The sequence below is a fragment of the Shewanella sp. NKUCC05_KAH genome, assembly GCF_019345585.1.
GTDB lineage: Bacteria > Pseudomonadota > Gammaproteobacteria > Enterobacterales > Shewanellaceae > Shewanella > Shewanella oncorhynchi.
This window is the reverse complement of sequence record NZ_JAHKQZ010000006.1, coordinates 57,672-115,342: the sequence shown is the minus strand read 5'-3', so window position 1 is coordinate 115,342 and position 57,671 is coordinate 57,672. Positions and strand designations below refer to the sequence as shown.

Annotated in this window: 45 protein-coding genes (2 of these 45 cut by a window edge); 30 read left to right on the top strand and 15 right to left on the bottom strand. The window is 47.0% G+C overall.

Annotated elements, in window-relative coordinates; translation table 11 throughout:
- The 4 genes in view from KO533_RS07865 to KO533_RS07850 are tightly spaced (each overlapping or abutting the next) and all read right to left on the bottom strand, a layout consistent with a single transcriptional unit that may run on beyond the window.
- Positions 1-2,350 carry the beginning of a beta-ketoacyl synthase N-terminal-like domain-containing protein gene (locus KO533_RS07865; RefSeq protein ID WP_219253564.1) on the bottom strand. Its footprint begins 3,635 nt before the window's first position, so only the first 2,350 of its 5,985 coding nucleotides appear in the window; its start codon is at positions 2,348-2,350; the stop codon falls past the left edge of the window.
- Positions 2,347-4,662 (bottom strand): PfaB family protein, encoded by a 2,316-nt coding sequence (locus tag KO533_RS07860; protein WP_219253563.1) that lies wholly within the window; start codon positions 4,660-4,662, stop codon positions 2,347-2,349. The genes KO533_RS07865 and KO533_RS07860 overlap by 4 nt, the downstream gene beginning before the upstream one ends.
- Positions 4,659-12,806: a type I polyketide synthase gene (locus KO533_RS07855; RefSeq protein WP_219253562.1), complete on the bottom strand. Its 8,148-nt coding sequence runs from the start codon at positions 12,804-12,806 to the stop codon at positions 4,659-4,661. The genes KO533_RS07860 and KO533_RS07855 overlap by 4 nt, the downstream gene beginning before the upstream one ends.
- Positions 12,803-13,672 (bottom strand): helix-turn-helix domain-containing protein, encoded by an 870-nt coding sequence (locus KO533_RS07850; protein ID WP_168823209.1) that lies wholly within the window; start codon positions 13,670-13,672, stop codon positions 12,803-12,805. Before KO533_RS07850 ends, KO533_RS07855 begins: the two co-directional genes overlap by 4 nt.
- Before the next feature lie 648 nt (positions 13,673-14,320).
- On the opposite strand from KO533_RS07850, the gene KO533_RS07845 reads away from it, so the two are divergent.
- Both KO533_RS07845 and KO533_RS07840 read left to right on the top strand, forming a co-directional pair.
- Positions 14,321-15,190 (top strand): 4'-phosphopantetheinyl transferase superfamily protein, encoded by an 870-nt coding sequence (locus KO533_RS07845; RefSeq protein WP_219253561.1) that lies wholly within the window; start codon positions 14,321-14,323, stop codon positions 15,188-15,190.
- Between the two features lie 88 nt (positions 15,191-15,278).
- The gene (locus KO533_RS07840) at positions 15,279-15,824 is read left to right on the top strand and encodes a hypothetical protein (RefSeq protein WP_219253560.1); all 546 of its coding nucleotides are present in this window, start codon (positions 15,279-15,281) and stop codon (positions 15,822-15,824) included.
- A gap of 171 nt (positions 15,825-15,995) precedes the next feature.
- Here KO533_RS07840 and KO533_RS07835 read toward each other — a convergent pair whose 3' ends face one another.
- A complete protein-coding gene (locus KO533_RS07835) occupies positions 15,996-17,984 on the bottom strand; it encodes an alkyl sulfatase dimerization domain-containing protein (protein ID WP_219253558.1) in 1,989 nt (662 codons plus the stop codon).
- Positions 17,985-18,107: 123 nt separating this feature from the next.
- On the opposite strand from KO533_RS07835, the gene KO533_RS07830 reads away from it, so the two are divergent.
- Positions 18,108-19,049: a LysR family transcriptional regulator gene (locus KO533_RS07830; protein WP_219253556.1), complete on the top strand. Its 942-nt coding sequence runs from the start codon at positions 18,108-18,110 to the stop codon at positions 19,047-19,049.
- Between the two features lie 82 nt (positions 19,050-19,131).
- Here the strand turns inward: KO533_RS07830 and queF are convergent, their stop codons facing one another.
- The gene (queF, locus tag KO533_RS07825) at positions 19,132-19,989 is read right to left on the bottom strand and encodes an NADPH-dependent 7-cyano-7-deazaguanine reductase QueF (RefSeq protein WP_105249734.1); all 858 of its coding nucleotides are present in this window, start codon (positions 19,987-19,989) and stop codon (positions 19,132-19,134) included.
- A 59-nt stretch (positions 19,990-20,048) separates the two neighbouring features.
- Here queF and syd point away from each other — a divergent pair, with 59 nt between their 5' ends.
- Positions 20,049-20,699 (top strand): SecY-interacting protein, encoded by a 651-nt coding sequence (syd, locus tag KO533_RS07820; RefSeq protein ID WP_028760624.1) that lies wholly within the window; start codon positions 20,049-20,051, stop codon positions 20,697-20,699.
- A gap of 96 nt (positions 20,700-20,795) precedes the next feature.
- On the opposite strand, the gene KO533_RS07815 is transcribed toward syd, so the two are convergent.
- Both KO533_RS07815 and KO533_RS07810 read right to left on the bottom strand, forming a co-directional pair.
- The gene (locus tag KO533_RS07815) at positions 20,796-21,569 is read right to left on the bottom strand and encodes a Zn-ribbon-containing protein (RefSeq protein ID WP_219253555.1); all 774 of its coding nucleotides are present in this window, start codon (positions 21,567-21,569) and stop codon (positions 20,796-20,798) included.
- Positions 21,569-21,952 carry a hypothetical protein gene (locus KO533_RS07810; RefSeq protein WP_028760622.1) on the bottom strand — a complete coding sequence of 128 codons (384 nt, stop codon included), beginning with the start codon at positions 21,950-21,952 and terminating at the stop codon, positions 21,569-21,571. Before KO533_RS07810 ends, KO533_RS07815 begins: the two co-directional genes overlap by 1 nt.
- A 164-nt stretch (positions 21,953-22,116) precedes the next feature.
- On the opposite strand from KO533_RS07810, the gene KO533_RS07805 reads away from it, so the two are divergent.
- A complete protein-coding gene (locus tag KO533_RS07805; protein WP_028760621.1) occupies positions 22,117-22,524 on the top strand; it encodes a DUF3192 domain-containing protein in 408 nt (135 codons plus the stop codon).
- Between the two features lie 11 nt (positions 22,525-22,535).
- Here the strand turns inward: KO533_RS07805 and KO533_RS07800 are convergent, their stop codons facing one another.
- The gene (locus KO533_RS07800) at positions 22,536-22,769 is read right to left on the bottom strand and encodes a DUF2789 domain-containing protein (protein ID WP_028760620.1); all 234 of its coding nucleotides are present in this window, start codon (positions 22,767-22,769) and stop codon (positions 22,536-22,538) included.
- 150 nt (positions 22,770-22,919) lie between these two features.
- On the opposite strand from KO533_RS07800, the gene KO533_RS07795 reads away from it, so the two are divergent.
- Positions 22,920-23,567, top strand: coding sequence for a GNAT family N-acetyltransferase (locus tag KO533_RS07795; RefSeq protein WP_219253553.1), 648 nt, complete (start codon positions 22,920-22,922; stop codon positions 23,565-23,567).
- On the top strand, positions 23,551-23,856 hold the full coding sequence (locus KO533_RS07790; protein ID WP_219253552.1) for a DUF962 domain-containing protein: 306 nt from the start codon (positions 23,551-23,553) through the stop codon (positions 23,854-23,856). Before KO533_RS07795 ends, KO533_RS07790 begins: the two co-directional genes overlap by 17 nt.
- A gap of 1,743 nt (positions 23,857-25,599) precedes the next feature.
- Here the strand turns inward: KO533_RS07790 and KO533_RS07785 are convergent.
- Together KO533_RS07785 and KO533_RS07780 are read right to left on the bottom strand one after the other, a co-directional pair.
- Positions 25,600-25,986 carry a DUF3301 domain-containing protein gene (locus KO533_RS07785; RefSeq protein ID WP_105249728.1) on the bottom strand — a complete coding sequence of 129 codons (387 nt, stop codon included), beginning with the start codon at positions 25,984-25,986 and terminating at the stop codon, positions 25,600-25,602.
- Entirely contained in the window at positions 25,983-26,996 is a 1,014-nt protein-coding gene (locus KO533_RS07780; protein WP_219253551.1) for a DUF3549 family protein, read from the bottom strand. Before KO533_RS07780 ends, KO533_RS07785 begins: the two co-directional genes overlap by 4 nt.
- 163 nt (positions 26,997-27,159) lie before the next feature.
- Here KO533_RS07780 and KO533_RS07775 point away from each other — a divergent pair, with 163 nt between their 5' ends.
- Complete coding sequence (locus tag KO533_RS07775) at positions 27,160-27,480, top strand: YqcC family protein (protein WP_028760615.1); 321 nt, start codon at positions 27,160-27,162, stop codon at positions 27,478-27,480.
- The gene (gene truC, locus KO533_RS07770; protein ID WP_219253550.1) at positions 27,467-28,312 is read left to right on the top strand and encodes a tRNA pseudouridine(65) synthase TruC; all 846 of its coding nucleotides are present in this window, start codon (positions 27,467-27,469) and stop codon (positions 28,310-28,312) included. The genes KO533_RS07775 and truC overlap by 14 nt, the downstream gene beginning before the upstream one ends.
- 121 nt (positions 28,313-28,433) lie before the next feature.
- Here the strand turns inward: truC and KO533_RS07765 are convergent, their stop codons facing one another.
- A complete protein-coding gene (locus tag KO533_RS07765) occupies positions 28,434-28,628 on the bottom strand; it encodes a hypothetical protein (RefSeq protein ID WP_081729053.1) in 195 nt (64 codons plus the stop codon).
- A gap of 121 nt (positions 28,629-28,749) precedes the next feature.
- On the opposite strand from KO533_RS07765, the gene KO533_RS07760 reads away from it, so the two are divergent.
- The 4 genes from KO533_RS07760 (at position 28,750) to KO533_RS07745 (ending at position 33,783) form a co-directional block, all read left to right on the top strand.
- Positions 28,750-29,214 (top strand): flavodoxin, encoded by a 465-nt coding sequence (locus KO533_RS07760; protein WP_028760613.1) that lies wholly within the window; start codon positions 28,750-28,752, stop codon positions 29,212-29,214.
- The gene (locus tag KO533_RS07755; RefSeq protein ID WP_173245852.1) at positions 29,166-30,647 is read left to right on the top strand and encodes a PTS transporter subunit EIIC; all 1,482 of its coding nucleotides are present in this window, start codon (positions 29,166-29,168) and stop codon (positions 30,645-30,647) included. The genes KO533_RS07760 and KO533_RS07755 overlap by 49 nt, the downstream gene beginning before the upstream one ends.
- A 165-nt stretch (positions 30,648-30,812) precedes the next feature.
- The gene (gene purU, locus KO533_RS07750; protein WP_105252965.1) at positions 30,813-31,679 is read left to right on the top strand and encodes a formyltetrahydrofolate deformylase; all 867 of its coding nucleotides are present in this window, start codon (positions 30,813-30,815) and stop codon (positions 31,677-31,679) included.
- 172 nt (positions 31,680-31,851) lie between these two features.
- Positions 31,852-33,783, top strand: coding sequence for an HD domain-containing phosphohydrolase (locus KO533_RS07745; protein ID WP_219253549.1), 1,932 nt, complete (start codon positions 31,852-31,854; stop codon positions 33,781-33,783).
- A 133-nt stretch (positions 33,784-33,916) separates the two neighbouring features.
- Here KO533_RS07745 and dapD read toward each other — a convergent pair whose 3' ends face one another.
- The 3 genes from dapD to map are packed head-to-tail and all read right to left on the bottom strand — an operon-like array spanning position 33,917 to position 38,212.
- Positions 33,917-34,741 (bottom strand): 2,3,4,5-tetrahydropyridine-2,6-dicarboxylate N-succinyltransferase, encoded by an 825-nt coding sequence (dapD, locus tag KO533_RS07740; protein ID WP_219253548.1) that lies wholly within the window; start codon positions 34,739-34,741, stop codon positions 33,917-33,919.
- A 21-nt stretch (positions 34,742-34,762) separates the two neighbouring features.
- On the bottom strand, positions 34,763-37,348 hold the full coding sequence (glnD, locus tag KO533_RS07735; RefSeq protein WP_105249721.1) for a bifunctional uridylyltransferase/uridylyl-removing protein GlnD: 2,586 nt from the start codon (positions 37,346-37,348) through the stop codon (positions 34,763-34,765).
- A 33-nt stretch (positions 37,349-37,381) separates the two neighbouring features.
- Entirely contained in the window at positions 37,382-38,212 is an 831-nt protein-coding gene (map, locus tag KO533_RS07730; RefSeq protein ID WP_226058787.1) for a type I methionyl aminopeptidase, read from the bottom strand.
- A 283-nt stretch (positions 38,213-38,495) separates the two neighbouring features.
- Between map and rpsB the strand changes: the two genes are divergently transcribed.
- The 17 genes from rpsB to tilS form a co-directional block, all read left to right on the top strand.
- On the top strand, positions 38,496-39,224 hold the full coding sequence (rpsB, locus tag KO533_RS07725) for a 30S ribosomal protein S2 (RefSeq protein WP_028760607.1): 729 nt from the start codon (positions 38,496-38,498) through the stop codon (positions 39,222-39,224).
- A gap of 120 nt (positions 39,225-39,344) precedes the next feature.
- On the top strand, positions 39,345-40,196 hold the full coding sequence (tsf, locus tag KO533_RS07720) for a translation elongation factor Ts (RefSeq protein WP_028760606.1): 852 nt from the start codon (positions 39,345-39,347) through the stop codon (positions 40,194-40,196).
- Positions 40,197-40,264: 68 nt separating this feature from the next.
- Positions 40,265-41,002 (top strand): UMP kinase, encoded by a 738-nt coding sequence (pyrH, locus tag KO533_RS07715; protein WP_006080981.1) that lies wholly within the window; start codon positions 40,265-40,267, stop codon positions 41,000-41,002.
- A gap of 21 nt (positions 41,003-41,023) precedes the next feature.
- Positions 41,024-41,581 (top strand): ribosome recycling factor, encoded by a 558-nt coding sequence (frr, locus tag KO533_RS07710; RefSeq protein WP_012088724.1) that lies wholly within the window; start codon positions 41,024-41,026, stop codon positions 41,579-41,581.
- Positions 41,582-41,662: 81 nt separating this feature from the next.
- The gene (locus KO533_RS07705) at positions 41,663-42,490 is read left to right on the top strand and encodes an isoprenyl transferase (RefSeq protein ID WP_028760605.1); all 828 of its coding nucleotides are present in this window, start codon (positions 41,663-41,665) and stop codon (positions 42,488-42,490) included.
- Positions 42,491-42,510: 20 nt separating this feature from the next.
- The gene (locus KO533_RS07700) at positions 42,511-43,368 is read left to right on the top strand and encodes a phosphatidate cytidylyltransferase (RefSeq protein ID WP_105249720.1); all 858 of its coding nucleotides are present in this window, start codon (positions 42,511-42,513) and stop codon (positions 43,366-43,368) included.
- A 4-nt stretch (positions 43,369-43,372) separates the two neighbouring features.
- Complete coding sequence (gene ispC / locus KO533_RS07695; RefSeq protein WP_219253546.1) at positions 43,373-44,569, top strand: 1-deoxy-D-xylulose-5-phosphate reductoisomerase; 1,197 nt, start codon at positions 43,373-43,375, stop codon at positions 44,567-44,569.
- Between the two features lie 33 nt (positions 44,570-44,602).
- The gene (gene rseP / locus KO533_RS07690; protein ID WP_028760602.1) at positions 44,603-45,973 is read left to right on the top strand and encodes a sigma E protease regulator RseP; all 1,371 of its coding nucleotides are present in this window, start codon (positions 44,603-44,605) and stop codon (positions 45,971-45,973) included.
- A gap of 31 nt (positions 45,974-46,004) precedes the next feature.
- Positions 46,005-48,485 carry an outer membrane protein assembly factor BamA gene (gene bamA / locus KO533_RS07685; RefSeq protein WP_028760601.1) on the top strand — a complete coding sequence of 827 codons (2,481 nt, stop codon included), beginning with the start codon at positions 46,005-46,007 and terminating at the stop codon, positions 48,483-48,485.
- A gap of 64 nt (positions 48,486-48,549) precedes the next feature.
- Complete coding sequence (locus tag KO533_RS07680) at positions 48,550-49,047, top strand: OmpH family outer membrane protein (RefSeq protein ID WP_028760600.1); 498 nt, start codon at positions 48,550-48,552, stop codon at positions 49,045-49,047.
- A 3-nt stretch (positions 49,048-49,050) separates the two neighbouring features.
- Positions 49,051-50,076, top strand: a complete 1,026-nt coding sequence (lpxD, locus tag KO533_RS07675) for a UDP-3-O-(3-hydroxymyristoyl)glucosamine N-acyltransferase (protein WP_219253544.1) — start codon at positions 49,051-49,053, stop codon at positions 50,074-50,076.
- 31 nt (positions 50,077-50,107) lie between these two features.
- Entirely contained in the window at positions 50,108-50,572 is a 465-nt protein-coding gene (gene fabZ / locus KO533_RS07670) for a 3-hydroxyacyl-ACP dehydratase FabZ (RefSeq protein WP_006080990.1), read from the top strand.
- Positions 50,569-51,339, top strand: a complete 771-nt coding sequence (lpxA, locus tag KO533_RS07665) for an acyl-ACP--UDP-N-acetylglucosamine O-acyltransferase (RefSeq protein WP_028760598.1) — start codon at positions 50,569-50,571, stop codon at positions 51,337-51,339. Before fabZ ends, lpxA begins: the two co-directional genes overlap by 4 nt.
- A gap of 241 nt (positions 51,340-51,580) precedes the next feature.
- The gene (gene lpxB, locus KO533_RS07660) at positions 51,581-52,759 is read left to right on the top strand and encodes a lipid-A-disaccharide synthase (RefSeq protein ID WP_219253542.1); all 1,179 of its coding nucleotides are present in this window, start codon (positions 51,581-51,583) and stop codon (positions 52,757-52,759) included.
- Positions 52,759-53,391 (top strand): ribonuclease HII, encoded by a 633-nt coding sequence (rnhB, locus tag KO533_RS07655; protein WP_219253540.1) that lies wholly within the window; start codon positions 52,759-52,761, stop codon positions 53,389-53,391. Before lpxB ends, rnhB begins: the two co-directional genes overlap by 1 nt.
- Before the next feature lie 150 nt (positions 53,392-53,541).
- Positions 53,542-57,015: a DNA polymerase III subunit alpha gene (gene dnaE, locus KO533_RS07650; RefSeq protein ID WP_219253538.1), complete on the top strand. Its 3,474-nt coding sequence runs from the start codon at positions 53,542-53,544 to the stop codon at positions 57,013-57,015.
- A gap of 41 nt (positions 57,016-57,056) precedes the next feature.
- A protein-coding gene (gene tilS / locus KO533_RS07645) for a tRNA lysidine(34) synthetase TilS (RefSeq protein ID WP_219253537.1) crosses the window boundary here: on the top strand, positions 57,057-57,671 show its 5' portion. Its footprint extends 825 nt past the window's final position; only the first 615 of its 1,440 coding nucleotides appear in the window; the start codon lies at positions 57,057-57,059; the stop codon falls past the right edge of the window.

Here is a 57,671-nt window from a genome sequence, read left to right as displayed (position 1 = left end):
CATTACTTGGCTGGGCTGCACTTGATTGCGCTGTTGTGAGCACTAACGCGCCAGCACCTTCACCGACTTTCCAGCCTGTGTCAGTGGCAGTAAATGCCACTGGCGATACGGCGTTTTTAAGGATCACTTGCTCTAAACTGCCACTTAAATCGACGGCGGCGATCACTACGGCATCTAAGGATTCTTGGGACAACAGATTTTCGGCCACATCGATACAGCGGGCGACCGATTGCTCCGCCGCCGAAATGGTAAAGGCAGGGCCGTTAAAGTCCCAAAGGGATGCGATACGTGACGCCATGATGTTGCCAATAAAACTGGTGTATTGGTTCAGTTTGGCGGCATCGAGCACACTGTCCATGGCGATCTTTTCAAGGGCGAGATACTCGGCTTGTGTGAGTGTTATCCCTTGTTTTTTAAGACTGTCTGCCAGTTGAGTGTGCAGATTTACGCGGCCACGGAACTGGTGTAATTCCAGTTCGGTTTCCATCGCTACTAATACAGCAACCTTGCCACCGGGTTTTAAGTTGGCATCACGGATCGCTTCATCGGCCACTTTGATCAGCAGCAGTTGCTGGGAGATCAGGCGATCATCCTCATTGGGCGGCACTTTAAAGCGCAGGAAGTCAAAATCGAACTGGTCGATATACGCGCCTTGCGGTACAGCAGGCAAACCAAAGTTAGCTAAGATCTCAGGGTGTTTATCTAAGCCTTTCCAGCGTTTAGCGGGCAGCGGGATAAAGGCATGTTGCCGAGCATGAATCGTGTTATCCAGTGCATTAATGGAGGTTAAAGGCCCAAAGTGCGATGCTAAGCCAATGATATTTAATGGCGTGTGCTGGTAACTTACTGCGGCTGCGGCTTGTTCATTCTTCTTGTTTGTATTGGCAACATAGGATTCCAGCAATAAATGCGCGTTACAGCCGCCAAAACCGAACACGGAAACACCCGCGTGGCGGCGGTCATTGCCGGCTTTATCTGGCCAAGCATGCAATTCTGTTGGCAGATTTTTAGCGCTAAATAAGCCCTTAGGCGAGGATATCGGCGCTGATAAGTTAATACTTGGCGGCAGTCGACCCGAGCGCATGGCAAAAATCATCTTCATGATCCCCGGCATGCCCGCGGCTGTGAGTAAATGGCCTAAGTTGGATTTTGCCGAACCGATCAGCGGCACCGCAGAGCCCGCGAGTTTGTCCTCAAAAAAGCGTTCCATCGAAGCGAGTTCGACCTTATCCCCAAGCGGCGTGCCTGTGGCATGGCATTCAATCACTTCGATATTGGCAGGCAGTGTGTTTGCGGCACTATAGGCGCGCTCGAAGGCTTGCACTTGGCCCTTGCTGTTGGGGCTTAATACAAACTGGCCTTTACCGTCGTTCGACAAACCAATGCCGCTAACGACGGCATAGATGTTATCGCCATCGCGCTCGGCATCTTCTAAGCGTTTTAAGACTAATACCCCAGCGCCTTCTCCAGCGAATAAGCCCTTGCTGTTGCTATCAAAGGGCGCCGAGATACCATGATCTGGATAGGCGTGGAAAATTGAGAATCCCATGTTGATAAAAAAGGGATCGGCGCCCGATACTGCGCCCGCAAGCATCATATCGGCTTTGCCAGTTGTTAGGTAATCGCAGGCGAGTTTGAGTGCATAAACCGAGCTGGCGCAGGCGGCGTCCAGACTCAACTGGGTGCCACCCAAACCGAGTGCATCGCTGACTAGCTTTGAGGCTGTGTGAGCAACGGCGCCATTGGCGACGTTTAAGGCTTGGCTATTGGCATTGAGATCGTTAACTGAGTTGCCAAAGTCAGCCAGCTGAAATGCGCTTTGGTTAAGTTTGTTTTGCAGCGCCTTTTCAACAGTTTGATGATACAGAGGCAAAAACAGTTCGTTGGAGCGGGCGGTGGGGAACGACAAGGTTCCCATTACAATACCTGTGCGCGCCAGTACGGCATCGCTTGGGGCAATCCCTGCGTCTTGCAGGGCTTTACGACTGCAATCGAGTGCCCATAAAAAGCTTTCATCTAAACTGTCAAAGGCGGACTCAGGCAGTTGATAGCCCTTGGCATCAAACTGGAAGTGTTGGATGTAGCCGCCCTTATCACAGTAAAAACGGTCAGATTGCCCCTGAACACCTTGGTAATCGGCGGGATTGGCATTGAGCTTTTCACGGTTAATTTGGGTGCGAGAGTCTTTTTTATCCAGCAGATTTTGCCAGAAGGTTTGGGGATTATCGGCGTCAGGATACTGAGTCGCAAGACCGACAATCGCAATTTTTGACGCACTTTTTGATGCGCGGTTTGACGCAATGGTAGGCACGGTAGTTTTATCAATCGTAGGGGAATGCTGAGAACTCACAGGGGTTCTCCTTTTGGTGATACAGCTGATGATAAAGGGGCTGCATTAGCACTTAATGGCTGAATAAGCGGCGCGAGCGACAGCGGCACTCTGTGGCTTATCAGCTGAGCTAAGCACTTGAGTAAGCTGGTAATCGCATCGGCACCCTTGGCATTGCAAGCAATGGCGACGGTTGCCTCGTTCGCCGTGCTTTGGCCTGCATAGGCGTGGCTGATTTTATCTATGAGTGTGCTGGTTTGCCTATCGGCGCCCACTTCGACAAACAGTCTTGCGCCTTGCTCAGTGGCATTTTGAATGAGCGCACTAAAGTCGAGTGGCGAACAAAAGGTATCGGCAATCGCGCGGCCAATGCTGTGACTATCAACGGTTACTGGCGCAGTTTGCGCTGAGCTAATAAAGCGAATAGGCGAGCCATGTGCTGCCGCTTCCAGCGCCTTAGGTTTCAGTGCCTCAGGCTTAAGTGCTTGAGTATAGAAATCTTGTACTTGCCCATGGACTAACATGGCTGGCGCGGTATGCATGGCCGTGACGCGATTGGCGGCAATCCCGCGTTTGCCTAGCTTGGCAAGCAGGGCTTTGCAGCTTGTTTCGCAGCCTGCAATGACGCAAGTATCACCCTGGGTGATGGCTAAATAAGCGCGAGGAAACTCTGGCAATAATGCCTTGATTTCATTGCTATCGGCGCGCACCACAAAGCTGTTCCACACTATGGATTCATTATCCTTAAGCTGCCACGCTCGGCGCACTGCGGTTAGCTCGCCAGAAATGGCATGGTTGAAAATATCGCTATTTTCGGTAGCGTTGATCATAGCATGGGGTGTTTGCCACACATCTAGGCTGGCCCACATGGCGGCTTCGCCCATTGAGTAACCCAGCGCCATTTTTGGATTAATATTAAAGACTTGGGTCAACAGCTTAGTGAATAGATAACTGGCACCCACGCCACTAATCGCTTGCTGGCTTAAGCTCATGCTTGCTGCGGTTTTAATATTCTCGGCATAAATCTGCGGTGATTGCAGCATGGCGCTTAAATCGCCTTCACGTTCTAGCTGGTGATACAGCGCGGGGAAATACTCATGCAAGTTATTGAACATATTGGCGTAAACAGTGCCAACGCCGGGATATACAAAGGTCAGCCCCGCATCCCCTAGCGGCTTAGCGGTGAAACAGCTACCCGCTGGCGTCTTAAAGTGTTGACCATGATGTCGAACCGCATCATTTTCAAGCGCCGCAAGCATAGCTTTGGCTTCAAGTTTAAGATCGTCACTTGATGCCGCCATCAAGACTAATGCCAGAGGCGCGTTGGCATCATAGCGTTCAAAGCAAGGTTTGAGATATTCTGCGTGAAAGCCTACGCCATTTTCCAGAGTGTTAACTAGTTGCAATACTTGCGCGATGAGTGAATCAATATTGTCAGCACTTATCGGCACAAACAGCCGGTTTTCATCAACAAGAGCTTTGGGCGCGATAACTTGTGTGCCTTGGGTCAGTACTAGGCTTTGGCAAATATCTTGGCCTGAATCCAGCAAGGTATCTGCTGGGTTTGATCTTGTTGTCGCTAGATTCTTTGCTACAAGATTTAGACATAAAACCCGCGCTTGATGTTGGTCGCTAAACCAATAGCCAGTTTGATGATTGGTGTCGTTTGTCTGTTTTATATCAGTAGTGCCTTTAAGCGGCGCTTGTGTTCGCGCAGCGAGGGCGGTTACGCCTTGGCGCAGCGCAACAAAGGCCTCGTTGAGAGTGTTGGCGACGAGCTGATGCTGAACGGTTTGTGCAGGGCTGCGTTTTGCCGCCACTAACGCCGCATTTGCAACAGCCGCTGCATTAGCAACACCTGCATTTACAACACCTGTAGTCTCATTGCCAGCGGCAAAACCAGCAATAAACGCGTGGGCGTGAAGACGCAGTTTGGCGGCGCGTAAACCATCAAGCAAATACAGAGACTGGGGCAGATTGCCATCATTGAATTTAAGTTCAACGAGCTTGCCTTGCTCAATGGCTGTTGTTGCTTGGCTTAATAACGCAGTGAGCGACCTTTGCTCATGCACTGACGGTTTATGCCCTCTTGGTTCATGAGCTGTCGGCACATGTACTGTTGATTGGTTGGCATCGGCAGCGCAAATCTGAACTCTTTCACGTTCCGCAAACGTCCCTAATATTTGGGCTGAGTGAGAGTCAAGGTTGACGGCATCGCCAAGCAACACTGCAATACGCAGTGGCTTGGCAAGCTTTTCAGTCATAGCCGTGTCAGCTATTGCCGTTTCAGCTGGGCCGCTATGGGTCGTTGCTAAAGTGTGGGCTAAATTCACTCGACTTTTGCCTCCACGCTTTCAATGGCTTTATTCGCAGAGGTTTGATTAGTAGCAACTTTATTGGCTAAGAATGCACCGTTAAGGTTTTTGCTGATGGTGACTTTGGCGTTGTTCATCTCGCAGCTTAAGCGGCCATCTTGATGATACAGAGCAATATTGGCTTCAAGGGCACGGCCAGAGTGTTTCACCACCTCGAGCACTAAATGACCTTTATCGCCAAAGGCAAACGGCGCATGGGAGATAAACTCACCAATGCTTGATGGCAAACTCGCCGCGCCATATTTGAGTCTCGCCCACACCAGCATCGCCTGTAGCAACAAATCTTCCGCAAAAGCTTGTGAGCCTTTAGGGGCCAGATTGGGCACAAAACTCCCGCAGTCCGCTAACGCAACATGGGGTAGGCTCACCTTGGCGATTAAGCTCGCATCGTCAAACTTCACCACAGACTCAATACCTTGCAGTCTTGGGCCGTGGAAAAGCGTGCCGTCGCTGTAAAGGCTGCTCGCGGTTGTGATGACAGAAAGTCCTGCCAAACTGTGCGCGTCAAAGGCGGTTGCTTTGCTGTTAGTGGCTAAGTAATCGTTAGCCGCGTCATCAACAGCATCATCAACGACTAGGATAGCTTGATATTGCGGACGACCTTCAAAGCTGATTAATGCACTGAATTGTCCACTCAAGCACTCGTCAGTATCTTTCGCGGCTTTATCCGTTAACGCAATCGGTGCAAGTTCAAGTTCCAGCGTAATAGGGGCTGCACTTTCTAACACTCCATTTTGTAACACGGCAGTGTCGAAAATAATGCCCTTCAACAGCTTGTAGCTTTGCACTTTGACAGGCTGCTTGAGCACATCAAAGGCGGCTTCACGCATCCACTGAATCGCGCACACAGTGGGTAATACGGGATTACCATTAATGCAGTGATCTTCAATAAAGATCATTGCCTTAGGGTCCAGTGCGCGCTGCAGTGTTAGCGGTCGCGTGAAAGCGATTGCAGCAAGTGTTGATGCCAAAGCATGCGGATCCGACGCGTCAGTGGTCAGATCCGCTTCAGGCTTTTTTAGATTGCTACCTTGAGTTGCTTGCTCGTCACTTGGAACTGTGCCTTGCATATCAGTACCAACCAGCAATTGTGCGCCTGTGTTGCTCAGTAATTGGCTCGCAAATAACTCAGCACCCGCTTTTAACGGGATCACATAAACACCGCGATCCATAAACATCTTTTTCAGCGCAGGATTCACCATGCCGCCGTCCCACGGACCCCAATCGAAGCTCATCACTTTGGCATTTGGCAGTTGCTGCGCCAGTTGCAGTGAGGCTTTGTTGAGTATGTCGTTGGACATGGCGTAATCGCTTTGGCCAGTATTGCCGTAAAAACCCGCCGCCGAAGAGAATAGGGCAATCAGTTTTAATTTATCTAAATCCAGTGCGGCAAGTAGATTGCTTATACCTGTGACCTTAGTGCCATACACCCGTGCTAACTCATCTAAGGTTTTGTCTTGGATGTGTTTATCGGCGAGTACGCCCGCACCATGGATGATGCCAGTAATAGGCGACAACTCGGTGATCGGCACTATCGTGCTGGCGATCGCATCTGGATTGTTAACATCGAGACTTAAGTACTCGGCGCTCGCGCCCACAGCGGTAAAGGCTTCTAGTGCGGCTGCAATTTCTAGGCTGCTTTGAACTGGCCATACTAAGGCATCCACTTGTTTTGGCGTGGGTTTCTCGCCCAAGCTTTGAATGTGGGCAATAGCTGTGGCTTTAAGTTGACTGTTATTCTTACCCTGTGCCCAAGCGGGAATGGCTTGTTGGCTGCTTCTGCCAGCAAGGATAAAGTGCGCCTTGCTGCGTTTGGCTAAACTTAGCGCACATTCAAAGGTCACGCCTTTTGCGCCACCGGTCACCAGTATTTTATCTGCACTCGTCAAGTTTGCCGCGCCGTGGCGGGTATCAGCCTTGCCAGCAACTAAGGTCACACGCTCAAGTGCTTGGGCTGCGCCTTGGCTAACACCGACTTCCAATACGTTATCGGTTGCAAAGAGCTCAGCGATCACTGCATTGGCCAGTTGCTTGGCATCAAGTGCTGGCGCGATATCTAAGGCGCGGCAATGCACGCTTGGCCACTCGTGGCTCAAGGTTTTCGTTAGACCTGCCAATGCTGCTTGGTTTAACTCGCTGCGGGCAATTTGGCTGTGGTTAAGATAACCAAAACCACCGTCGATACGACTGACGCTGATAAAACTACTACCAGTATTGGCGGTCGCTGCTGTTGTTAAAAACGGTTGTAAGTGCTTGGCGAACAAGAACGCTTGCTCGACGGATGCCTTGGCGGCACTGGACAACACTAAACCTTTCGCATCGGCTGAGGTTTTATGTTGTGGTTGCAGATGAATAAAGCCTGCAACTGTACCTAAGCTTTTGATCTCATTAATTACTGCACCAATGCTGGCATCGTCAATCGCCGCCAATGTGAAGCTGGCAATGTGGCTATTGAGCGGTGATGCACTGGCTACAAGGTTTTCTGGCGAGCGCACAACCGCAACCGTTAGACCTTGAGCATGCAATTTTTCAGCAAGTACGCCAGCATTGTGACCATCATCGCTAATGATAATGCAGGCATCTTTAGCAAAAACGCGTGGCAGGCCTTGTTGCGCTGATTGCTTTGACGATTGCTGTGGCGATAGTTGCGCTAGCTCAGCCGCCGCTGGCAACTTTTTTAGCACCACCTCACTGTGTGGCGGTAAATCGATAGTAGGTTCAGGCTGAACGACAGCGCTAACTGGCGCGGCATTCTGGCTTACCGCGTTTTGGCCTAGCTTGCTTTGCATATAGCTAACGATTTCACCTAAGGTGCGACACTCGGCCAGATCTTCAGGATTGAGTTCAGGCAAGCCCGGTAGCTCGTCTTGCACTGTGCCTAAAATTTCAACGCGCTTGATGGAATCTATGCCTAAATCGGCTTCCATATCCATGCTGAGTTCCAGCATTTCAGTGGGGTAGCCTGTCTTGTCGGCCACTACTGACATCATGGTTTGTTGGACAAGTGCAGCACTTAAGCCGTTATTTGTTGTAGTGGTAACAGTGACTTGCGCTGCTGTTGTAGCTGAAACCGAGCCAACCGCAGGTAGTTTGCTGTTCATGTAGTCAACGATTTCGCCTAGGGTACGACACTCGGCTAGATCTTCAGGATTGAGTTCAGGTAAGCCCGGCAGTTCGTCTTGCACTGTGCCTAAAATTTCAACGCGCTTGATGGAATCGATACCTAGATCAGCTTCCATATCCATGCTCAGTTCCAGCATTTCAGTGGGGTAGCCTGTCTTGTCGGCCACCACAGCCATCATGGTTTGTTGCACTAACGCAGCGCTTAAACCGCTGGCGGCAGGCGCGGCAGTTGTCACATGAGTTGCTACGATAACTGATCCCGCAGCTAGCAGTTTGCTGTTCATATAGTCAACGATTTCACCCAAGGTACGACACTCGGCCAGATCTTCTGGGCTGAGTTCAGGTAAGCCGGGCAGTTCGTCTTGCACTGTACCTAAGATTTCAACGCGCTTGATGGAATCGATACCGAGATCGGCTTCCATATCCATGCTGAGCTCCAGCATTTCAGTGGGGTAGCCCGTCTTGTCGGCTACCACTGCCATCATAGTTTGTTGCACTAACGCAGCGCTTAAACCGCTGGCTGCAGGAGTTGTTGGCGCTGTTGTAGAAACGACAACTTGGTCAGCCGCTGGCAATTTGCTGTTCATGTAGTCAACGATTTCACCTAAGGTACGGCACTCAGCCAAATCTTCTGGGCTGAGCTCTGGTAAACCCGGCAGTTCGTCTTGTACTGTACCTAAGATTTCAACGCGCTTAATGGAATCGATACCGAGATCGGCTTCCATATCCATGCTGAGCTCCAGCATTTCAGTCGGATAGCCTGTCTTGTCAGCCACCACAGCCATCATGGTTTGTTGTACTAACGCAGCGCTTAAACCGTTAACGGCAGGTGCGGCTGTTGCCACTTGAGTTGCCACATTTGCAGCAGTAATCGGCGCTACGATAATTGAACCCACTGCTGGAAGCTTGTCATTTTGTGTAAGCTTACTTTGCATATAGTCAACGATTTCACCTAAGGTACGACACTCTGCCAAATCTTCTGGGCTGAGTTCAGGTAAGCCCGGCAGCTCGTCTTGCACTGTGCCTAAGATTTCAACGCGCTTGATGGAATCGATACCTAAATCGGCTTCCATATCCATGCCAAGTTCCAGCATTTCAGTGGGGTAGCCTGTTTTATCGGCCACCACAGCCATCATGGTTTGTTGCACTAATGCAGCGCTTAAACCGCTCGTTGCTGTTGCCGCAGGTGTCACTTCTGGCATCACTACAGCAGGCACGACTAATGCAGGAGCGGCAGGAGCTGCTGGCGCAACTTGTACAGTCACAGTAGGTGAATAAGCAACGGGAGCGGTTTGCACAACAGGCGCAACAGGTGTGCTAACCGCGGGTCTCGTCGCAACAGCTTGAGCCACTGGTGCGGCATTGTGTGCCCCTGACGTTGCAACAACAGGCGCTGGAGCAACAGGTGCAGGAGCCGGCGCAGTTGCTCGTGGCTGACTTGCAACCGCTGGGGTAAAGTTAATCGGCGCATTGTTTAGCATGGCCAAGGCCGCTTGGCTGCTACTGCTTTGCAGTTGCATAAATTCGGCGTGGCTTTGCAGGGTTTGTGCTTGATGCTGGTGGAACATTTCCATCGAGCGTTGCAGGCTTTCAGGGATTGCAATGCCAAGGCTTGCCATCTTGGCTTGTTCAGTCATCAGTGTCGTGAAGGTATCGCCATATTGCTGTGGGATAGCTAAAAACTGTTGATGCAACTGCGCCGCTTGAGATTGTGCGCTGAAAAATGCCGTTAATGCATCGCCGCTGACGCTTGGGCTCAACTGCGCCGTCGCTTGTTGCTGGTGATTGCTTAAGCCTTGCGTCACGCTTGGGGATGTTTGTTTCATTTCAACAGTTGCCACTTGATTCGCTTCCACTTCTATTATTTTTTCAACCACTTTTTCGACGATGACTTCTCTCTCAACGATTTTTTCGACTTCTTTTTCGACAACCGTTTCAACGATGCGATCCACATATTGCACTTGGCTAGTCACGCAGCCTGTGGCGAGGGATTTGGCCATCTTAGCTTTGGTCGCAGCACTAATATGGTTAGTGGCTGTGAGTTTGATGTTCATCGCCGATGGCGCTTCACGCTCGGCAATCTCTTGTGAGGTGACGGCTTGATAGGGGTCAACCTTAGTTAACGCCACACCGGCTACCGCGAGTTGCACTGCGGCTAAGCGTAATTGACTGTCACTGTCGCCCTTAGGATTCGGGTTCATGCTGACAAGGCAAAGCTCATTTAAGTGTTCGCCTAAGGTATTTTCAACTAACTTTTGCAGTATGTTCTTAGGGCCAAACTCAACAAACACACGGGCGCCAGCGTCATACATGGCCTGCAGTTGTTCGCTAAAGCGAACTGATTGCAGCATGTGTTGTTTGAATTCTGCTTTAATCGCTTTGCCATCGCTTGGGTGCAATTGACCTGTGCTGTTGGCATAAAGCATTACTTTTGGTGCGCTAAATTTTGCTTTATCAATGGCTTTGGCAAAGGGTTTTTGTGCGTGTCCAACCAATGGGGTATGGAACGCGCCTGAGACAGACAGGGCAATTGCTTTAAAGCCCAGTTCGCTAATGGCTTTCGCGGCCAGCTGAGTTTGCTCTGTGCCACCTGCGATGACTAATTGCGTCGGCGCGTTGTAGTTGGCAATTTTAACGCCATCAAACTGGGCTAAACAGCTATTGATCGCATCGATATCATTCTTTTGCTTAAGAATAATCGCGAACATGGTTCCTAAATCAACTTGAGTCCCAGTATCGCTCGGCACTTGCGCCATGGCATGTCCGCGGGCGAAGGCCAGTTCGACGTAATCCTCATTGGAAATCACGCCTGCCGCGCAAAGGGCTGACAATTCACCAAAGCTATGACCCGCCACCATATCGGGGGCAAAACCCGCTTGCGTTAATAGCGAATATTGCGCCATTGAAACCGCGCCTATGGCGCTTTGGGCGAACAGGGTATTGGTCAGCGCCGCTTCTTGGGCTTTCACCGCATCGGCATCGAATGCTGGAATAGGGTAGAGGATGTTCGATAACGGTGTTTGACCGTGGTGAGCAAATACTTTATCGCTGGCCGTCACTTGTTGGCGCATTTCCGGGAAATGGCAGGCGAGTTCGCGACCCATGTTCAGGTACTGTGAACCTTGACCAGCAAACAGGGCAGCTACTTTCTTTGATTCATTTTTAGCGACCAAGGCATGGGAGCGGTAGCTGATACCAGAAGGTAATTGCCACGCCTCGCTTGCACTGGTTTCTAGGTGCCCGCTTTCTAAATGCGCAATCGATTGATTTAGCTGAGCTTGTAGCTGAGCGATATCCTTAGCCACAAAACCTAAACGGGCATCTGTGTCTGCCAGCGGGCGCAGCGGATATTGCTGAGCGATAGCGTTCAGGCTCGCAGCGCTGCTCTTATTCGCGTTTGCGCTCGTGTTCACGCTTTGGCTCAGCGCAGCTTTTAACTCGCTCAGTAGCGCGGCTTTACTGGCGGCGGCAAACAATAGTGTCTGCGGCACACTGCGCTGACGATATTGCTCGTCACGGCTGTGCTCAGGTTTGTATTCTTCTAATACAAGATGGAAGTTCGTGCCGCCAAAACCAAAGGAGCTTACACCTGCACGGCGCGGCGTTGCATCGGCGCGCTGGAACCATGGGCGAGTTTCGGTATTTAAATAGAATGGCGAACTTTCGATATTCAGTTTTGGATTAGGCTTGCTAACGTTAATGGTCGCAGGTAATACCTTGTGGTGCAGCGCTAGCGCGGCTTTGATCACCCCCGCAGTGCCCGCAGTGGATTTAGTGTGGCCCACTTGGGATTTCACTGAACCTAACGCGATATGTTGATTGGTGTCGTTGCCTTGGGCAAATACCGATTTTAAGCCATTGAATTCAGCCACATCACCTGCGGCAGTACCCGTGCCATGGGCTTCAACTAAGCCAATGCTGTGCGGGGCAAAACCTGCATCGTCGTAAGCGCGTTCGAGAGCTTTAGCTTGGCCCTCAGGGCGCGGCGCATAAATACTCTTAAACTTACCGTCAGATGAGGCGCCAACGCCTTTGATGACGGCATAAATTCGGTCGCCATCGCGCTCGGCATCTTCAAGGCGTTTAAGCGCGACCATGCCGATCCCTTCGCCGATCATCATGCCTTTTGAATCGATATCAAAGGGTTGAATGGTTTCATTGGTGGTGAAGGCAGGCGTTTTTGAGAAGCTCATGTACATGGACGGCGAGTTGTCGGTACAGACACCGCCGGTTAACATCATGTCGCTGCGACCTTCGGTCAGTTCCGTCAACGCCATACGCATAGCAGCGAGCGAGCCCGCACAGGCAGCATCGACCACACAGTTCATGCCGCCAAAATCAAAACGGTTGGCGATACGGCCTGCAATCACGTTGCCTAAGGACCCAGGGAAAGAGTTCTCTTCCCAGTGGATATATTGGTCTTGGAACTTTTTGATCAGCATTTCGCTGTCTTCATCGCTCAGGCCGCTGCTTTTGAATACTTTTTTAAGCACTGGATATTGCAGGCGCGAGTTCAAGCTCTGACTGATTTTTTGACCACCGCCAACCCCTAGGGTAATGCCGATACGATCACGATCGTAATCGGTGGGCAGATTGGCGTCGGCAAGCACTTCTTTGGCGACAATCAGCGACAGCAGTTGCGAGGTATCTGTCAGCTCAAGAATATTGGGCGGCAGACCGAATTCCATTGGATTGAAGTCGACTTCTGGTAAAAAACCACCGCGTTTACAGTAGCTTTTATCGGCTTTGCTTTTGTCGGCATCGTAGTAATCTTCGGCGCGCCAATGGGTGTCTGGGATGTCAGTAATGGCATCGATTTTTTCGCTGATCAAATCCCAAAATTTATTTAAATAACGCGAGTTAGCGAAGATGCTGGCCATGCCTACGATGGCAACGGGCATATCTTTTAAACGTTTGTTGAGTCGTTTATCTTTTTTTGACTCAGTCGCAGAATTAGGTACAGAAGGGGTATGGCTCATAAAGAGTCTCCACGGGTCGACCTGGATACGGTGACCTTGTTTTGGGATTTAGCCGCGCTTGTCTTTGGCGTGCCATGGGCACCGGGAAAACGGGCTAAGAAGGTGTGATAGTTGCGAACGAGCAACTTTCGTAAATGAAACGGCCCATGTTTGAGGACATAGGCGATATATCTATTGGTCGCTTGGGTATTGCTGTCTTGATAAATATCGAGGTAAATCCAATCACTTGCTGTGTCTACGCCTAATAGTACTGAGCTTGGAGCTTGCTCAGTGAGCTGCGGCGGTATGGTGAGTGACACCACTTGCACCACAGTATTGCCGTCGGTACTCGGCAATGCGAGCGCCTTAGCCAAGGTTTCTGGATTGACCGTATAGGTTTGGATATCGCTGCCTTGAGTCACAGGCAATTGATTAAAATAGCGTTCGGGGACTTGCGGTGCTTCAAATTCATCGAGCCGCGATATGCCGTAGCGCTTTAAGCAACGGGCAAGGCCGGAGCGCGACACATTGGGATTAATAAAGGTTTGGGTAACCTGAAGTAATCTATCTAAGGTGAGTTTGAGTTGATAGCGTAATCCCACCACCACATATTCTTCCATCGGCGTGAGCGTGGTATTGAGGTGATGGGGCGTGTTCGAACTGTTACTAATGGACTCACGCTTCCGCCATTTACGGACTGTTGCCTCAGTAATATTTAAAATTTTTGCCAGCTGGCTGACGCTCAGATCCGATTGCTGGATAAAGAGTCGCATTTCAGGCGTGGTGGTGGCGTTTCGATGCCGAGGTGCGCTGTCTTTTTTCGCCGCTTGAGTTGTGCTCTTAGGGGCGTAAGACGGCGCTTTAGATTGAGAGTCGCGAGCTGCCATTAATAATAATTATCATCCGACATAATCTATTGGGACTGAGAAGCCATTTTGGCTGAGTCAGCTGTGGCACTCTTGAAGAACATAGTGACACTCATCGTAAAACCTGTGCTTATCATCTGTGTCACTTAATGGGGATGCAGATTACCTGAGGTTTCGGGTCGATACAATCATCTGGGACTGGAATTTATTGGCTTTCGTTGAGTAATGGTATTTTCTGTGCGTTATGTTGGGTTTTCGTTGACCGCTTGGGCTTTTTAATACTTTGATAGTGGAAGAGTTAAATTTTTAGGGGCGATAAAGACCGCTTTTTTGAGTTCGCGGGGTAAAATAGCCCAATATTGGCTTACTGGCCCTTTCGTCATGAATGAGACTGTGCGGCTAAACCTGTTAATTTGGGCGCAAAATCTTGGTGCAATTGCAGCAAAAATTTGCGCTTAGGATGGCGTTCAGAGTCGTTCTAAGAATTGCTCTAATTAGAGAGTTGCTCAGAATTGAACTCGGGCTTAGTTGAAACTATTTAAGATGCATAATGAACTCAGATAACGATGAACCTAGACAATACCGAGATAAGAATGTTGCTAAGTGCTCTCCAAAAAGCCAGACAATGATAACCATCAGCCGCAAGGCTTTGTCCTGCAAGGCCCTCAAATGACCGACTCCAGAACATCTAGCAAAAACGGCGTGAATGTGGATCTATTTTTTATTCCACTGAGCGATATTTCATTGCCGCAAATATCACTCGCTCAGTCTTGGTTAAGTGATGATGAACTCGCTAAGGTCGCGCGTTATCGCGATCCCAAGGCGCAAATGAAGGGATTACAGGTCAGGGCAGCGTTGCGGGCCGTGTTATCTCGCTATGCGGATTTATTGCCACACGAGTGGTGTTTTGAATATGGCGCTAAGGGTAAGCCGAGTTTAACGGCAAAATTGCAACAGCAAACGGGGCTTGAGTTTAACTTAAGCCATAGCGGCGATTGGTTATTGATTGGTGTGACTCAGTTTCATGGTGTTGAGTCTGGTCTATTTGGGGTCGATATTGAAAGATCGCGGCCGAAGACGGATATCTATCCAATCCTAAATCATTATTTTTCCGCCCAAGAAACTGCGGCTTTGTTGACCCTTGTCGATGAAGCGAGTCAGCGGCAGCGCTTTTTCGATTTATGGGCGTTAAAGGAATCCTATATTAAGGCGACTGGCCTAGGTTTAGCGCAGTCGCTTAAATCCTTCGGCTTTGATCTAAAGCCATTCGAGCAATTGGTGGCCGGATCGGTTGAGCTTAGATGCCAAGATGCAGCGTTGATGCCGTTCTATGGTGTGGCGCCTTTGCTGAGTGTCTATCCTAATATCCCGCTGCAAACCATTGATGCAAGTTCATTGTATTGGCAAACCTATTTTGGGCGTTTGACCGAGGAGTACCGTTTTGCCGTGAGCTTAGGGCATGCTGGTAACACCGAGATTTCCATAATGCTAACGGCGCAACTGAGCAGCATAGAAGCCTTACTTGCCAATTGTGGTTAACTGGTCTTATTCATCTTCGGTTAAACATTGCTGGGTATAGTCACGCCCATAATATTTTGAATTTGAATGAAATAAATGAGGTTTAACAATGAAACGGATTAAGTGCCTAATACCTGCCACTATGATGGTGTTGCTATCTGGTTGTGGTTATTTTGGTGGCGATGAAAAGCAGCAATTGGAGCAGGCTTGGTTAGCCCAAGATCCACAGTTGCAGCAAGTGGTTGAGCAAATTCGTGCCAATGGCTTAGATGTTGTGGCGCAAAGCGCGGCAGCTGGCACAGTTTCGGCCTGTGTGGCTGAAAAACTCAGCCAAGATCCGCTGGGTAAGTTAGTCAATGTTGAAGGCTCGCTGGTGGAGTCTGCTAAGGTGGCAGAGCTGCTGGGGGACTTACAGAAAGTAATGGAGCAAGACATCAGTTTTGATCAGGTCGCGAGCTTGCTACAAAAGGGCGTCGATGCGGCGGCTTATGCTAAAAGTCTTATCGAGCAACAAGGTTTAGATCAAGCCTTACAAAGCCTTAAGCAAATGGTGACCGCGAGCGAGCAATTTGCCCAGCAAGACTTAGGCGGGCATTTTCAGCAGTTATTGCTTGAGTGCAAAACTTCAGTCCCAACGCCAGAGTCTGCGAATTAATTCTCTTACTTTAATCTAGCCTTTAAAGATTGCACGAGAGAACATGCCGTGCAAATGACTATCCGTACTTCACTCTTTTGCTTACAGAACACGACTCGCCAAGTGTCAGAATGGTTAGTGCGAGTGTAATTTTTCCATAAAACGCCCTGAAGATTCAGGGCGTTGATTTGGTTATTTCGCGCTTGGTAGTGGGACGATTTCAAAGCTTTCATCGAACTTTACTAAGGTCGACGCTATCTTACCGAAGGCATCTTTATCACCCTCTAACTTGGCAGTACCCTTAGCCAGTAACTCTTTAAGTGTGACTTTTCCGAGTAAAATCCCCGTAATATAGCGTTTATCAATATAAAGATTGGCATCGGCCTCCATCGGTTTATCAACCTTAATATTGCTTAAGTTACCGTTACTTAGTTCAACATAGAGCGTTTCTTGGGTGTCGGGGTTAATCACATTAAGCCTGATTAGCCCAAGTTCAGCAGCTTTGAGGCTATCGACTTTTACGGCGAGGAAGTCAAATAGGGTCGATATTTCCATTTCTCCTAAAATATCTGCTGAGGCCGATTTAGGCGCGCCGGGTTGAATGCCTACGCGTAACTCTTGGGCGCCAGTGAGGTAAATGTTACGCCAGCCAGCCCCTTCGGCTTGATAACCCAGTTGCTCATAGGTATCGGCAAGTAATTGTCTTGCCTCTTTATTATTAGGTTCTGCCATCACGACCTTATTGAGTGCGGTGGCCACAAAACGGTATTCGCCTTGGGCATAGTCGGCTTTGGCGTGTTTCACTACGGCTTTAGCTCCGCCCATATACTCCACAAATTTCGTCGCTTCATCTTTTGTCGGTAGTGGGTTTAAGTTGGCGGGATTCATATCGAAATAGCCAAGGTACATGTTGTACACGGCTTTGGCATTATGGCTGTAGGTGCCATGGTAACCATTGGTGTACCAAGTATCGCGCACAGCCTTAGGGATAGTGGTTTGAATCGCATCGCCAATATCTTGAATACCCACGCCATTATTGGCTAAACGCAGGGTTTGATTATGCACTAGGCCATAGTTATCCCTTTGCATTCTTAAGTATTGGTTTATATCAGTATTGCCAAATACGGGGGCTGAGTGGGCAGTGAATATAACCTGTGCATCATTACCAAAATGAGTCAGTAATTCGTTGATATCCTTAGACCATTTTATCGCATCTCGAACTTTTGCCCCGCGTAAGGTATAAATGTTGTGCATGCCGTGGTAGGTGAGCTCAGCGGTCCACAATGCTTTCATTGAGGGAATATAGGTGGCCATTTCCGAGGCGGCTTCTGTGCCTGATGCATCCATAAACACCATGTCGATGCCATCAATGGTGAGTGTTTCCCACTTATCTTTGGCATTTAAGGTGACATCGGGTTTAACGTAAGTCACTTCGCCTTTGGATAATCCCTTAGCAAGTGCGGCATCGACAATGCCTTGATCGTTTTGCTCTAATGTGGCGCCGTATTGATAGGCGGCACGGCGGCTCATGGCATTACCGGCAAGCACGTTTTCGTCGACAATTTCTTTGGTGATGTTATTGGAACCATAGACTTTGACGTTTGGGAACATATCTTTGATGGCGCGGGAGCCGCCAAAATGATCTCCATGACTGTGGGAATAAATCATTGCGACTACGGGTAAGTCATTGCCCTCGGGCAAGTGTTTAAGCGCAAACTCAAGGGATTGCTTTGCTGACTCTTTGGTGAGCAGTACGTCATAAAGGATCCAGCCCGTTTTACCGCGGATAAGGGTTAAGTTCGATAAGTCTGTGCCACGCACTTGATAAATGCCATCTGTGACCTTGTATAAGCCGTTAGACACCATATTCAACTGGGCTTGGCGATAGAGTGATGGGTTGACTGTGTCTGGGGTTTTGTCGCCGATAAAGCTGAATTCGGTGCGTAAAATGGCGGCAGTTGGTTCATCGAGTTCGGCGATGAGATTTTTAGAAAACTCTTCAAAGGCTTTTTTATCGGTGTAATTTAGAGTGGCTGCTGTGGCCTTGTTGACCTCAGCGGTTTGCTGGGTCGCAGGCTTTCCCTGATAGTGCAGGCTAATATGTTCATGCTCGTGTTCCGCGGCCACGGCGCTTAAAGAGAAGCTGGCGATAATACTCATTGTCATCAAAGATTTTTGCATTATTTTACCTACCAAAAAGTGGGATAGTGTCGTTGATGGTTTGAGTATAGCCAGCTTGTGTATTTAGATAACTCGAGTTAGCTTGGGTTGTAATATTCATATAGTGAATGAGTGCGCTCCCTTATGCCGACACGAAAGCCATTAGATTTAAATTTATTACGCGTGTTTATGGTGGTTTACCGTACTCGTTCATTCACCCAAGCGGCGCAGGAGTTAGATTTAACTCAGTCTTCCGTGAGCAATGCGATAAGCCGGTTCAGGGCTTGGGTCGGGGAGTCGCTGTTTAATCGAGTTGGACGGGGAATTGAGCCTACATCGGTGGCACGGGAGATGTACCGTAAATTTGAGCAGCCCATGGCGGATATTGAAACCGTATTACTGGGGTTTGAGCATTTTGATCCCAACTCGAGCCAGCGGCGCTTTTATGTATATGCTAATGAGTCGGTTATCGAAGCGCTGCAATCAGGCGTGCAGGCTTTATTACAGAATGCGGATATTGAAGTCATTTTCCGCGAGTCGCCGCCGCAGGAGGATGAGCTATATCGCGATATTTTGCTTGAGCGGGTCGCCGTTGCCATAGACATTAAGCCCGCGCAGCAAAGTTTGCTCTCGAGCAAATTACTCTTCACCGAAACCCTCGTTTGTATCGTCAGTTTGCAGCATCCTCGTATTCAAGGTGCTATCACCCATGGGCAGTATTTTGAGGAGAAACACGTCTTTTTAAATATGCGGCGTTTTAATTTGACTGCAGGGGATTTGTTTACCGAAGGCGTGTTACCAAGGCGCAAAATGTACAGTGAGCAATCATCTTTATTGAGTATGTTTGCAACTGTCGGCAAAAGTGAGGCGATAGGCATAGCGCCTTTGCGGTACGCCAGTCAGTACGCTGAGATGTTCGGCTTACAGATTTTACCTATGCCCCTGAAAACAAGGCCAATTGATTTGTATATGGTGTGGAGCAGTAAATATACCCAAAACCCGAGCCACCAATGGCTACGGCGTTTATTGCTTAATGCGAGTGCAAACACTGTGAATGAAAAAGCTCTGAATCTAGCGAGCAGCTAGGGCTAGCGATTCAGAGCTTTGTTGCAGTTTTTAAATTTTATTTTCTATCTCAGATTGTTAATCTAATAGCCTAAGAAGGTCATTACTGTCTTGCGAGTCTGTGGCTTTCACCAGGTTGCTCGAAGTCACTGCGATAAGGGTTGATATCTAAACCACCGCGACGCGTGTAGCGGGCGTAAACTGTCAATTTAGTGCAATGGCAAAAACGTTTTAAATCGACGAAAATTCGCTCGACACATTGCTCGTGGAATTCGTTATGTTGGCGGAAAGAAATCAAATAGCGCAGCAGTTTCTCGCGATCGATTTTAGGGCCTTGATAACGGATCATCACGCTGCCCCAATCGGGTTGCGAAGTGATCAAACAGTTGGATTTCAGCAGGTTTGAATTAAGCGTTTCCGCGACCGTTTGCTTATCGTCTGTACTGTTAACTAAGTAATCAGGATTAAAACTATAATCGCTGACTTCAATATCGAGATCGTCAATACAAGTGCCAGGTAACTCAATAATACGCTGAATACCAAAGCTTTTTGGCTCGATAATCTTAACGCTAACATCACCTTGAGCACACTGACTTAAGTCTTGCACTAAGGTTTTTTGCAGTGAATCTAGGCTATCAAACTTGGTTTGATTAAAGCTATTGAGATACAGTTTGAACGATTTCGACTCAATCAGATTCAGGCTTTCATAGCTTAAATGAAATTCAGCTATGGCCACCATAGGCTTACCTTTGGCATTTAACCAAGACAGCTCATAACCCGTCCAGATATCGGCACCATGAAACGGTAACGTCCCAGTGAGTGCAATAGCATTACGGTTTAGTGAGCGTGGAACCCCTTGCAGCAGCGACGCATCATACTCGGCTTGGTAGTCGGTGGCTTTACCTAAAGTCAGGCCAACAAGCGCTTGCGCATCACTATAGGGATCGTGATTCTGTGTCATCAATACTGTTTCCATGTCAAAATAGGCGCACATTATACCTGAAATTGGATTGTGCTTAAGTGTCTTGTCTGCCCGCACTCGATAAATTTTTGCAAAACTATCATCAAGCTTACTTAACGAGTTTAGGTGAACTACCGCGTTATTACCCACAGGGTGAGCCTTCTGTGTGTATTCAAGGCGAATTTCAACCGGATCTTGAACAGGCCGTTTCTTGGCAGCCAGTGAAACGCAAAGTTGAAGGCAGTTTCGCCAATGTAGAGCATGCACTGGAGTTAACTTTATGGCCAGAGATCAATGATTTTTACGGTCATTATTTCTCCGCCCCAGTATTATTTGACTCTAAGTGGGGCACAGGGGAGTTACTGCAAGTCTGGAATGATGACGATTTTAATTGCCTGCAACAAAACTTGATTGGTCATCTGATGATGAAGAAAAAACTGAAGCAGTCACCGACTTGGTTTATCGGTCTGTTAGATGAGGGAGATAAAATGCTCACCATCAATAACAGTGATGGTAGCGTATGGATTGAAATCCCTGGTGAAGTGCAATCTGAGCAATTGTCCTCGAGTTTGACTGCGTTTATTGAAGCATTATCGCCACGGATAGCACCACCCGTTAAACATGAAGAACTACCTATGCCCGCATTAGAACATCCTGGTATTTTCGCCAGTTTTAAACGTATGTGGCAAAACCTTTTCGGTAAACGTTAACTTCTGTGATCGACATTTTTATTCTCAACCTAAGTGTTAACTCTCAACCTAAGCGTGGCTTATCTTAGGTTGAGTTCTGCAAGGGGTAAACAGATATTATTGATGATCCCAAGACAGATTCGACACTATGCGGCAAGGCTCGCAGCGAAAATGAAACATATCCAATAAAGGTTCATCGAGTTTCCAATCATGACTGCCACAACGTGGGCAAGGTCGCGTTTTTTCTGTGGCTAAATCTTGGCCGCCAACGCGATATAAGTAGTAATAGGTCGGGATCTGAGTGAGATATTCGATACGACCGCGCAAATCCCAACCTCTGCGAAATAAATCACTGTCAGAACTCGATAATTCCTCTAGCGCGGCAAATTCTGCCTTGGTGGCCGCTGCCATTTGCAGCTCGTCGCAGGCTTGCCATTCGCTCTGCCAACGGATAATACGTTTATGATCGCCATTAAAGGTTGCGGGTATACGGTACAGGGGAATGGGCAATAAATTGTCGCCGCTGCGTAGGGGCGAGCACATATGCACAAAACTGGTGTATAGCAGTTGCCAGCTGGGTGTTTCGGTATTACTTACTTCAGAATTGATATCCTGACCAATAAACTTTTCCCGCGGCGCGAGTAGTTTAGCGTCGGTTAATTCTACTAAGGCTTTTTTGACCCAAGGGCTGTGATATTTGTGCGCTAAACTGCTTTTCTCTGGCATCAATAAACGCACTCTAAACTCACCGTCATTAAAGGCGACCGCAAATTCTCGTCCTATGATTTGGCCATTAGCTCGATAGGCTTCAAGGAGCTGATTAATGGCCTTCTCGGCGGCAGATATCGTGGTGTCGGCGAAGCATTCGAAGCGCAGTTCAGTGACAAACATTAAGCTGTTTTTCCTTGGATTTCTAATAAGTTGATGCGTTGTTTAAGTTCAAGCAGTTCGTTTTTTAATTGCATTATTTCTGTTTTTTGCTGCTCAGCATGACGTTCAAAATACGCCTGTTGCATCTGCAGGCGCTCGGCGAGCACTGCAAGGGTTAAGGTATCGTTAGTTGCGGGAACGTCAGTTGTAGGGCTGATAGTTTGCAACTCAGCTAAACGCTCGCGATCTGCCTTAGGCATAGATTTAAATTGCTGTAAGCCTTGGATCAATATAGGTAAAGGTAGGCTACTACCTAAACGGGTTTTAATTAAGGCAAGGCTCGGTACTTTACCGCAGGCTTCGAGCGAACGTGCGGCCGCTAATACTTGGTCAAGGGGACTCATAATTAGCAAAATTCCTTACTTTGTTGAATTGTTTAAACCAATTTTAAAATAATAATTAAGTTTTTCATTTAAAAACAGTGTGTTGTCTTGTGGCATTTATTTTGCTTATTGTCCAGCCGAAATACCATTTATTAAGCTTCAATAATAATTACACAGGATGTCACATGATGAACCATAAATTGAATAACAAACTTATCGCCATCACTTTTTTAGGGCTCGCAAGCTTAGGTCTTAGCGGCTGCGTGGTCAATGTCGGTGATGGAGAATCGGGTTGGGATAGCAGCGAATCATGGGAGAAAGTGCAGGATAAAAATCGCACTAACTTAACCAAACTGAGCTTAGGGATGCCCAAAGACCAAGTGATGATCTTAATGGGCACCGCTGATTTTAGTGAAGCCTATATTCAACAAAGTGCTCAACAAGGTGAAGCCAATAAAGAAGTCTTAGTGTTGTTTTATCGTACCCAGCGTAATAATGGCGATGGAAAAACCACTAAGGATGAATGCACGCCTATCGTGCTGAGCAACAATGCCTTAGTGGGTTGGGGTGAAACGGCTTACGGTAAAATCTGAACCAACGAGTCTTATCGTTTACGTAGCTGAGTGTCTAATTGCTCAATGGGCTCAGTCCAGAGGGCATCGGCTTCTAAACCTTCAATGATAAAGCTCTTTTGGGCAGGGGTCCAAAAGGGCGCTTGGCTTAAATGGATGTGATGGTCGATATCATGGGTTGCAATAAACTGCGCTATGGCCTCGTCGCTACTGTCTAAACCGAGTTGCTCAAACAAGTGGCTTAAGTCTACTGGAGTTGTATCCATCATTATTTCCTTTTCAGTATAGTGCCTTCGTTTAGAGTAAGCGCCTGATTGAAAAATGCAATCTATGATTAAAATTTGCACTTTTTAGTTTCCTTGGTAGATTAACAGTTACGCATAAAAAAGTGTGAGCTAAGTCAAGGAATGCTAACGATGGACAATGAAATTCTGGAGGACTGCCGCGCAGTCTATTTGACCGCGGAAGACTTACGCATTGCCGCTTCTATTCTCTATAACGCTTACCATGATGATCCTTTTTTTGTCGATTCACTCTTTACCTCAGACAAAGCCGCTTATGAGCAAAAATTGCGCGCCGCAATCAGGGAAGAACTCAATACGTTATGGCAACAAAAACAAGCCCTCATTGGTTTATTCGACCATGAAAGACTCTTTGGGTTAGCCTGTGTAGTTACTCAAGAAGTGCCTTTAGGGGAAGGGCGTTATTGGCATTGGCGCTTAAAGATGTTGTTAGGTACAGGTTGGCAATCGACTCAAGCACTAATGAACAAAGAGTCCAGTATTATTGAACTTTTACCCAGTAAGCACTGCGGTATTTTGCAGTTTATTGCTCTTGCACCAAATGAACAGCACAAAGGACTTGGACATAAGTTAGTACAAGCTGTGGTGAGTTGGTGTGATGAGCAGCCTGATTTGGATGGCATTGGTGTGTTTATCGCTCAGGAGAACCACTTGCAACTGTTTACTCAGCATGACTTTGTATCCATAGGCGAGCTGAGTATTGGCAGTATTCATGGCCAACTTTTATTCTATTCGGTTCAACAAGATGACTCACTCTTATAAACGTTTCGCCGATTTTTATCCTTTCTATTTATCCCAACACCAGCACCCGATTTGTCGGCAATTACACTTTGTTGGCAGTTGTTTAGTTCTGCTGCTGATTGGCATTGCCTTGGTTTCACAAGCCTGGTGGCTATGTTGGTTCATTCCTATTGTTGGTTATGGTTTTGCGTGGGTGGGACACTTCGTATTTGAGAAGAATCGACCCGCGACATTTCAGTATCCTTTTTACAGTTTGATGGCAGATTGGGTGATGTTTGCGCAGATGATCCGCCGCTTTTTTAAACATTAAAAAAACTGCCCGAGTGAGATGCCCATGCCCGTGTGAGAGATCGCTTACAAACGTTGTAGGACATAATGTTTTCTTTTTGATTGTTTTTTGTCCTACAATATTTAATTTTAAATAGAATCATTGGTTTGTATTTATTTTTCTTTGGTTGGTCCGTAATTAATTTTGTAGTCCGTTCTTTGAGCCGAACAAAAACGTTAGGGTTAACGTAGAATTCACTCATGGCCAAAGCAAATGGATAGCAAGGAAAGCGAAACAGGCCAAAGGGACGCAAGAAGCAACGAATTAAGATTTCAAGGTTGAAATCGCTGACGGTAGGAAAACTGTCATTCGCCTCGGATAGGCTAAGGAAAAGCAGGATTGCTTTTCAAGGATGATTAGGGACAGTGAGTTGTATCGTCAGGATGATGAATTTCAGGAAGAATACAGGACACGCTTAAGGATTAAGCATGAACTCGAAACAGGATGTGTCGAGATAAGGATAAAGTATAAGGGTGAACAGCTTGTACTAATCTATGGAAAATAAATTTTGCAGGATGCAATAGGAATACGTCATAGGAAGTGACAGGCTCTGTAAAAAGGATTTACAGGTCAAGGGACTGAGTGTTATCTCACGTAAGTTTGATACACAGGGACGAAAAGGGATTACAGGGACGACGCAGGACGCAAGCAGACGCATGGATGGTGCAGGGAGCACAAATCGAGCAGGACGGCTTACAAAGGATAAATGGGGCGCACTTTAGTTGCGCCCTTTTCTTTGGTTCATTTTCAGCATTAATCTGGCTTTGCCAAGCTATAACGCTATTCACACAGACTTTATCTTAACGCTGCTTAAAGACATCTTGCCGTAAAGCATGTTCACCAGTCCTACTTCTCTTATTGCCCAATGATTTACTCTGTGTTGACTGTGTTTTGGTCATGCGCCGAATGCTTGTCGAATTTTGAGCGATAGCGGTTTATGCATAAGTCCTTTAGGGGAGAACATCTAGCGCTTTGCTTACTTTTGATTCGAATTGCCATCCTCCGTGTAAGAGATCTCTCACAAGTATGTAAGTAATTTGTAAGCCCAAAGGGTGGTCATGTCTTGTGGCTAGTTATTATTTTTATTTATATCAGTATGTTAGTATATTTTCTGTCAATTGAACTCACCATCTTCGTTAACATTTTAAATAATCCGCAATGAGTACTTTTGTTGGTTGGCGTAGAATTCATCTTGTAGAAGGAGTTACGGGCAACAGGATGTTGGCGATCAGGATGATCGAACAGTGACTAAGGAATGTGACTTAAGGAAAGATAGGGATATAGGTCTTTCAGGATGAAAGAGAGCCAATACCAAGGAAAGGAGACTATCAAGGATTGATAGACTCATTGCATAGGATGGCCAATGGCACAGGGAGTGCAATTGAATGGATGCAATACCCGTTTCATGGATGATGATGGAACCGCTCAGGAAAGAGCAAGCTTGGGACTGGATGACCAAGAGATAGGGAAGTACATGAGTACAAGGACCTCAAGGATTGAGCAGGGATGAAGCAGGACGCAGATTGACGCATGGATGGTGCAGGGAGCACAAAAATAGCGGGATAGCTTAACAGAGAATAGGAGGGCGTGGCTTTAGGGCCGCGCCCTTTCTTTTTTAACTTTGACAGTGAGTTATTTTTTAGCCGTATTTACGATAAAAAAGAATGATGTCTTGCTCTCTATGTTGGCTCACATTTTATTTGAGCCAACATTGTCGATAAAAGCTTAATGGCATTTGCCTGAGTTACAACCACTTTGCGTACCACACCCGCCAAACTTACCCTGTGACGTTGGGGCTTCATGCCATTCTGGCTCAGGGAAGATAGGCCATTCAATCTTTTGAATTTTCTTGCCTTGCATCCAAATATGGCCACGGTATTGGTTAATGCCGTCGGTGCTGAATTCAAATAAATATTTCGCCTTCCAGCAGATCCCCGTCGTGCCGCCAATGCTAGGGCGGGCAGTTTCCATGGCAATGGCTAACAGTTGAACTTTTTGTCGCCAACATTCTTTTTCGGCAAAAATACGGCTCAACTCTGCCATTTGGCGTAGTTGCCAAAAGAATGCGGCAATCACGACGAGGCCAATAATTAACAGTAAATCTGACATCATTTGTTTGCTGCCTTAAACAAACCACCTATGGCTTGTGATAGTTGAACACTTCGATTGGGATTTCTTAATTCGCCTAGTAGTTGATTGCGCAAACTAGGAATAGCCACAATATCAGTAAAGACCTGATTAAAAAAGGCTTGGGGCTGCAGTGCCAGAGCTTCTAAGTAAAGACTGCGACTTGAATCTTGTTTTAATACCGACCAATTACGTCCGGCAATGCTGATGAGGGCATTGGTATCTAAAGAGGATTGGCCGTGTAGATGCGCAAACGCTTTTTGGCTGTGTTTGGCGCTAGAAGCCAAAGCGCGAAGGAAATAGGCTTGGTGTTCTGGCGCTGCGTCTTGAAGTTTCGCGAGAATCTTATCGGCGAGTGTGTCGCTAATCAGTAAGTGTTCAAGGCATTGGCATAGGGCGATTTGCACTTCGATGGCGGCTGTATCAAAACTCGATACCAAGTGCTGCTCATGATCAAATTCTTTTGTGCGTACACACACATCGGCTATGCCTTGCATTCCAATATGTTGCCATTGTGATGGGGCAATTTGGCCTGACAGATATTGCACGGCAAACTCGTATTGTGATGAAGCGCGCTGGCCAAGTTGTTTACGAACGAGTGCGTTAAATACGGCAAGTTTTTCCTGGCTTGGCTTGAAATTAAACGGATTATTCGCGAGTCGTTCTTGCTGCTCATCACTGAGTGGCTGAGTGGGATCTTGCCCTAATGCCGCTAATATCATTTCGATAAATTGTGAGCGCGGTGCAGGCGACAGTAATCCTTGCTCATCTAACGCCAGTTTTAGAAACCAAATAAAGTGTTGCTGGCTCGCATCCCAAAAGACAATAGCAAATTGTGCATGCCCTTGAATGGGATAAGGATAAGGGGCTGACAGAGATTCGATTTGGTGAAACGCGAGCATATCAATATGTTGCACCCTACGGCCAAGATCATACACTTGGAACTGGGTTTTGGCTGTGGTTAAAAACTGGCTTAAAGTAGTAATTTCAGTCATTTGGCTGCCATATCAATCAAAGAGGCTCAATAAATTGGCGCCATTATAGGGGGAAGTGCGTCTGGATGGTATGATTGCGGCACTTTAATCGACCTATTCGGCCAGTGAATTGTGGGGAGTTCTTGAATCACAAAGGGCTAATATAAGAATGGATCTGAAAGCTATGTTATACAGTCAAACCCAAGCTAAATTGGCTCAAATTACCCACGCGCTACAAGCGGCTGAGTTGTGGTCTGAGCAAGCGCCTTCTGCCGCTGCAATGGCAAGCACAGCACCTTTTGCCTGTGATCTTATGCCCCTTGAGCAGTGGCTGCAGTTTATTTTGCTGCCTAGAATGCAGACTTTAATCGAAACGGGGGCGCCATTGCCGACTCAAATTGCGATTGCCCCTATGGCTGAACATGTTTGGCTGGATATGCCCCCGCGCCAAACTTTAATTAGCCTATTGAATGAATTGGATATGTTGTTAAATGAATCAAGATGATATCTGGCTTGAAACGCCTGAAAATGCAGTGAATGTATCCCAAGAGGACGATTCAGAAGAGCAGGCGCCTGAGATTGAAATTCTTTATGAAGATGAGCACTTAGTGGCAATTCATAAACCCGCAGGCTTATTGGTCCACCGCAGTTATTTAGCGCGTCGGGAGCGATTTTTTGCCATGCAGCTGACCCGTGACTTAGTGGGCTGCCATGTGTTTCCTGTACATCGTCTCGACAGGCCGACATCCGGCGTGCTCTTGTTTGCCAAGAGTAGTGAAGTGGCCAATGCTCTGTGTGAGCAATTTGCTTCCCATACGATTGAAAAACAATATTTGGCTTTAGTGCGCGGTAATATGCATGAGAGCGGTATTTTAGATTATGCGCTTAAGGTTGAGTTGGATGAATTAGGCGATAAGAATGCCGATCCTAACAAAGCCGCGCAGGAGGCTGTGACGGCTTATGAGCCATTACTCAATACTGAAATTCCGTATCCGTCAGGTCGATATCCCACTAGCCGATTCGCACTGGTACGCTTGAGTCCTAAAACGGGGCGTAAGCATCAGCTTAGAAGGCATATGGCACATTTACGCCACCCCATCGTCGGTGATACCACCCATGGCGACGGTAAGCAAAATGCATTTTTTCGTGAGCATTTCAGTATTAATCGCCTGTGGCTTATCGCAAAAAAACTCACCTTTACACATCCAATAACTCAAACTCGGCTCAGCATAGAAACCGAGCTCGAGTCCGAGTGGGAAACCGTGTTTGTCGAGTTAGGTTGGGACGAGGCGACCTTGAGTCAGCAAGCTGAGTTATTCATCGCCCAAGAGGCGTGAACAGCAAGCGGCCAATGCTTGATATGGTGATATCAACTTAGCCGCGTGAATAAAATTAAGTGCATTCACTTTGCTTTGTTATTGAAACTAAAGTCATCGAATTTAAAACGAGGTTGATTGCTTAATCGGGGAGTTGTGGCGTTTGTGCTGTTTGTGGCCGCAGCTCTTGCATCATGACGGCTAAGGTTGAGAATCCAGACGTGAGTGCAAGTGGCGATATGAGATTTTGCTGGGCGGAGTGGAAGTAGTTTTTACGTCGAATATGGGTTGTTTTGTGGTGCTGCTTGAGGTGTTTTTGGCGGGTGGACTGTCGCATTAGATATTTTCTCACGCTCAATGGCTTGATTTATAAAAAATTTGCGCCTTAGCTTGCTCATACGCTGAACAATAAAGTAAGGTCAGCCTAATAAGGTTTACAACGCGATGTGGAGTGTATCATGAAAAAGGTGAATCTGGTGTTTGGCACTGTATATGGTAGTGCACAATTTGCCGCTGAAACCCTAGAGAAAGAAATGCAAGTTTTAGGTTATGATGTCACATTGTGGCAACCTAATGAGGTAGTAAGCTTTATTCCTCCTCAGGATGAATTGTTAGTGGTGGTGACTTCGACGACCGGACAAGGGGACTTACCCGATGATATTCAGTCTTGGTACCATAATCTTAAACATCTAGCACCCTATTTACCTGAGCTTAGATACAGTGTGATAGCTCTAGGTGATTCAAGTTATGAGACTTTCTGCGGTGCAGGTAAGTCTGTAAATGCACTCTTGAGTGAACTTGGCGCTAAGCCGTTGGTGGAATTACTTGAAATTGATGCCTGTGAAACCATGGAACCTGAGGTTGAAGCGATAAAATGGCTAAAACGCTGGAATCAAGTCGTCAAAACCGAGCTCGTCGCTTAGGTAGTTTCGTCAATCTACAGTGGTTTAAATTTGCCCAGCGCTTAAGCCAAGCGCTGCTTATTCCTATTGCCATTTTACCCGCCGCTGGGGTTATGCTCGGCTTAACCGTTAGTCCAATTCCTTTTATGCCCGAAGAGCTGACAGTGCTGATGCTGGCGGTGGGCAAACTCATTTTCGCCATTATGCCGATGTTATTTGCCGTGGCTGTCGCTATTGGTTTTTGTCGCGATCAAGGCATTGCCGCCTTTTCGGCAGTGTTTGGTTATGGGGTGATGACGGCGACGTTAGCCGCACTGGCCGATTTGTATCGACTTCCAACCCAACCTTTATTAGGAATGGATACCTTAGATACTGGGATTGCAGGTGGCATGATGCTCGGTGGTATCACTTGCCTCGCAGTCCGTTGGAGTCAATATATTCGCTTGCCTGCGATTTTCTCTTTCTTCGAGGGCCGTCGCAGTGCATCTTTACTTATTATTCCCCTAGCGATGAGCCTAGGTTATGTACTCGCCCATGTGTGGCCACCCTTAGCTTTATTGATTGAGCGCGTATCTGACTGGGCGGTTTATCAAAAACCGGCCATCGCCTTTGGCGTTTATGGCGCATTAGAGCGGTTACTTATTCCCCTTGGCTTACATCATATTTGGAATGCGCCTTTTTACTTAGAGGTGGGTCAATATCAGTTATTGGGGCATGAAGTCGTTCGTGGTGAGGTGGCGCGCTATTTAGCGGGCGATCCGCAGGCGGGAAACCTTGCCGGTGGTTATCTGATTAAAATGTGGGGATTACCGGCGGCTGCACTGGCAATGTGGCGCTGTGCAGATCCCTCAGAGCGGAATCGCGTGGCGGGTATTATGCTCTCGGCGGGGGCGGCCAGTTGGTTAACTGGGGTGACAGAACCTATCGAATTTGCTTTTATGTTTGTGGCGCCGATTCTATTTATTATTCACGCCTTACTCACTGGGCTTGCTTATTTTGTTTGTATTATGCTGGATATTCACCACAGCATAGTATTCTCCCAAGGGCTGGTGGACTTTACGCTGCTATTTCCATTGTCCCGTAATGCCAGCTGGTTTATTTTCCTTGGGCCTTTAACCGCCATAATATATTACCTGTTGTTTAGACTGAGTATTTTAGCCTTTAATTTGAAAACTCCCGGTAGGCTTGAGCATAACGACAGTAAAGGACCCAAAGAAAGTTTACGGGCGATTATTGCGGCGCTCGGCGGGCGTGAAAATATCGTTGAACTTAATGCTTGTTTGACACGGTTACGCTTGAGCGTACACAAGCCCGAGTTAGTCAATAAGGTGCGTTTGAGTCAGTTGGGCGCTAAGGGCGTGATCGTTATGGGCAAAGGTGTGCAGGTGGTTTACGGGACTAAGGCCGAAACCTTACGTAAAGTATTGCAGCGTTACTTAGATACTCGGCGCTAGGATTGTGTTTTTACAAAATTAACTGCTTAATTTTTACATTTTATTGATTCAAGCCTCTGAAATATCATTTTTATTTTCGCATTATAGGGTTTTCATACTGTTCAGCATGATTTGCTATGGCAAACTCGATGTAGGGACTATATAGGAGAGCCAACTTTGCAACAAATGACTGAAACTCGCGGTAATACTTCGCCATCCATAGAACGTAAAATCTTACTGACGGATTGCGCTGATGCCCAAGGCCTCATCGCTAAAATCACCAGTGTTTGTTTTACTCATAAACTGAATATCATCAAAAACAGTGAGTTTGTGGATAATGCCCAAGGGCGTTTCTTTATGCGAACTGAGTTAGAGGGCATTTTTAACAGCGAACAGTTATTGCAAGATCTGCGTGACGTACTGCCTACGCAAAATCATATGACGTTAGTTAGCGCGGGTAAAAAACGCATTGTGGTGTTAGTTACAAAGGAAGCGCACTGTTTAGGCGATTTGTTAATGAAAGCCTATTATGGTGGTTTAAGTGTCGAGATTGCCGCTGTGGTGGGTAACCATGATGCACTACGTGAATTGGCAGAGAAGTTTAACATCCCTTTTCATCTGGTGAGTCACGAAGGCTTAGACCGAATTCAACACGAGCAAGCACTGTTGGCCGCAGTATCACAATATGAGCCAGATTATCTGGTGTTGGCTAAGTATATGCGGGTGCTAACTCCAGATTTTGTGGCGCAATATCCTAATCGTATCATCAACATTCATCATTCTTTTTTACCTGCTTTTATCGGCGCCGCACCCTATCGCCAAGCCTGGGAGCGCGGGGTGAAAATTATCGGTGCGACGGCGCATTTTGTGAATAATTGCCTCGATGAAGGGCCGATCATTAAACAAGACGTGATTCCCGTCGACCACAGTTATAGCGCCTTAGAAATGGCACGTGCTGGGCGCGATGTTGAAAAGAGTGTATTGAGTAAAGCGCTGCAATTAGTGCTCAACGAACAAGTGGTCGTGTACGGCAATAAAACGATCGTTTTCTAAGATGTAGGTGAGTCGTGGCAATGGCATGACATTCAGCGGCGTTTATTTTAACCCGCGTCTGTCATGAAATCAGCTATCATTATGTTTATTGGAGATTTTATAGTGCTCACATTGGGGTGAACATAGCGGTATAGTGTATTACCCATGCTCGAATTACAGGTCGGAGTGCTGGATGTCAACTCGTCAAAGCCTTATCGTTGGAATGAAAGACTTGCCCGATAGTTTGAATTTATCTTGGGCACAGCTAGATGAGCAGTTTTGTGTGCTACGGATGAGCCAAGCCTTTTACAGCAGGTGCAAACGCTCTGCGGCGCAAATCATTAATCAACCCATTAGCCAATTGTTTAGTGCTTTTAATGCTGAACTATGCGCCGATATAGTGAGGCGACGCGGCCAAGAAATCGGTTTTCAATTACAAGATCATCGCGGCATACGTGTGCATCTCGCGCTGCATTCTTTGCCTGAAATGGGATGGTACTTGATTCTATCCGACATCAATTTTGAAGATCCGCAGATGAAGGAGTTGCACTCGGATTATCGTCGAGCGATTCAAGCCAGCGATGCTTGGTTGCAACACATAGAAGATGTGATTAAATCCTCCCAAGAAGAAGTATTTAAAGTTGCAGTTTCTAAGGCGATGTCGCTCACTGGCAGTCGATATGGCTTTATTCTGTTGCATAACGAAAAGTTAAAAACACTCACACTCGCCGCGCGTTCTGAGTATCCCCATGCAGAGGCTAATCAAGCCGATTTTGTTGAAGATAATACCCAAGTGTCAGAACTTGAAAGCCGCGTATGGCTCGAATGTGTGCGAGATTATAAGCCGATCATCCAAAATCAAACCGACTCCCAAAGGCGCTTAGGGGATTTGCCCTTAGATAAACTGCTACTTGCTGGGCGTTACTTGGCGGTGCCGATTTTATTTCGCAGTCGCTTAGTGGGCATGCTGTGCGTGGTCGACCGTAACGAACCTTATAGTCGTAATGATGCGAGATCATTACTGACTTTTGCCAGCATTTTATGGCACAGCATTGAACTACCACGCACATTGCGCGCGGTATCCCGCCAGTCCAAAATCATTAAAGCGCAAAAAGAGCAATTATCTCAATCGTTAACCCAGCTTATTAGTGCTATTTCTGAGGCATTAGAACTGAAAGATGCCTATACCGCAGGGCATCAAAAGTCGGTGGCGCAATTAAGTTATTTGATTGGTGAGAAATTAGGTTTAGACCCGCTGCGTTTAGAAGGGCTGAAGATTGGTGCCTTAGTTCATGATATTGGTAAGTTAGCGATTCCATCACAGATTTTGACAAAACCGTCAAAACTTTCAAAAGAAGAATACGCATTAATACAGACCCATCCGCTCCATGGTGCTGAAATTATTGAAGATGTGGAGTTTCCTTGGCCCATTAAAGAGATGATTTTACAGCATCATGAGCGGCTCGATGGCTCAGGTTATCCCGCGGGCTTAAAGGATAAGGCGATTTTATATGAGGCGAAAATTATTGCTGTCGCCGATGTTGCCGATTCGATATTGTCCCACAGGCCTTATCGCCCATCGTTAGGGCTGGAGAAAATGACTGAAGTGCTGCGTGCAGGTAAAGGGACACTTTTTGACCCTGAGATAGTCGAAACTTGTTTAGCGATTTTGATTAATCGAGAGTTGAGTATTAGCGATCATATTGGTGCTGCGCCGCTTGAACCTTTAGTCACGATTTCACTCGACCATGAGTTAGTTGATATTAAACGTTTACTTACGACTGCCCATGCTAAGGTGGCCGTGGTATTGGATGAGCAACATAAGATACTTGGGGTGATCACCAGCCGCTTACTGGAACATTGGTTTAGCCCATTACTTGGCACTGCGGCTGAACGTGAACAGGATAGGGCATCTTTACATAAAAAAGCCCATCAGATCATGGAGCATTCAGTGCCTATTATCAGTGAGGTGGCCACATCGGAAGATGCATTACTGCAGTTGAATCTTTTGGATTCAGAATATCTTGTGGTGGTGAACAAAGCGCAGCAGCCATTGGGGATTATCGGCTGGCGGGCTATTGCCATGATGAGAAATGCATTTCGTGAAGTAGAGCGTTTGATTTAATTGCTTTATTAGATAGTTATTATAAAGCTGGGCAGTAATCGCTTAATCGTAGGTTAAATAGTTCTGATAATAAAAAAGATGCCCTTAGGCATCTTTTTATGGAACTCATGTTATCGAACAAATGCTGTGACTGTTAATCAACAATACGCAGTAATTCGTTGATACCCACTTTACTACGGGTTTTTGCATCGACTTTCTTAACGATAATAGCGGCATAGAGGCTGTACTTGCCACAGGCTGATGGTAAGTTGCCAGAAACAACAACAGAGCCTGCTGGTACACGACCGTAATGCACTTCGCCGGTTTCGCGATCATAAATTCGAGTACTTTGGCCGATATACACACCCATGGAAATCACTGAGCCTTCTTCAACCACGACGCCTTCAACAATCTCAGAACGTGCACCGATAAAGCAGTTATCTTCGATGATGGTTGGGCCCGCTTGCAATGGCTCAAGTACGCCACCAATACCTACGCCGCCAGATAAATGCACGTTTTTACCGATTTGTGCACATGAGCCAACCGTTGCCCAAGTGTCAACCATAGTGCCTTCATCAACATAGGCACCTAAGTTCACATAGGATGGCATCAATACGGTATTTTTACCGATAAATGAGCCTTTACGTACTGTCGCCGAAGGCACTACACGAATGGCTTCCGCTTTAAAGCGGGCTTCATCATATTCGGCAAATTTTAACGGCACTTTGTCGAAGTATTTGGTTTCGGCGCCATCGATAACCACGTTATCGAAAATACGGAAGGACAGTAATACCGCCTTTTTCAGCCATTGGTGCACATGCCATTGTCCGTCGATTTTCTCGGCGACACGGACTTCACCTTTGTCGAGCATATTGATGACATTTTGCACATCGCTGCGCACACTGGCGTCAACTGTGCTTGGTGTGATGTCGGCGCGCGCTTCAAAAGCCGCCTCAATACGTTGGCGTAAAGCCTCCATTTACTTCTCCCACTGGTCTCGTTAATTAACTGATTCGATATTCTTCGCACTCAAGGCACTGATTAAAGCGTCCCTGAGAGTATTCTCTTGGGTTTCGTTAAGTTGCAAGCCGTCATTGGTCTGCAGCATAAAAAAGTCTTCGGCTCGCTCACCAATGGTGGTGATTTTGGCCGCGAGTAATGTTGTGTTGCAACGGTAAAAGATATCCCCGACTTTTGCCAGTAATCCTGGTGAATCTAAGGCGATAAGCTCCATCATACTTGTACCATGACGACTGCTTTCGAGGAAACTCACTTGTGTCGGCACATTAAAAGGTTTCATCTTGCGCGATAGTTTTCTAAAGCGCGGCAGTTTTGGACTGTCGCTCGACAGGGCTTTCTCAAGCGCCTTACGGATACTTTGGATGCGTGACAGCTGGCTAACAGGCTCACCATCTTGCTCTAAGATCACAAAGGTATCGAGGGCATAATTATCTTTTGACGTCATGATGTTGGCATCATGGACGTTGATATTTTTATTGTCGAGTACCGCCATCACAGTTGCGAACAATTTAGGTCTGTCTTGGCAATAGACAAATAGCTCAGTACCACCACGGGTGGTGTGTTTTGACACTAAGACTAAAGGCTCATCCTGTTGTTTGTGCTTTAAAATTGCTTCGGCGTGCCACGCGACTTGATTGGGCTGATGGCGTAAAAAGTAATCTGCCTTAAAACGTTGCCACAGGGCATCGAGATCTTTCTCTTTCAATCCGCGGCGCAGCAGCTCTTTTTTTGCCTTGGCTTGGTATTCACGCACTCTGGCACGAATATCGACGGGTTTTTCTTTACCGCGGGCTAGCACTCTTTGGGTCGAAAAGTACAAATCGCGCAGCAGTGAGCCTTTCCAGTTGTTCCAGGTTTTTTCGTTGGTGGCGCAGATATCGGCGACGGTTAAGCAGTACAGATAACTTAAATGCACGGCATCGCGGACTTTATTGGCAAAGTCGGCCACCACATCGGGATCGGAAATATCGCGGCGCTGGGCGGTGACAGACATCACCAGATGATTTTCAACCAGCCAAGCGACTAGACGGCCATCGTGATCGTTTAACCCGTGCAGCTTACAAAAGGCGAGGGCATCGCTTGAGCCCAGTTTACTGTGATCGCCACCGCGGCCTTTGGCGATATCGTGGAAGATAGCGCCTAATACCAGTAAACCCTTTTTCGGCAGTTGGTTGATGAGAATCGAGCCTAAGGGAAATTCTTCCTTTTGTTCTGCTTGGGAAAAACGCTCGATATTGAGCAGTAATCTGTGGGTGTGTTCATCGACCGTATAGGCGTGGAACAGATCGAACTGCATCTGGCCTTCAATATTTCGCCATGCGGGTAAATAGGCCGATAACACACCGTGTTTATGCATTAAAGACAAAGCAACAATGCCGCGAGGGTGTCGCAGAATTTCCATAAAGGCTTGGCGACAAAGCGGGTTTTCTTGCAAGGCTTGCGGTTGGGCGCGTCTTGCTCGGCGCAGCGAACGCAGCGTTGGTGCGTAAATACCTTTGATGTTGGAGTTTTTAGCGACTAACAAAAACAGCCGGACAATTTCTTCGCCGCTATCGAACAGATCATCGCTTAGCGCTTCAATAAAAGTGCCGCGGCGCTGGTAGTGTTTATCTATCGATTGAATTTCTAAAGCTTTTGTGTGGCCCAGTGTTGCCCGTTTAAACAGCTGCAGCAACATTTCGTTTAGCTCCATCACTCGGCGTACCGTGCGATAGTAACGTTTCATCATTTGCTCAACAGCAAGCTGGGTGGCGTCTTCATACCCCATAAGTTCGGCAACTTGGCGTTGTACATCAAAGAGTAAGCGATTTTCATCGCGACCGACCACCATGTGCAGGGCAAAGCGTATCTTCCACAAAAAGTGCTGGCATTCGAGCAGCTCTTCTAGTTCACCAGGCTCTAAAAAGTCGTATTGGACTAATTCTTCGAGGCGAGCGGCGCCAAAGTGACGCATGGCTACCCAAGCAATGGTTTGAATATCCCTAAGACCACCGGGACAACTCTTGATATTGGGTTCTAAATCGAAGGCACTGGCTCTGGCATGACGGGCATTTTGCTCATCCCGTTTTGCGATAAAAAAATCGCTTGAAGTCCAAAAGTCACTCTGACGAATCGCATCATAAAGTTGATCGAATAAAAATTCGGGCCCTTCGAGCAATCGTGCCTCTAACAGATTAGTGGCTATGGTGATGTCTTCACGGCCGAGAATAATCGTGTCGTTTAACGTACGGACACTGTGGCCGATTTCCAGATTGGCATCCCACAGAAAGGCAATAAACTGACTGAGTGCCGCTTCGGCGGCGGGTGACAAGATATCATTAAACAGGAACAGTAAATCGACATCTGAGTGGGGATGCAGCTCCCCACGGCCATAGCCGCCCACGGCAATCAAGGCAATATCATATTCCCTTAGACCGTGCTGTTCCCAAGCTTGCTTGACAAGGGCATCGACAAATTGACAGCGCTGCGTGACGAGCTCTTCAATCGGGGTTTTAGCCTTAAAACTGGCCAAAAGAATCTGATTCTGTTCGATTAATGATTGTTTAGCGAGCAGAGCTATATTCATCGAGTCCCTTGTTTTTATGCTTGTTAGTGTGGCCTATCGCTCGTGATTGATGATACGTGGGAAATCCTCATCCTCACGCAGGGTAAGTACTTCAACCCCTTTTTCAGTCACCAGTAAGGTATGTTCCCACTGGGCTGAATTTTTACCATCGGAGGTCGTTACCGTCCACTTATCATCGCGATCGAGTATGGTCGTGTGGCGACCGGCATTGATCATAGGTTCAATGGTGAAACACATGCCTGGGCGTAATACTGTGTTATCGCCGTTACGGTAATGCATAACCTGAGGTTCCTCATGGAAACCCGAGCCAATACCGTGGCCACAATAATCTTGCACGATGGAATATTTCTCAAGGCCTGTTTTACTTGCTTTGATGAATTTTTCGATAGTATTGCCAATTTCACCCAGTTTTAAACCTGGACGAACCTTACGAATAGCTAAATACAGGCTTTCTTGTGCGATGCGGCACAGACGTTTGTCTTTCGCGCTCACTTCACCGATTAAAAACATCATCGAGGTATCGCCGTGATAACCGTCTTTAATCACTGTGATGTCGATATTGAGGATATCGCCTTCTTTCAATGGTGGGTTGTCGTTTGGAATGCCGTGGCAAATCACATGGTTTACAGAAGTACAAATGGATTTGGGAAAACCATGGTAGTTAAGCGGCGCCGAAATCGCACCTTGCTCTTCGGTATATTTGGCGCAGAGGTCATTGAGCTCATTGGTGGTCACGCCCGGTTTAACATGCGGCGCGATCATTTCTAATACCTGTGCGGCTAGTTTGCCCGCAGCACGCATTTTTTCAATTTCTTCAGCGGTCTTGATGACTATACTCATTGCGTTTTCTCTTGTGTCTTTAATGTCTGTTGGCCACGCAACCTAATGCAAAAATTTGTGCTTTAGGGCTATTTATGGTATAAAGCGCGCCGTTATGTTTAAGTCTTGATGAATTGTCTAAGCCAGCTTTTACGCTGCTTTGATACTTGCAAGACTAAAGATGGCGGCCATTATACATGGCTATTTGTCTAAATACTAAATCACACACGTGTCGACACATTCTTCGGGGTGCCCTCAGTTGTTATATAAGGGGTCGAAGACATGGGATACGTGGAGGTCTAACCCCCTAAATTTTAAGGTAATAGAAATGACTACAGTTTCAATGCGCGATATGCTTCAGGCCGGTGTCCACTTCGGCCACCAAACCCGTTACTGGAACCCAAAAATGAAGCCATTCATTTTCGGTGCTCGCAACGGTGTTCACATCATCAACCTTGAGCATACTGTGCCAATGTTCAATGAAGCGCTAGCTTTCATCAGCAATGTAGCTTCAAAGAAAGGTAAAGTATTATTCGTTGGTACTAAACGTGCTGCTGGCGAAGCGATCAAAGAAGCTGCTCTGTCCTGTGACCAGTACTATGTTGATCACCGCTGGTTAGGCGGTATGCTGACTAACTGGAAAACCGTTCGTCAGTCAATCAAACGTCTGAAAGAACTGGAAAGCCAATCAGTAGACGGTACTTTCGACAAGCTGACCAAGAAAGAAGCGCTGATGCGTACTCGTGAGCTTGAAAAGCTGGAAAAATCTTTAGGTGGTATTAAAAACATGGGCGGCCTGCCAGACGTATTATTCGTCATTGGTGCTGACCATGAGCATATCGCTATTAAAGAAGCTAACAACCTGGGTATCCCTGTTGTTGCAGTTGTTGATACTAACTCTGCGCCAGATGGTGTTAACTACATCGTTCCTGGTAACGACGACGCTATGCGTGCTATCCGCCTGTACACTTCTTCTGTTGCTGCTGCTGCAAAAGCTGGCCGTGGTCAAGATTTGGCTGTTCAAGCTGAGCAAGACGGTTTCGTAGAAGCCGAATAATAATAAGGCGGGATGATTATCATCACCCTTATTAACCAAGATTTTTGATTGGTTAACAGGGGCCATTCGGCCCCTGTTTTATATCTGCAAATTAGTCGATTTTTTATAGAGGATTTAACAATGGCAATTACTGCTGCCCAAGTTAAAGAACTGCGCGACCGTACTGGCGCAGGCATGATGGATTGTAAAAACGCTCTGACAGAAGCTAACGGCGACATGGAGTTAGCAATTGACAACATGCGTAAGTCTGGCGCTGCTAAAGCTGCTAAAAAAGCGGGTAACATCGCTGCTGACGGTACAATTCTGATCAAGAATGGCGAAGGTTTCGCTGCGCTATTAGAAGTTAACTGTCAAACTGACTTCGTTGCTAAAGATTCAAACTTCTTAGCATTCGCGAACGCAGTATTAGATGCCGCTGCTGCATCTAAAGTGACTCTTGAAGATTTAAAAGCACAGTTCGAAGATGCACGCGTTGCATTGGTAACTAAAATCGGTGAAAACATCAACATTCGTCGTGTTGAGTACATCGATGGTGCAAACCTATCTTCATACCGTCACGGTGAGCGCATTGGCGTTGTTGTTGCCGGTGAAGCTGACGAAGAAACCTTAAAGCACATCGCAATGCACGTTGCTGCTTCTAAGCCTGAATACGTGAACCCAGAAGATGTTCCTGCAGAAATCGTTGCAAGAGAACAAGCTCTGCAAATCGAAATGTCAATGAACGAAGGCAAATCGGCAGAGATCGCTGAGAAGATGGTTCTTGGTCGTATGAAGAAGTTCACCGGTGAGATTTCTCTGACTGGTCAAGCTTACATCATGGAACCAAAGAAAACTGTTGGCGAAATTCTGAAAGAGAAAGGCGCTAAAGTCACTAACTTCATTCGTTTAGAAGTGGGTGAAGGTATTGAGAAGAAAGAAGAAGATTTCGCGGCTGAAGTTGCTGCTCAAATCGCTGCTTCTAAAAAGGCTTAATCGCCAACGCTAAATACCCCCAAGACCGCGGCAATAGCTGCGGTCTTGTTATGACCAGGATAAAAATTATGAGCACCAATCCAAAACCCGCATTTAGACGCATTCTTCTTAAATTAAGTGGCGAAGCACTGATGGGCGACGAAGGCTTCGGCATCGACCCTAAAGTATTAGATCGCATGGCTCAGGAAGTGAAAGAGCTGGTTGAGCTGGGTATTCAGGTGGGTGTGGTTATTGGTGGTGGTAATCTGTTTCGCGGTGAAGGCCTAGCAAAAGCAGGCATGAACCGTGTGGTGGGCGATCACATGGGTATGCTGGCAACGGTTATGAACGGCTTGGCAATGCGAGACGCCCTGCACCGTGCCTATGTTAATGCTCGTCTGATGTCAGCTATCCCGTTAAAGGGTGTGTGTGATGATTACAATTGGGCTGAAGCGATCAGCTTGCTAAAATCTGGCCGAGTGGTTATTTTTGCTGCCGGTACAGGTAATCCTTTCTGCACGACCGATTCTGCGGCCTGTTTACGCGGCATTGAAATCGAAGCTGAAGTCGTATTGAAAGGCACTAAAGTCGACGGTGTATACTCCGAAGATCCAATGAAGAACCCAGACGCCGTTAAGTATGATGAAGTGACTTATGCGGAAATTCTGGAAAAAGAATTAAAAGTAATGGACTTAGCCGCCTTTACTATGGCGCGTGATCACGACATGCCTATTTTAGTCTTCAACATGAACAAGCCTGGCGCTCTACGCCGCGTTATCATGGGTGAAGAAGAAGGCACGCTGATCAGAGCGAAAAAAGTTATTTAATGACCAAGAAGGACATTTAACGTGATTGAGAACATTAAGAAAGATGCCCAAGAGCGTATGGGTAAATGCGTTGACGCGACTAAAAACCAAATGGCAAAAGTGCGTACCGGTCGTGCCCACCCAAGCCTGCTGGATTCCATTCAAGTCTCTTACTACGGCACTATGACGCCACTAAACCAAGTGGCTAACGTGGGTGTTGAAGATTCACGCACTCTGTCTGTGACTGTGTTTGACCGTAGTGCTATCCAAGCCGTTGAGAAGGCTATTATGAGCTCTGATTTAGGTCTGAACCCTATGTCAGCTGGCGCGACATTACGTATTCCATTACCCGCGTTGACTGAAGAACGTCGTAAAGACTTCATCAAAGTGGTGCGTAACGAAGCTGAAAACGGTCGTATTGCTATCCGTAACGTGCGTCGTGATGCGATTTCTGAAGTGAAAAAGCTTGAAAAAGCTAAAGCTTGTACTGAAGATGATGTGCGTCGCAGTGAAGAAGAAGTGCAAAAGTTCACCGATGCTCACATTAAAAAGGTCGATGAGATTTTAGCGGCCAAAGAAATTGAGTTGATGGAAGTCTAATCTCAGTTCGATAAGCTAGAGTTGATGCGCCGTGTAGGGGTATACTACACGGCGTTTGTCTATTTTAAAGGGCTGTATTAGATGTCATCCACAGTGGAACTTGATCCGCACCCTAGGACGAGTGAGAGTGATTTATACACTCAAACGACCTTGCCGGGACAATTACCCGAACTCGTGAAACAGTCGTTACCTAAGCATGTTGCTATTATCATGGATGGCAATGGGCGTTGGGCACAAACCCAAGGTAAACCACGAGTGATGGGACATAAGGCTGGTGTTAAGGCCGTTAGAAGAGCCGTAAGCACGGCAAGCCAATTAGGCATTGAATCGCTAACCTTATTTGCATTTTCTAGCGAGAATTGGCGTAGACCCGATAAAGAAGTCAGCTTGCTGATGGAGTTGTTTTTTACCGTATTACAGCGCGAAATTAAATTGCTGGATAAGAATCAGGTTAAGCTCAACATTATTGGCGATATCAGCCGCTTTTCGGCGCGATTACAGAAGCAAATTGCTGCTGCTCAAGAGAAGACATCTCGCAATACTGGCTTGGTTCTGAATGTTGCGGCTAACTATGGTGGCCGTTGGGACATACTTCAAGCAGCACAAAAATTAGCGGAAAAGGTCGAAACTGGCGAAATGACCAGCAGTCAGTTCACCGAAGAAGCCTTAAGTGCACATTTGTGCATGCAAAATCAGAGTGAAGTTGATTTAATGATCCGCACGGGCGGGGACTGTCGCATCAGCAATTTTGTGCTGTGGCAGGCGGCCTATGCAGAATTGGTGTTTACCGACACCCTTTGGCCTGATTTCGATGAACAGGCTTTTCATGAAGCGATAGCCATTTTTGCAAGTCGCCAGCGCCGTTTTGGTCTGACTGGAAGTCAGATTGATGAGATGCGTGCATTGTAAAACCTCATGAGGGATTTTTTTTGCTAAAACAACGAATAATAACAGCAACTTGGTTAGTTCCATTAGTTTTGGGGGCGATATTTTTGCTCCCTGCCAGCTACTTCGCCTGGGCCTTAGTTGCCGTCTTCCTTATTGCGGCAAAGGAATGGGGAAGAATTATCGATAATCAGTGTGATGTCACCCAGTGGAGCTTTACCTTCACAGTCGGTATCTTATTGGTGGCAATTAATCTGATTGTGCCAATTGATGCAGTTTGGTTAAGCCATCAGTTACATCCTATCTATTTGGCCATTCTCTATATTGGCGCATTCTGGTGGTTAGCATCATTATTATTAGTGGTAACTTATCCTAAAAGCGCTAAGTTCTGGCAAAAGAACCCTATGTTTAAGTCCATGTTTGGACAGTTAACCTTAGTGCCTTGCTTTGTTGCTCTTATCGCGCTCAAATCCATTAGCTCACAAACTTCACCCTATTACGGCCCAGTATTAGTACTGTTAGTGATGTTGATTGTGTGGGCCGCGGATTCTGGTGCTTACTTCGTCGGTAAAGCGATAGGTAAAACGAAACTGATGCCTGCAGTGAGCCCTGCTAAAACCTTGGAAGGCTTAGTTGGTGGTTTAGTGACGACTATGCTCGTGGTTGCAGGTGTTATGTATTATTCGCCAGAGCAAGAACTGGGTTTAGTTGTGGCAGTGACCTTATTTGTTGCTTTAGTGTCAGCGCTGGGCGATTTATCTGAGAGTATGTTTAAGCGTGCGGCCTGTATTAAAGATTCTGGCACTATTTTGCCAGGTCACGGCGGCGTGCTCGACCGCATCGACAGCCTGACTGCAGCCTTGCCGGTGTTTACCCTGATCTACATTGCATTCTGGATGTAACGCTATGCAAAATATGGTGATTTTGGGTGCTACCGGTTCAATTGGTGCTAGTACCTTAAGCGTGATTTCGGCTAATCCATTGGCTTATAGTATCTATGGATTGGTGGCCAATGCGAGCGTTGATAAGATGCTGGCTTTGTGTGTAGCCCATAAACCGAAAGTCGCGCATATGGTGGATGAAGAGGCTGCGAAACAGTTACGCGCCGTTTTACCCGCTGCGCTCAATATCCAAGTCACTACTGGCATGAACGATTTACTCGGTTTAGTGACGGCTGCCGAAGTGGATACTGTAATGGCAGCGATTGTCGGGGCGGCAGGGCTAGTACCAACCCTTGAAGCCGTGAAGGCGGGAAAGCGAGTATTACTGGCCAATAAAGAAGCTTTAGTCATGTCGGGTGAGTTGTTTATTGAGGCGACTAAGCGCTCTGGTGCTGTGCTCTTGCCCGTGGACAGTGAGCATAATGCTATCTTTCAATGTTTACCCCTAGAAGTACAGGCTAACCTCGGCCGTTGCGATTTAGCTGCGTCGGGTATATCCCATATTTTGTTAACCGGTTCTGGCGGACCTTTCCTGCGGTCGGAACTTGCGACACTTGCGGCCATGACGCCTGCCCAAGCCTGTAAACACCCTAATTGGTCCATGGGACCTAAAATCTCTGTTGACTCCGCCACTATGATGAATAAGGGGTTAGAGTTCATTGAGGCGCGGTGGTTGTTTAATACTCAGGCTGAGCAACTTAAAGTGGTTATTCATCCGCAAAGCGTGATCCACTCTATGGTGCAGTACCGTGATGGTTCGGTTATCGCCCAAATGGGTAACCCAGATATGCGCACACCGATTGCCCATTGCATGGCTTATCCGCAAAGAATTCATTCGGGCGTTGAACCTTTAGATTTTTTCAAAGTCGGACAGTTAAGCTTTTATGAACCTGATTTTGAACGTTTCCCCTGTTTGGCTTTGGCTATGGAGGCGTGTGCCCAAGGCCAAGAGGCAACAACCGTATTAAATGCTGCCAATGAGGTCGCTGTTGAAGCATTCTTGCAGGGGCAAATTGGTTTTACGCAAATTGCAAAAGTGAATGAGGCTTGTTTAGCCACTGTGCCTAAACGTCCTATGGGCAGCATAGAAGATATTTTAGCCTTAGATGCGCAAACCCGCGTCTATGCGCGTGAGACATTAGCGAGCATCGCTTACCAATAGCTGAGTGATTAAATTTATAACGTAAGGAGTGGGATGTTAGATTTTTTATGGAACTTAGGTTCTTTCATCGTTGCACTGGGTCTGTTAATTACTGCCCACGAATACGGCCATTTCTATATCGCGCGACGTTGTGGCGTGAAAGTCGAACGTTTCTCCATTGGTTTTGGTAAGGCTATTTGGCGCCGTGTTGGTAAAGACGGCACTGAATATGTGTTAGCTATGATCCCCCTTGGCGGCTATGTCAAAATGCTCGATGAGCGTGTTGAAGACGTTCCCGATGAATTAAAAGATCAAGCGTTCAATCGTAAAACCGTATGGCAACGTATTGCGATTGTGGCCGCAGGTCCAATTGCTAACTTTATTTTTGCCATCGTTGCCCTGTATTTTATGTATTTGATTGGTGTGCCATCACTTAAGCCTGTGATCACCTCGACGACCCCTGGGACTGCTGCTGCGCAAATTCAAATCACAGAGCCAATGCAAATAACGGCCATTTCCGGTCAGGCTGTGCGTAACTGGGAAGAAGTGAATTTAGCTTTAGTCGGCCACATAGGTGATGAAAGTCTGAGTGTATCGCTAACGCCATTGAATGGTTTGCAAGGTTTGGATTCTAGTGCGCGGTCTTACACCTTAGATACGCGTAATTGGCGTTTTGATCCTGAAAAAGAATCCCCGATTACGGCATTAGGGTTAGGGATTTATCGTCCCGAAATCGTCCCCACCATTGCTGCAATTAGTCCTGACAGTGCCGCTGCGAATAGTGAGCTAAAAGTCGGTGACACCTTAGTCGCAATAAATGGTAAAAATTATACCGATTGGCAGGCTTTTGTTGACATTATTCAACATTCTGCCAATGTGCCTGTGAGTTTAACTGTGCGTCGCAATGGCGAACAGTTTAATGTGGCAGTGACACCCTTAAGCAGTAAAAATGCTGATGGCCAAGAGATAGGTATGCTCGGGGTGAGCCCAACCCAAGCACAATGGCCAGACAATATGCGTTTACAACTTGAATATGGACCAATCGATTCTTTCGGCATAGCAGCGGATAAAACATGGCAACTTGTTGCTGTGAGCTTTAAGATGATTGGCAAATTATTTACCGGCGATGTGTCGGTGAAAAACCTGAGTGGACCCATTTCGATCGCACAGGGTGCGGGCAGTAGTGCAAACTATGGCTTGGTCTATTTTCTCGGGTTCCTCGCGCTCATCAGCGTCAATTTAGGCATCATTAACTTGCTGCCTTTACCTGTGCTCGATGGGGGACACCTGCTGTATTACTTTATTGAAGTAATAACTGGTAAACCTGTACCTGAAAAGGTGCAGGAAATAGGATTCAGATTTGGGGCAGCAATACTGCTGATGTTGATGAGCGTTGCGCTTTTCAATGATTTTGCCCGACTCTGAGCAAGGACAGACTAATAATTAGAAGTGCTCTATGAGATTGAATAAACTTTTTGCCTCGATGTTATTCGTCGGTGCGTCGTTTTCAGGGACTGTGTTGGCAGATACTTTCCAACCGTTTGAAGTGACCGACATCCAAGTTGAAGGTTTGCAACGAGTTGCACTCGGTGCTGCCTTGTTAAGCTTACCAGTAAAAGTAGGTGACACTGTTGATCAGTTAAGAATCCAGCAAGCGATTAAAAGCTTGTATGCATCGACTAACTTTGAAAATGTCTCCGTGAGCCGAGATGGCGGCGTATTAGTGGTGAAAGTCACTGAACGTCCAACTATTAGTGCCGTGACATTCGATGGCAACAAAGACATTAAAGACGAACAGTTACAGGAAAGTCTGGACGGTTCTGGCGTTAAAGTCGGTGAGTCGCTCGATCGCACTATGTTGACCGGTATTGAAAAGGGTTTGCAGGATTTCTACTACGGCGTGGGTAAATACGGCGCGAAAGTGGAAGCCCAAGTGATTAACTTACCCCGTAATCGGGTTGAGCTGAAATTTAAGTTTACCGAAGGTTTAGCGGCCGAAATCCGCCAAATTAATGTGGTCGGTAATCATGAGTTCACCGATGCTGAGTTGATTGGCATGCTGGAACTTAAAGATTATGTAGCTTGGTGGGATCTGTTCGGCGAACGCCGTTATCAGAAGCAAAAGCTGCAGGCCGATCTCGAGACCATCAAAACCTATTATCACAATAAAGGTTATATCCGCTTCGAAGTCACCTCGACTCAAGTGGCTATGACGCCTGACCGTAAAGGTTTATATATCACCATCAACGTAGATGAAGGTGAGAAATATAAAGTTAAAGAAGTAAACCTGACGGGGGATTTGATGGGCCGTGAAGAGTTGATGAAATCAATTCTGCCAATCAAAGCGGGTGATATGTACAACGGCGGTGATGTGACTTTCACCGAAGAAATGTACAGCAAGTATCTAGGCCGCTTCGGTTATGCTTACCCTGAAGTGAAAACCTACCCTGAAATTGATGATAAGACTAAAGAAGTCACCTTAAACATCAATGTTAAACCGGGTAAACGTGTTTACGTACGGGCGATTAACTTCACTGGTAACACAGTGACTAAAGATGAAGTGATGCGCCGTGAGCTGCGTCAGATGGAAGGGGCTTGGTTAAACTCAGCGCAAGTTGAGCAATCTAAAGCGCGTCTTAACCGTTTGGGCTTCTTCGAAACCGTTGACACTGAAACCATTCAAGTGCCGGGTACTGATGACTTAGTTGATGTTGCGGTTAAAGTGAAAGAGCAGCCATCGGGCTCATTTAACGCGGGTGTCGGTTATGGTACTGAATCAGGCCTGAGCTTGCAGTTTGGTGTACAACAAAACAACTTCTTAGGTACAGGTAATCAAGCGGGTATTAGCTTGAGCACCAACAAGTACTCTAAAAACGTTAACTTATCCTATACCGATCCGTACTGGACAAAAGACGGTGTGAGTTTAGGCGGGAGCGTTTATTGGAGTGAGTTTGACGCCAATGAAGCTAACTTAGAACGCTATAAAAACAGTTCGTATGGTGTGGCGCTTAACTCGGGTTTCCCGATTAACGAATACAACCGTATCAATGGTGGTATTGGCTATCGTCACAACACGATTTCTGAGATCTCAGCTTATGAGCAGGCGCTGCGTTTCTATAACATCTATCGTGATGACGATCCAAACGCGGACTTAAGTTTCGATAACTTTGAACTCAGTCTGGGCTGGTATCGTAGCACCTTGAACCGTGGCACTTTCCCAACAGATGGCTCGTCCCAGCGTCTGAACGGCAAAATGACTTCGCCAGGGTCTGATTTACAGTATTTTAAGACAGACTTTGACACTAACTACTATTTCCCTGTTAACCGCAGTCAGAGCGTTGTGCTCTTGGCCCGTGGTCGATTAGGTTATGGTAACGGTTATGGTCAATTTAATGATAATGACCAAATTTTACCTTTCTGGGAAAACTATTACTCAGGTGGTAGTAGTTCGCTACGTGGCTTTAAGTCGAACTCTGTAGGTCCACGTTCATTCTATCTCTATCGAGGTAGTGAGCCGTGTGCACCGGATCCATCGGGCGATGGCTGTAGCTTGCCTGGCGATCCTAATAGTATCCAAGTCAGTTCTGGCCGCTCTATCGGTGGTAATGCCCTTGCAACGGCAAGTATGGAGTTGATTGTACCAACCCCATTCCTGGATGAGGCTTACACTAACTCAGTTCGTACTAGCTTCTTCGTCGATGCGGGTAACGTCTGGGATACTGAGTTTGATTACGAGTCATATCAAACACTTCCGGCGGACGAGTTTGCTAAGTTACAAGACTATAGTGATCCAGCTCGCCTGCGCGCCTCTTGGGGCTTGAGTGTGCAATGGTTATCACCTATGGGACCTATGGTGTTCAGCTTGGCGTGGCCGCTTAAAGAATATGAAGGTGACCAAACGGAGATCTTCTCTTTCAATATTGGCAAAACTTTTTAAAAGGCATACACTCGGCAAGTTTTGCTGACAATAACAAGGTAACAAGGAGTTTATTTTGAACAAGATGGTAAATTGCGCGCTGATGACGTTAGTTTTGTTAGGCGCGCCGTTAGTGGCACATGCTGAGAAAATTGCCGTAGTGGATATGGGCGCTGTGTTTGAACAGCTCCCACAACGTGAACAGATCTCTCAATCTCTGAAGAAAGAGTTTGGTGATCGCGTAGCTGATGTCCAAAAAATGCAAGAAGAAATGCGTTCTCTGATGGAGAAGCAGCAACGTGATGGTGCGTTAATGAACGATGCACAAAAAACTGAGCTGGTTCGTAAAATGGAATCGCTAAAATCTGAATATCAGTTAAAAGGCAAAGCATTGGATGAAGACCTACGTCGTCGCCAAGGTGAAGAGCAAAATAAACTGTTAGTTAAAGTGCAAAAAGCCATCAACACTATCGCTGAAAAAGACCAATATGATTTGGTATTACAACGTGGTGCTGTCATTTATGTTAAGCCTAACGCTGACATCAGTGGCAAAGTGGTTGAAGCCTTAAGCAAAGGCAAGTAATAGATGAATAGTGTGACTTTAAAAGAGCTATGCCTGTTATTAGACGGTGATATCCAAGGCGACGAAACGCTAATTATTAATAGTGTGGCGACCTTAGAAAATGCCAAGGCGGGTCAGATCTCTTTTTTAGCCAACAGTAAATACCGCTCTCAGCTTGAGGCAACTCAAGCGAGTGCGGTGTTATTGTCAGCTAAAGATGCGCAGGATTATCAAGGTACTGCGTTAATTGTAAAAGATCCATATGTCGGTTTTGCTCGTGTTGCTCAGTATTTGGACACTACACCCAAAGCGGCGGTGGGTATCCATCCTTCGGCACAAATTGATCCTTCAGCCCATTTAGGGGAAGGTGTCTCTATTGGCGCGAATGCTGTGATTGGTGCGAACGTCATTTTAGGTGAAAATGTGCAGATTGGTGCCGGTGTTGTGCTGGGACAAGATGTGGTTATTGGCTCAAAAACACGTTTGTGGGCTAATGTCACCGTCTATCACGATGTGCATTTAGGACAGGATTGTATTATCCATTCGGGTGCCGTATTAGGCTCAGATGGTTTTGGTTATGCTAACGAACGTGGTCAGTGGATTAAAATTCCGCAGACAGGTGGCGTGCGTATTGGCGATCGGGTTGAGATTGGGGCTAATTCAACGGTAGATCGTGGGGCATTAGGCCATACAGAGATCCACGACGGTGTGATTATTGATAACCAAGTACAAATTGCCCATAACGATATAATCGGCGAAAATACTGCTATTGCAGGCAGTACTACTGTCGCAGGCAGTGTCACTATTGGTAAATATTGTATTATTGGCGGTAGCTGTGCCATCGCAGGTCATTTGAGCATTGCCGATGGTGTGCATGTGTCTGGTGCTACCAATATCACCACTAATATGCGTGAGCCTGGTTTATACTCTTCTGCCACCGTGGCAATGGACAATAAACTTTGGCGTAAAAATACAGTTCGTTTCCGTCAGTTAGATGAACTGTTCCAGCGTGTTAAAACGTTGGAAAAAAATTTAAAAACACCAGATTAATTGCCCCAAGGCAATTTGAGGAACTCGGTTCGTGTCTAATCAAATGAACACTATGGATATTAAAGAAATACTTAAATATCTACCCCATAGATATCCATTCCTATTGATCGATCGTGTGCTTGATTACACTCCTGGTGTTAGTCTGCAGGCGATCAAAAACGTTTCAATAAATGAGCCATTTTTTCAGGGACATTTCCCGATACAACCTGTGATGCCAGGTGTGCTTATTTTAGAAGCGATGGCACAGGCAACTGGCCTGTTAGCCTTTAAAACGATGAGTAGTGATGTACCACCACCAGGTGTGCTGTATTACTTTGCTGGTATCGATAATGCGCGTTTTAGACGTGTGGTTGAGCCAGGAGATCAAATTCATTTTGATGTCAAAATGATTAAAGAGCGCCGCGGGATTGGCGTTTTCTACGGTGAGGCCAAAGTGGATGGTGAAGTGGTTTGTTCCGCTGAAATCATGTGTGCCCGCAGAGAGATTAGTCAGTGATAGATACATTAGCGTTTGTGCATCCCGATGCAAAAATTGGCAATAACGTCACTATTGGCCCTTGGACCTATATCGGTGCGGGCGTCGAAATTGGTGATGATTGTTGGTTGAGTTCCCATGTGGTGGTCAAAGGCCCAACGATTATCGGCAAAGGGAATCGTATTTTTCAATTCGCCTCCGTTGGTGAAGAATGCCAAGACAAAAAGTACGCTGGCGAGCCGACACGACTGATCATTGGCGACAATAACGTCATCCGTGAAAACGTGACCATTCACCGCGGTACAGTTCAAGATAACAGTGAAACCCGTATTGGGTCGAATAACTTGTTTATGAACTATGTGCATATCGCCCATGACTGTGTGGTCGGCGATAATGTCATCATGGCGAATAACGCATCTATTGCAGGTCACGTGCACGTCGGTGACTGGGCGATTTTAGGCGGTATGACAGGCGTACATCAGTTTGTGCATATTGGTGCCCATGCGTTTACTGCCGGTTGTTCTTTAGTTTTGCAGGATGTGCCTCCTTTTGTGATGGCAGCGGGTCAACCGACAGTGCCTCGCGGCTTAAACAGCGAAGGTATGAAGCGTCGCGGTTTTTCTAAAGAAAGCCAGTTAGCCGTGCGTCGTGCTTATAAAACCTTATACCGTAGCAGTTTAACGGTAGAAGAAGCGATTGAAGCATTAGCTGAAGATGCGCAGAATGATGAGCAAGTCAAATTACTGCTTGAGTTTGTAAAGTCATCGAGTCGCGGCATTATTCGCTAACTTGATGACCACATGACAACAAAAGGGCATTTATATGCCCTTTTGTATTATTGGTTTAAGCCTTTTTTGTGGTAGACGTAGCCGTTAAAAATGCGTTTATTCATCAATGCATTCGACCATAAATGAGCTTAGTCATTGATTGAATCATTAACTTAACATAAGTGTAGGCTTGGAACGATGCATTTTAGGTGCGGTTTACCTCTTCATCCAATGCCATTAATTCATGAGACGTGATTGGTTTATGAGCAATAAAACTCCATTAGTGTTTGCCATGGTTGCCGGAGAACTCTCAGGCGATATTTTAGGTGCAGGTTTAATGGCTGCGCTGCAAAAGACCCATCCCGATGCGCGCTTTTTCGGTATCGGTGGACCCCGCATGGAAGCCCTAGGCTTCAAATCCCTGTTTGCGATGGAAGAGCTCGCAGTGATGGGAATCGTTGAAGTGTTATCCCGTCTACCTCGCTTATTAAAAGTGCGGTCATCCTTGATTAAAGAGATCACCGCGCTTAAGCCCGATTGTTTTATTGGCATAGATGCACCGGATTTTAATATAGGCCTCGAGCTTAAACTTAAAGCGCGCGGTATTAAAACCGTCCATTATGTGAGCCCATCCGTGTGGGCATGGCGCCCAAAACGTATATTCAAAATCGCGAAGGCGACCCATATGGTGTTGTCGCTATTGCCTTTTGAGAAAGCTTTTTATGACAAGCATCAAGTACCTTGCACCTTTGTGGGTCATACCTTAGCGGATGATATTCCGTTGCGAAGTGATAAAGCGGCGGCGCGCCAGTTACTCGAACTCGATGCCGATGCAGAATATTTAGCGATTCTACCGGGATCCCGTAGTGGCGAGTTAAAGCAACTGGCTGAGCCTTTCGTGAAGGCGGCTTTACTGATTAAACAGAACTTCCCTGATATACGTTTTGTGACGCCACTGGTCAATCAAAAACGCCGTGAGCAATTTGAGCAAGCGCTGAAGGATTTTGCACCGGATCTCGAAATTCATATGGTCGAAGGTCAGTCGCGCGAAGTCATGGCGGCTGCCGATGGCATTTTATTAGCATCTGGCACCGCGACGTTAGAAGCCATGTTGGTCAAGCGTCCAATGGTGGTGGCTTATCGTGTTAGCCCTATGACCTATTGGATTGCTAAGCGCATGATGCAGGTCGAGCGTTTCTCGTTACCGAATCTACTGGCTGGAAAAGATCTCGTCCCTGAGCTCATTCAAGAAGATTGCACGCCAGAGAAAATAGCTGCGGCGGTCACAGTCGAGTTAAATCGAGATTTTACGCCGCTCAAAGCTGAGTTTGATGCCCTGCACCAAGTGTTACGCCGTGATGCGAGCTTAAAAGCCGCTGAAGCGGTAATGGCACTGATTGAGCCTAAACCAAGTCATGCTAAATCGCTGGAGGCTAACTAGTGGCAACTTTTAAAAGTTTAACCGACGCCGATTTGCTGGCCTTTTCGACGGGATTAATTGCTGGTGTGGATGAAGTCGGCCGTGGGCCTTTAGTCGGCGATGTAGTGACTGCGGCTGTGATTTTAGATCCAAACAAGTCCATCAGTGGTCTGAATGATTCCAAGAAACTCAGTGAGAAGCGTCGCGAAGCTTTGTTTGATGAGATTTGTGAAAAAGCCCTGTGTTATCACGTGGGCCGCGCAAGTCCTGCTGAAATCGATACGCTTAATATCTTGCACGCCACTTTGTTGGCAATGCAGCGCGCGGTTGCTGGGCTTAAGATTGCGCCTGCGTTGGTGTTAGTCGATGGCAATCGCAGTCCGGCATTTGTTGCCCATAATGGCGTCTCACTTACCAGTCACAGTATCATTAAAGGTGATGGTTTAATTGCCAGTATTAGTGCCGCATCGATTATCGCCAAAGTGACGCGTGATCGTGAGATGGATGTGCTCGATGCTGCTTATCCGCAATACGGTTTTGCTAAGCATAAGGGCTATCCGACTAAGGCGCATTTTGAGGCCATCGCCGAACATGGGGTGTTTGACCAATATCGTAAAAGTTTCAAACCCGTCAAGGCATTACTGGGACTGTAAGCTGTGCTCCCAAGCTACCTGAAGATACGAGTTTCAGGTTGTTTGGGTATAAGTTCCCGTTATCCAGCAAAGTCACTGGCTCTGGCTGCGTGACTTTGTTAGTCTGCTTTCTAGTTATTGTTAACCTGCTATTCAAAGATAATCCTAATTATGTCCGATCCTCGTTTTGTGCATCTTCGTGTCCACAGTGACTTCTCTATGACCGATGGCGTGGCCAAGGTCAAGCCTATTTTGGCGCAGGTGGAAGCGCAGGGAATGGCCGCGGTCGCCTTGACTGACCAAAATAATTTTTGTGGTTTGGTGAAGTTTTACAGTGGTTGCCATGGTGCGGGGATCAAGCCGATTATTGGTGCCGATTTTTGGATGCAAGTGCCCGGATTTGAAGGCGAATTATGCGCCTTAACCATCATTGCGATGAACAATGTCGGTTATCAGAATCTGACCCAAATCATCAGTCAAGCCTATTTGCGTGGCCAAGTGGCCGGCCGTGTAGTGATAGACCAAGAGTGGTTACTCACTTATAACGAAGGCATTTTGCTGTTATCGGGCGCCAAAGAAGGCGATCTGGGTAAGGCACTGCTCAAGGGCAATGGTACACAAGTCGAGTCTTTATGTGAGTTTTATCAGACTCATTTTGCCGATCGCTATTTCCTCGAACTTATCCGCACGGGTCGTCCCGATGAAGAGCGTTATCTGCATATGGCCGTGGTCTTAGCGCAGGACAAGGGCATCCCTGTGGTGGCCACCAATCAGGTGGTGTTCCTTAAGCCTGAAGATTTTGACGCCCATGAAATTCGGGTGGCAATTCACGATGGCTTTACCCTTGCCGATCCGCGACGTCCTAAAAAATACAGTGAACAGCAGTATTTGCGTAGCGAAGAGGAAATGTGTGAACTATTCGCCGACATTCCTGCGGCGTTGGCGAACAGTGTCGAAATCGCTAAACGCTGTAATGTAACGATCCGTTTATACGAATATTTCCTGCCTAACTTCCCGACGGGCGATATGTCCATCGAAGACTTTCTGGTTGATTGTTCGAAGAAGGGCCTTGAAGAGCGGCTCGAGTTTTTGTTCCCTGATCCTGAGGTGCGCGCCGAGAAACGCGGCGAATACGATGAGCGCCTCGACATTGAACTTAAAGTGATCAACCAGATGGGGTTCCCCGGTTACTTCTTGATCGTGATGGAGTTCATCCAATGGGGTAAAGATAACGGTATTCCAGTAGGGCCTGGTCGTGGCTCGGGCGCGGGTTCACTCGTGGCCTATGCGCTTAAGATTACCGACTTAGACCCATTAGAATTTGACTTACTGTTCGAGCGATTCCTCAACCCAGAGCGGGTTTCTATGCCCGACTTTGACGTCGACTTTTGCATGGATAGACGTGATGAAGTGATCGACCATGTGGCCGAATTGTACGGCCGCGAAGCGGTATCGCAAATCATCACCTTCGGAACTATGGCGGCAAAAGCGGTTATTCGTGACGTTGGCCGTGTGCTGGGTCATCCCTACGGTTTCGTTGACCGAATTTCTAAACTCATTCCTCCTGAACCAGGAATGACACTGGCGAAAGCCTTTGAAGTCGAGCCAGCACTGCAAGAATCCTATGATGCCGATGAAGACGTAAAAGATCTGATCGACATGTGTCGCAAGCTCGAGGGTGTGACGCGTAACGCGGGTAAACACGCGGGTGGTGTGGTGATTGCACCGACAAAAATTACCGATTTTGCGCCGCTCTATTGCGATGCTGAAGGTAAAAACCCAGTAACACAATTCGATAAAAATGACGTCGAAACCGCAGGTTTAGTTAAATTCGACTTTTTGGGTTTACGTACTTTGACAATCATCGACTGGGCACTGGAGATGGTGAACAAGGTCGAGGTCAAAAATGGTCGCCCACCTGTGCGTATCGAAGCGATTCCGTTAACGGATGCGGCATCTTTCCGCTTGTTGCAAAAATATGAAACCACGGCGGTATTCCAGTTGGAATCCCGCGGTATGAAGGATTTGATTAAACGTCTGCAGCCCGACTGTTTTGAAGACATGATCGCACTGGTGGCATTGTTCCGTCCTGGGCCTTTGCAATCGGGCATGGTAGATAACTTTATCGAGCGTAAGCATGGGCGCGAGGAAGTATCGTATCCCGATTCTCAGTACCAGCATGAATCCTTAAAAGAACTGTTATCACCGACCTACGGTATTATTCTGTATCAAGAGCAAGTGATGCAGATTGCACAGGTGTTATCGGGTTACACGCTTGGCGGCGCCGACATGTTGCGCCGTGCTATGGGTAAGAAAAAACCCGAAGAGATGGCCAAGCAGCGCAGTATCTTTAAAGAGGGCGCAATCAATAACGGCGTCGACGGCGACTTGTCGATGAAGATCTTCGACTTAGTGGAAAAGTTCGCCGGCTACGGTTTTAACAAATCTCACTCAGCCGCCTATGCGCTTGTGTCTTATCAGACCTTATGGCTAAAAACCCATTATCCTTCGCAGTTTATGGCGGCGGTAATGTCGGCCGATATGGATAACACAGATAAAATTGTGACCTTGGTCGATGAATGCGAGCGTATGGGGCTACCGCTCATTCCTCCGGATGTGAACAAAGGCTTGTTCAAATTTACCGTCGATGATGATTTGCGCATTGTTTATGGCATTGGCGCCATTAAAGGCGTGGGTGAAGGTCCAGTTGAATCGATTTTAGAGGCGCGTAAAGATGGCCCCTTCGTGGATTTATTCGATTTCTGTGCCCGTATCGATTTGAAAAAGCTCAATAAGCGCGTGATTGAAAAGCTGATCTGCGCGGGCGCACTCGATACTCTAGGGCCGCATCGTGCGTCTATGATGGCAACCTTGCCCGAAGCGATTCGGGCTGCTGATCAACATGCCAAAGCCGAGGCGATTGGCCAACACGATATGTTTGGTTTGCTCAACAGTGAACCCGAAGACAGTAAGCAGCAGTTTGTCGAATGTACCCCATGGCCAGATAAAATTTGGCTCGAAGGCGAGCGCGAAACCTTAGGCTTGTATTTGACCGGTCATCCGATCAATCAATATTTAAAAGAGCTGAAGCATTACACGTCCGGTCGTTTGAAAGATGTGCATCCTACCGAACGCGGTAAAACCGCTAAGGCTGCTGGGTTAGTGGTGGCAACGCGAGTGATGCTGACCAAGCGCGGCTCGAAAATGGGTCTGTTGACGCTCGATGATAAGAGCGCACGTCTTGAAATCATGTTGTTTACCGAAGCCTTTGAAAAGTTTAATCATCTGCTGGAGAAAGACCGCATCCTCATTTGTGAAGGTGAGGTGAGTTACGATGATTTTGCCGGCGGTAACCGCATGACGGCGCGTAACATCATCGATATCAGTGAGGCGCGCAGCCACTTTGCCAAGGCGCTGGAAATTGATATGGATGGCAGCGAGTTAACGCCATCGGCGTTAGACACTTTCGAGCAAGCCCTAAGCCCGTGGCGTAACGGCGCCGTGCCTGTGGTGATCAATTACACTCAAGCTCAAGCCAAAGGTCAGTTTAGGTTAGCCGATGCTTGGCGAGTGAATCCGACCGATGACTTGATGCTCTCGCTCGAATCGCTCCTCGGGCCAAACAAGGTGAGAATTTTATTCTAATGTTGGCGAATGTCTTAGGTGCAAACAGATGAAGTTAACTTATGTCGGTTAAGCTTGACGAAGCGTCGACTGCTGGCGATCTCAGCGCGCATATCTGTGATTTTTTGGCTGCGCAATCCTTAGCGCCTGACAGCAAGTTAGTACTGGCTTACAGTGGTGGGGTTGATTCCGAAGTCTTGGCCTTTGGTTTAAGCCAGTTTGCACGGAAACATCCGGAGTTTAATTATCAGCTAGTGTATGTACACCATGGCATAAGCGATAACGCTGAGGCTTGGGCACAGCATTGCCTTGAGCGGGGCCAGTATTACGGCCTACCCGTGACGGTTGAGCGAGTCACGGTTAATCGTGGGCCAAGATTGAGCCTTGAAGCTGAAGCGCGAAAAGTGCGTTATCAGGCGATCGAGCGGCATTTAAGTGCCAATGATGTGTTGCTGACGGCTCACCATGAAGATGATCAGCTTGAGACTATTTTACTGGCGCTGAAACGTGGTCAGGGGCCGAAAGGGCTGGCGGCCATGGGACAAGTTCAAGCATTAGCACAAGGCAAACAACTGCGGCCGTTATTGGATATCAGCCGTGAGCAAATTGAAGCCTACGCGAAACATCAAGGCTTAGTGCATATCGAAGATGAAAGTAATCAAGACGATAAGTACGAT

Coding starts and splice junctions, on each gene's coding strand:
- KO533_RS07855 (WP_219253562.1), bottom strand. CDS start 12,806: ATGAGCCATACCCCTTCTGTACCTAATTCTGCGACTGAGTCAAAAAAA.
- KO533_RS07850 (WP_168823209.1), bottom strand. CDS start 13,672: ATGGCAGCTCGCGACTCTCAATCTAAAGCGCCGTCTTACGCCCCTAAG.
- KO533_RS07845 (WP_219253561.1), top strand. CDS start 14,321: ATGACCGACTCCAGAACATCTAGCAAAAACGGCGTGAATGTGGATCTA.
- KO533_RS07840 (WP_219253560.1), top strand. CDS start 15,279: ATGAAACGGATTAAGTGCCTAATACCTGCCACTATGATGGTGTTGCTA.
- KO533_RS07835 (WP_219253558.1), bottom strand. CDS start 17,984: ATGCAAAAATCTTTGATGACAATGAGTATTATCGCCAGCTTCTCTTTA.
- KO533_RS07830 (WP_219253556.1), top strand. CDS start 18,108: ATGCCGACACGAAAGCCATTAGATTTAAATTTATTACGCGTGTTTATG.
- queF (WP_105249734.1), bottom strand. CDS start 19,989: ATGACACAGAATCACGATCCCTATAGTGATGCGCAAGCGCTTGTTGGC.
- KO533_RS07815 (WP_219253555.1), bottom strand. CDS start 21,569: ATGTTTGTCACTGAACTGCGCTTCGAATGCTTCGCCGACACCACGATA.
- KO533_RS07810 (WP_028760622.1), bottom strand. CDS start 21,952: ATGAGTCCCCTTGACCAAGTATTAGCGGCCGCACGTTCGCTCGAAGCC.
- KO533_RS07805 (WP_028760621.1), top strand. CDS start 22,117: ATGATGAACCATAAATTGAATAACAAACTTATCGCCATCACTTTTTTA.
- KO533_RS07800 (WP_028760620.1), bottom strand. CDS start 22,769: ATGGATACAACTCCAGTAGACTTAAGCCACTTGTTTGAGCAACTCGGT.
- KO533_RS07795 (WP_219253553.1), top strand. CDS start 22,920: ATGGACAATGAAATTCTGGAGGACTGCCGCGCAGTCTATTTGACCGCG.
- KO533_RS07790 (WP_219253552.1), top strand. CDS start 23,551: ATGACTCACTCTTATAAACGTTTCGCCGATTTTTATCCTTTCTATTTA.
- KO533_RS07785 (WP_105249728.1), bottom strand. CDS start 25,986: ATGATGTCAGATTTACTGTTAATTATTGGCCTCGTCGTGATTGCCGCA.
- KO533_RS07780 (WP_219253551.1), bottom strand. CDS start 26,996: ATGACTGAAATTACTACTTTAAGCCAGTTTTTAACCACAGCCAAAACC.
- KO533_RS07775 (WP_028760615.1), top strand. CDS start 27,160: ATGTTATACAGTCAAACCCAAGCTAAATTGGCTCAAATTACCCACGCG.
- truC (WP_219253550.1), top strand. CDS start 27,467: ATGAATCAAGATGATATCTGGCTTGAAACGCCTGAAAATGCAGTGAAT.
- KO533_RS07765 (WP_081729053.1), bottom strand. CDS start 28,628: ATGCGACAGTCCACCCGCCAAAAACACCTCAAGCAGCACCACAAAACA.
- KO533_RS07760 (WP_028760613.1), top strand. CDS start 28,750: ATGAAAAAGGTGAATCTGGTGTTTGGCACTGTATATGGTAGTGCACAA.
- KO533_RS07755 (WP_173245852.1), top strand. CDS start 29,166: ATGGCTAAAACGCTGGAATCAAGTCGTCAAAACCGAGCTCGTCGCTTA.
- purU (WP_105252965.1), top strand. CDS start 30,813: ATGACTGAAACTCGCGGTAATACTTCGCCATCCATAGAACGTAAAATC.
- KO533_RS07745 (WP_219253549.1), top strand. CDS start 31,852: ATGTCAACTCGTCAAAGCCTTATCGTTGGAATGAAAGACTTGCCCGAT.
- dapD (WP_219253548.1), bottom strand. CDS start 34,741: ATGGAGGCTTTACGCCAACGTATTGAGGCGGCTTTTGAAGCGCGCGCC.
- glnD (WP_105249721.1), bottom strand. CDS start 37,348: ATGAATATAGCTCTGCTCGCTAAACAATCATTAATCGAACAGAATCAG.
- rpsB (WP_028760607.1), top strand. CDS start 38,496: ATGACTACAGTTTCAATGCGCGATATGCTTCAGGCCGGTGTCCACTTC.
- tsf (WP_028760606.1), top strand. CDS start 39,345: ATGGCAATTACTGCTGCCCAAGTTAAAGAACTGCGCGACCGTACTGGC.
- pyrH (WP_006080981.1), top strand. CDS start 40,265: ATGAGCACCAATCCAAAACCCGCATTTAGACGCATTCTTCTTAAATTA.
- KO533_RS07705 (WP_028760605.1), top strand. CDS start 41,663: ATGTCATCCACAGTGGAACTTGATCCGCACCCTAGGACGAGTGAGAGT.
- ispC (WP_219253546.1), top strand. CDS start 43,373: ATGCAAAATATGGTGATTTTGGGTGCTACCGGTTCAATTGGTGCTAGT.
- rseP (WP_028760602.1), top strand. CDS start 44,603: ATGTTAGATTTTTTATGGAACTTAGGTTCTTTCATCGTTGCACTGGGT.
- bamA (WP_028760601.1), top strand. CDS start 46,005: ATGAGATTGAATAAACTTTTTGCCTCGATGTTATTCGTCGGTGCGTCG.
- KO533_RS07680 (WP_028760600.1), top strand. CDS start 48,550: ATGGTAAATTGCGCGCTGATGACGTTAGTTTTGTTAGGCGCGCCGTTA.
- lpxD (WP_219253544.1), top strand. CDS start 49,051: ATGAATAGTGTGACTTTAAAAGAGCTATGCCTGTTATTAGACGGTGAT.
- lpxB (WP_219253542.1), top strand. CDS start 51,581: ATGAGCAATAAAACTCCATTAGTGTTTGCCATGGTTGCCGGAGAACTC.
- dnaE (WP_219253538.1), top strand. CDS start 53,542: ATGTCCGATCCTCGTTTTGTGCATCTTCGTGTCCACAGTGACTTCTCT.